Genomic DNA, 57,671 nt, shown 5'->3' on the forward strand with positions numbered 1-57,671 from the left:
GCACAACCTGATATAGACGGTGCATTGGTTGGCGGTGCAAGCCTGAAATCCGATTCATTTTTACAATTGCTGGAGGCTGGTCACTATGAGTAAGTCGCCTGTGGCACTTATCATCTTAGACGGTTTTGGCTGCCGTAACGAAGAAAAGGGAAATGCTGTTTTTCATGCGAAAAAACCGAACTTTGACCGTTACTGGGAACAGTATCCGCATTCCCATTTAACTGCAAGCGGGGAAGCGGTCGGCTTGCCTGCCGGTCAAATGGGGAACTCGGAAGTGGGGCATTTGAATATCGGGGCAGGGCGGATCGTTTATCAAAGTCTGACCCGTGTGAACCTGGCTATCCGTGAAGGCGAGTTTGCACAAAATCCAACTTTGGTCGATGCCATGAGCCATACCAAGGAAAAAGGCACGGACCTGCATCTTTTCGGTCTTCTTTCAGATGGCGGCGTGCACAGTCATATTGAACATATGTATGCCCTGCTGAAATTGGCAGCAAAAGAAGGAGTTAAAAATGTATATGTACATGCATTTTTAGATGGCCGTGATGTCGGACCGAAAACGGCGCAAGGTTATATTAAGGAAGCGGAAGCGAAAATGAAGGAAATCGGTGTTGGTCAGTTTGCGACCATATCCGGAAGATATTATTCGATGGACCGTGATAAGCGCTGGGAACGTGTGGAGAAATCCTACCGTTCGATGGTGTATGGTGATGGCCCTGCTTACTCTTCGGCGATGGAATGTGTCGAGGATTCCTACGAACATGGTATTTTTGACGAGTTCGTGATACCTTCAGTCATAACGGCGGAAGACGGTAAACCGGTGGCAACGATTAAAGATGATGATGCCGTAATCTTTTATAACTTCCGTCCAGACCGGGCGATCCAGATTTCCAATACGTTCACGAATGAGGATTTTCGCTCATTTGACCGCGGTCCTGGACATCCGAAGCATCTCCACTTTGTCTGCTTGACACATTTTTCAGAAACAGTTGACGGATATGTTGCATTTAATCCGACAAATCTTGATAATACATTAGGGGAAGTACTTTCCCAAAACCAGCTTACCCAGCTTCGTATCGCTGAAACTGAAAAATATCCGCATGTGACGTTTTTCATGAGCGGCGGACGTGAAGAGAAGTTTCCTGGTGAAGAGAGGATTTTAATTAATTCTCCGAAAGTCGCAACATATGATTTACAGCCGGAAATGAGTGCTTATGAAGTGACGGATGCATTGGTGGAACAGATTGAGGCTGACCGCTTTGATGCCATTCTCTTGAATTTCGCCAACCCGGACATGGTTGGTCATTCAGGGATGCTTGAGCCTACCATTAAAGCGATTGAAACAGTGGATGAATGCCTAGGCAGGATTGTCGATTTAATCGTCTCTAAAGGCGGTACAGCAATCATTACCGCTGACCATGGGAATGCTGATGAAGTCGTAACGCTTGAAGGCAACCCCATGACAGCCCATACTACCAATCCCGTGCCTGTCATTATCACTAAAAATCAGGTAACATTAAGAACAGGTGGTATCTTAGGCGATTTAGCTCCAACGATGCTTGATTTGCTTGGAGTCGAAAAACCTGTTGAAATGACAGGGAAATCCCTATTATCTAAATAAAATTGTGAAGAGGAAAAGGAGAGATTTATAATGCCGTACATCGAACATGTATATGCACGCGAAGTGCTAGATTCCCGTGGTAATCCAACAATAGAAGTAGAAATCCAAACAGAGTCCGGATACTTTGGACGTGCAATCGTACCATCAGGTGCTTCAACAGGGGAACACGAAGCGGTTGAGCTTCGTGACGGAGATAAATCTCGTTACCTGGGTAAAGGGGTACAAAAAGCAGTCGATAATGTAAATGATATCATTGCTGAAGCTGTAATCGGTTTGGATGTAACGAACCAAGCAGGCCTTGACCTCACTATGATTGAATTGGATGGCACTGAAAACAAAGGAAACCTGGGAGCTAATGCAATCCTTGGCGTGTCAATGGCTGCTGCCCATGCCGCTGCGGAATTTTCAGGTTTACCTTTGTATCGTTACCTTGGAGGGTTCAATGCGAAACAACTTCCAACTCCAATGATGAACATCATTAACGGCGGATCACATGCCGATAACAATGTTGACTTCCAGGAATTCATGATCCTTCCTGTAGGCGCTCCTAGCTTCAAAGAAGCAGTTCGTATGGGTGCTGAAGTATTCCATGCATTGAAATCTGTCCTTTCTGCCAAAGGCTTGAATACGGCAGTCGGCGATGAAGGCGGCTTTGCGCCAAACCTTGGTTCAAACCGTGAAGCACTGCAAGTCATCATCGAGGCAATTGAAAAAGCTGGCTACAAAGCAGGCGAAGATATCTACCTTGGCATGGACGTAGCTTCATCTGAATTCTATAACAAAGAAACAGGCAAATATGATCTTGCAGGCGAAGGCCGCAATGGTGTTACATCCGAAGAGATGGTTGCTTTCTATGAAGAGCTAGTGAATGAGTTCCCTATTCTCTCCATCGAAGACGGCCTGGATGAAAATGACTGGGAAGGCCACAAACTTCTAACGGAACGCATCGGTTCTAAAGTTCAACTTGTTGGTGACGATCTTTTCGTAACGAACACGAAAAAATTGGCTGAAGGCATCGAAAAAGGCATCGGTAACTCCATCCTGATCAAAGTGAACCAAATTGGTACACTGACAGAAACGTTTGATGCAATCGAAATGGCTAAACGCGCAGGCTACACTGCAGTCGTTTCCCACCGTTCCGGTGAAACGGAAGATGCAACGATCGCTGATATTGCCGTTGCAACAAACGCAGGACAAATCAAAACTGGTTCAATGTCCCGTACAGACCGTATCGCTAAATACAACCAACTTCTTCGCATCGAAGATCAGCTTGGTGACTTGGCTGTATATGGCGGCTTGAAATCTTTCTATAACTTGAAGAAGTAATTATTTTCATGTTATAAGCGGTTGAACTTTGTCGTACAAGGCAAATTCAAGGGGCTTGAATTAAGTCATACAAAAACATGAACTTTGTCGTACAGTTTATTGCTTTTAACCTCCTATTTATATGTGGAAATCCGCATTAAATAGGAGGTTTTTTTATGTTTATTAAAGATTTGCTGAAGGAGTTTACATTTGACTTGCAGATTAAGAACTACTCTAAGAGGACGATTGAAACGTACAATTACAATGTCGGTCAATTGATTAATTTCTTGGAAACCCATCATGATATTTCAGATGTTGAGGATGTTTCCTCCTTGCACATTAAGAAGTTTATTCAGTATCAAAGTGAAATAGGGAACAAGTCCAACTACATTAATACAATAATTAAGTCTTTGAGGGCTTTTTATAGTTATTTAGTTAATGAGGAATACGTCAGTCTCAATGTATTAGCAAAGATAAAGTTGTTAAAAGAGGATAAGGTCGTTATCAAAACATTTACAGACAAGGAAGTAGCTAAGATGATTGGGGTATATGACTTTAAGAGTTACTTAAACGCACGCAACAAAGTCATTATTGCCATGTTCGTTGATACAGGTATAAGAATGACTGAGTTAATCAATATACAGTCTGGTTGGATTAATGAAACAAATATTAGAGTGTTTGGTAAAGGTTCAAAATGGCGTTATGTTCCGATTAGCTTGATGTTGAAGAAGTACATGATTAGATATGAGCGGATAAAAGAAGGCTATTTTAAAAATAAGAAATTAGATCATGGAAATTACTTCTTATCAAGGAGCGGAAGACCTTTGACAGGTGTGCAAATTCAGAATGTTGTTAGAAATGCAGGTGTCAAAGCAAATGTAAGAGAAGATATTAGATGTAGTCCGCACACGTTACGACACTACTCTATTCAATCTAACTTGAGGAATGGATTAGACTTATATAGTTGTTCAAGGATTGCGGGACACGAAAATATTCAAGTAACTAAGAGGTATTTGCAAGGGCTGGAAACAGAGAATATTCTAGAACTAGCATCAAAATCTAGTCCTTTGATGAATTTGTAATCGTATGTTTGTTGAAACTCCATTGCCTGTATCCTTTGGCAAAAAGGGTATATGTATTCCCCGAGGGCAACCGCATGGTTGCTCTCTTTATTTTATCCTGAAGAGGGGAAGAGACTTTGTTAATCATCATCTACAATGGTGGGCAGCAGGTTAATCCACAAAAAAACGTTTTATAATCTCCGATACGAAGCGAATATTTGCTACTCTACAACCAACCAAAACACCTACTTTCCAAGTATTTATAACATTAATCTCGAAGCACATATACCACACTATTGTTTTCCTTAAATACCATTTTTACTGTGACTCAACCCTTATCCATAAATTACCTAAAAAAAGTTCTTGGTGGACACTTTTACGAGATTCCCCTGATTTTTTCTGACGGTTCTTGCGAAAATGGGCAATTTGGGGTTTTGTATAATTGAATTATAGATATGAACTGACATGAAAGTATCGTGCTAAGTTTGAACAGTATCTAGACCAAAATAAGCAATCCAAAACAAATCCAATCCAATAAAAGAAAGCGGGGTGATGAAGTTGCTGAAAATCGTAGTGTCGGGCAATGATATATTGTCGAGAGTGAGGGCTTACACTAGCTTCAAGTATCATTGTTTAAAATCGAAATTGATTCGAGTAAATCGTTCAGAGTCAAATTTAATGAGTTAGGGAAGTATCAACAGAATTTAGTTCAGGAAAGCGGATTATACTTCTTTCATGTTAATAATAAGCTGAAATATGTAGGACAAAGTGAGAATTTGTGGAAAAGATTTAATTGTGGTTATTTAAAAAAGGATAGCAAACAGCACATCAATGCTAATCTTTTGAAACTGATTGAATCAAATCCTTCTTCTATAGAAGTGATATTCGTTCCTATGGATAAAGATCTGCTGAAGAAAAAGGAAACAATTATAATTCAGAGGTACATCCCCGAATTCAATGAAAGAGAAAATCCTAGAGAAGAAATCCATGCAATCCAAAGGGTGATAGGAAAAATTGTTGACGATTCAGATCGAGAATGGACGTTCAGTGATATGAGAAATCATCTATTCGATAGTTGGTGGAAACAAGTCTCATATGAACGCATTGATAAAGCCCTTGCCGATTTTAAGAACTTGACTAAACACTGCAAGCAATCTCAAAAGAAGAAGACGCTCAATCCCAAGAAAAAGAAAATAGCGTAAGCAAAAAAGAGGAGTGTATAAGTTGTCGCCCTCGGTGTTTTTCCGAGGGTGCAACTAGGCTAGGAGGAACGTAGCGTAGCGAGTGACGGGGCGGTCAAGCCCAATGCCCTTGAACCTGACCTAAAAAGTGAGTGCTGAGTTTTGATGCTCATTTTTTGAAGCATCGATATCTCGAATCATCAATAAAAACCGAATGAATCAAGGGCAAAAAAACTGTACCGAATCGGGGTACTAAGTACTTTATATTAAGAGGTCGATTCGGTACAGAAATTTATAGCATGAATCATCAATAAAATTAAGGGATATTTGAACATTAAGGCGTTCATTTTTCTAAGCAAAAAAAACTATAAGGGAGTTGATTCACATGGCTGCAAACAATAGCAAATCTTAGTCATGAGAAAAGGGTATTTAATTGAAACAAGTATTTACATTAGCGGAATTGGTTAAGAAGTATGGAAGCAAAGCTCAGAAGCAATCATTCAAGAATAAAGGTAATCTTACTGGGAAGGAATTTAGTATCCTCCTCAAATCAGTTGAGCAAGAGTGGGAATCATACACGGTTGAAGGTAGAGGGGCAAAGCGTATCATCACATGCAGTGGGAAACGCTCTAAAAAAGCTGACCGAGTTGATAAGCGTTCTAACAATGGTCAAGGGCAATTGATTGGCGAGTTTGAATTGAACTCACTTGTGGTAAACTATCTGATTCAGAATGATAATAAAGTAAGACCTATGAGTGCGACTAAATGGATTACAGAACTAGGTATCATTGATAGAAGGCTAACAGGTGCATTATATGGTGATAAAGGTATTTATCTGGAAAAACTACAAGAGCAGTTCAGTGAGGTGAACAAAGATTACAATAAGAACGATTTGGATATTGATATGTTAAATGAGTTCTTACAAATTTTCCTTAAACATATTAAATCCAGTCTTGTTTCTGTCTTCAACAAGTTGGCTAAAGCAAAAGTAATTATTCATCAGAAGGAAATATGGGGCTGTACAACAAAAAACAGACACAGAAGCCTAACAAGGCAAGAGATTAAGGCAATAGCTGAAATAAGACGTATTCTCCTCAATGCTCATGGACTTAAAGGAAGAGACTTATTCAAGAACAATATGAAAGAGGTTAAGGCTTTCAATAAGGAATTTGGTGAGCAATTAAGGAAACAGCTGAACTTGTTATTTTACTATGATGCTCACTTTTGTGTAATACAAGAAAGTGATTTAGGGGTGTTGGACTACCTCAATAGATTGCAAGAGAAAGGAGAACTGGACTTCACTTACAGGTTAACTGAGGAAAGTGCCTTTATCATGACTCAGGTTTACAAGGATTTACAAAGCAAGCATTCATTAGAACTTGCTAAAGGACGAGAAAAGAATACCGCTAATAAGTCTGATTCGGATAGGATTAAATGTATAAAGATTATGAAGCAATATGCTCCAATGTGGGAGTTGCTATTAAAGTATTTTAAATGCACCAGCTGTCTGATATCAAAACCAAAAGTAGAAGAAGCCGTCGCACCAAATAAAATTGAAATCGATGGAGTTGAATTTGAGATTTCTAGGGAATCAAAGAGAACTAATCCAATTGCAAAGTTCCAAGCTATTAGATGGATTGCTGAAATGAATACGGATTAAATAAGAATCACAGGCGGGTCTTTTAATTGAGGCTGGTCCCTTTTTGTATATTGGAGCGGATGATTGAACATGAGGTCGTAATCATCAAAAGATACACATGTTAATAAAACTCGTCTTTTATTGCTTTCTGACACAGAAAACAAGCCATAACAATATGCTTCTTTTGCTTTCTGAACTTCTAATAATTAATATTTGTTATGATACAAGTTACTTTCAGTTTCATTTTCCATACACTAACTTAGAGAGTCTAACCATCGTTAATGGTCTGAACTTGGCTGGTAATAATCCGTCTGCCCTTTTATTGTTGGACCAAGAATTAGGGCAAAGGAAAAACGGTGCAGTTGCAGGTACACCTGCTGCTGGTTAGACAAGGGGTTTTCTTCTGTGTCATTGCCATCTAGTGCATAGGATAATTTAATAAATCTGTGAAGGGGTTAAAAAAATGTACTATGCTCCTTGTATGTATCCATACCAATATCAAAATCCTTATTATGTTAATGTACCAATGAATAACTATGTAAGACAGCCCTATTATTGGAATACTAATGATGCTAACCATTTGGATTTTGTACAATCATTAAATAGAAGAAATAACATTGAGGTAAAAGATTATGGACCGAAACCATATGTAGTTAATATCAATGAGGCTACGAAACAAAACAATACCTATCGAACAGCTTTATGGACAGGAAATCATTTGCAAGTTACATTGATGAGTCTAAAAGTTGGTGAAGATATCGGTTTAGAAATTCACCCTAACGTTGACCAATTTTTACGTATTGAACAAGGTCAAGGGTTTGTTCAAATGGGCAAGAGAAAAGATAACTTAAACTTTGTAAGTAATGTTTATGATGATTCTGCCATCATGATACCTGCAGGAACGTGGCACAATGTAACCAATACAGGTAATATCCCGTTAAAACTTTACTCAATTTATGCTCCGCCTAACCATCCGTTTGGTACTGTTCATGTAACAAAAGCAGATGCAGTGGCTTCGGAAGAAGTTTACGGTCATGGCAATAGAAATACAGTTATTTCTGGCAAGACTCCAGATGAATGGATACAGTACACAGAATTTTTGGTAAAAGAAGGTTTAGAGGATGTTAAAAGAGGAATAAATGCTACACACATTCTTCAAGAATTTATTCTAATGGGAGTTCTTGTGGGGAAAGGATATTCTCCCGAAAAAGCATATGAAACAGTAGAAGAATGGGAGCGTACAGGAGAATCCAAACTTCTTCAGCAAAGCAAAAATATGTAGAATTAGAGTAAAAGTATCTAGTTACAAGAAAAACAAAAAAATTGTTAAGGGGTTTTTCAGATTGGTGAATCCCTTTTATTACTACATTAAAGACATAAAACAAAATGTTAAATCCACGATCGGGTGGTTGAGGTTAATAACAATGATAAAGAACTTGGAAGTTATCCAAGTTCTTTTTTGTGCTAGATACGAAGTGATTTGAAGTATTGAGAAATCCATACACACATGCACACAGACTCTCAGAATGGCTCGTGATGTCGTTTTAAATCTCTTAGTAACATGGGAGTTAGGATTGAATATGAGTCAATATGTAAGCCTGATGTGAAATTGATTTGTTTGTGTGATGGTGATACAGAACGATCCCTTGCCTCCCCTGCGCCTGCGTGGGGGGCATTATCTCTCTCTTATTATAATTAGTCTCTCTTATTACAGTACCACGAAGTGTCTTAGCCCAGACAATCTGTTCCGACCTGCAGGAATGAAGTGTCTCAGTGGAGACACTTCATTCCACGATGGTAGCGGAAGTTAATGGGTTTACTTACTCTTTTTGTTCATGATACTTAATGTACTGGTAGAAGGACTCTCGCACAAATGTCCGCTCCACCCAAAGGTACGAATGATTGATTCTAATGCCTTACCATCCGTTTGTAGCAGTTGATGAAGTATGGTATTGATATACAAGTGAGTGGGATATAAGTGTGGATCGATATCCACTTTAAAAGAGATGTACCTTAGCATATAAGTCATAAGGGCAATGATGTTGGATGGCTTATCTACAAAGCCTTTCGAGTTTACACCCGCTATGTCAGGGTCAACTTCTAAATCTCTTCCATTCCAATACTTTTCAAAGAATAGTTGAGTGGTAGCTTCAGATGAAGTAGCAAGCTTCATTGGTAAGTCGTAGTATACCTTAATGAATTTCGCCAGTTCCCCTGTCAACACTATCCACGGAACGCTCTAGGTCTCATAAACATTCTTCACTCGAATAGTATCACCATCTACTTGAATGTCCCCAAGGGTCATGTCTATAATGTCCGCTGTATTGTAGCCCGCTCCCAACCCCACTGCCATGCATGCCATAATGGTTCGGCTAGCAGTTTCGTTATGTAGATGGACGTAGAAATCCTCATTAAACAGTTGATAGAAGTCAAATCCATTTAGAAGGTAGTTGGCTTTTGGTTTCCTACTGTTTCCTTCTAAGTTCATATCCTTTGGAACTTCGAGCGGAAACACCTTTCTTTCGCTTATCGGCAAATTTAAGACTTTTCCCTGTACAAATGTATAGAATTTTTTCAAAGTAAAATAATATCCACTTAGATTTCTATCAAGTGTATCAAAAAAACCTACAAGATTACTTTCACTTATGGCTTCCTGTGCATCTGTATTCCCTCCAACTAAGTCTATAAATCGGTTGATTTTAGGTCTATCTTGTCCCCATGTCCTGTTCTTTTCATCGGTGTTCTCTCTAAACAATTCAACTGCTTCTTGTATCTTCAACGCCCTCTCACTCTCCTATGTGTGACCCTTTCTAAAAAACGTATAGTCTATTCAACATATTAACATATTATCCCATTTATAACCTGAAGCATATTGGTTTTCATATTGAAGCAACTGCCCCGTTAGTCTTTGGTGGTCAGTGATGGCGGATATGGCGGCTTCTGCTAAAAATAAGTATAAAAAAAGCCGACCTTTATTGGTCGGTTTCTTCAAATTTGAAATCAGCTACAGGCGACCAAATTGGCGTGATTCTTAATGAACTAACGCACCCGTTAGCCATCCATGAATCGCAAAAATCGGCGATTCACCACAAAGAATGAAAATGGTTAGGAAGTGTCATTACTGATACTGACCTTAATCCAGTCAACCCTAATCCATAGACTAATTAATTAACGCTCTCCTCTTTTTTTAAAACGATTGAGCAGGGTCTTCTTAAGTATTGTCATTTTTCATTTTTTAAAGAAACTTATTTTCATGGTAGTTCATTAAGAAAAGCGATTCTGGAATAAGCTAATGAATATTTTTTTCGAACTGCGTATTAGAACATATAAACATGCCTTCACCCAAAAGTACATGGAGCATAAAATAAAAATAAATTGAAGATGGTATTAAGTACTGAAGGCGCAGGATTTGTATGAAAATAAAAACTTTGATCAAAATAGCCAAAACATGAACACAGAAAGTCAAGCCGCTAAGCTTGCTATAATTGCCACTGCGATCACTACATTTGGCGATGCTTTAGGCACTATTGCAGCAATACTTGCATTCGAAGAAGAACAACAGGAACGAATGGATAAAGAAGAATATATAAAAGTGCAAAAACAGATCGACTATTTAACAACCGAATTTGAAAAACTTAAAAACAAGTAAATAAGGAGAAGTTCCATTTTATCTAGGGGCAATAATTCCTTTGTATTGACCATTTAACTGTAGCATCGGTTAATATGCTTTTTCAGATGACTTTACCTTTTAAGTCAACTTGTAAGTGCTTCGTACGGTTCAACCGTTTGAAATGTGTAGTAACTTCACTAATATAAATATTATGTTTTATCATGTAACTCTACATCTTCCAACAGTGTGCCTTCTGCCCATTCGATCTCTTCGAATACAAAGAGCATCTAAGCATTGTCACTTGCTAAATACTCTTTCCCTGAAAGTATTAATCTTAAACCATTGTCATTATAATTCTCTTTTCTGTGTTTAACGCATATGATTAAATGAAGACATTTTTGCTTTTCATCGAAATAAGGAGGAAGTGATTATGGGTAACAATAAAAATAATATAAATCAATCCCCTGATTCACGAGAAATTTACGCTGCTAAACTTGCATTTATTGGAGCATCCATCTCTACATTAGGGGATGGCTTACAAGCAATCGCTGCAGGTATAGCCCTAGAGCTATTGGAAAAATCAAACAATGGAAGTTCTCAAAGTCAGAATGATCAATCTAAACAGACAGAAAAGACGCAAAAGCAGGTAGACGATTTAATTAATGAGTTAAAACAAATCAAAAAAATTATTTACTAGTATACTTTTATTCAATGTAATATGTTGTTTTAATAGCCTTTCGCATCATTCTATTCCTATTTTGATGTCTTCCACAATATGTTTTTTAAAATACACCTGATGCAATTAGTACAGATCTTTTAAATTGGAGGGATAAGTTGATGGCGAATAATAACAATATAAGCCAAAATAAAACCCCGAAAAAAGGAAATTACACAGTGGAACTGGCTGCAGTTGCAGGTGCAATTACTACTATTAGTGATGAAATAACAAAGATTGCAGCAGAGCTTTCATTTTCTGAAGTGCAAAGAGACAATAACATTAACGCTATTAATAATCTACAAAAACAAATTGATTTCTTATCAAATGAAATAAAAGAAATGAAAAAGACGATGAGATAATGTGTTTTCTGCAAATGCTAATGTACCCAAAGATTTGAATACTACAATGCACCTTCTTACTTCGCTTTTTGGTCAATTAAGCATCACAAAACAATTAAATTTCTTATTAAGCTCACTATGATAACTAAAAAAGACACAATGCCTTATACAAGGATTGCTCCCTTTAACGGAATAACTTGATTATCACTTAACAAGTCCTTATTTTCTTAATAGGTTTGATATTTTCAAAATAAATGCATGTAGGATTTCCCTAACGGGTTCGGTTGATGGGAGGAAACTTCAATTCACAGGTGTATTCTCACCATTTTTAACAACGATTTCATCATTAAATTGACATTTGAAATAGCAACTGAATTATTCAGTTGCTATTTTTATGATATATTTTCATTAAAATTGCTTAGAGAAAAGGACGGTAAACCAGAAAATAACCTATTAAAGATGTAGTGACAATGGTTGCTATGTAAATCAGTTTATTATTTGCTTTTTGATAGAACCAACATCCTAATATTATCAAACTAAGGAAATCAAAAGTAAGTTGGAAAAAAAGTATGGTTATTATATAAATAGATACTTACACCAATTGTATACGATTAAGTTTGTATAAAGCATTCAATTTATCGCTACTATTATCCTTCTTGAGCTAACCTGCCCCGATAGTTTAAGTACATTATTTCACAATCAATATAGCTTACATTAACAACAAGCTGCCGCTACCGTGTTGTATATGTCCCCAAAATGCCCATAAACGCTCATTAATGCTTGTATGGCGTATTAAGTGATTTCTTTTTCAGCACCATAGGAGTTAGGGGTGAATATGAGGTCCGTATGTAAGCCTGCTATTATAGTTGGTTGATAATAGGTGATAGAGAAACCACGCTCATCCACAAACAAGAACTCGGTAAATGTTCGACACGAAACAACTTTTAGATGTATTTTAGCGCTGTAAAGTGATAAAACATATAGTAAAACCCTAATGTTGTTCGACAATGATTATCGATAACAAAGGTGTAACCTAATATGTGAAAATCTTCGCTATTATCCTATTGTTTTCGATAACCTGTTTGTAAATCTAGAGCGTGCCTTAAGTTTATAAACGATAAGCATTACAAAGTAGTAAATCTAGAATCTTTGTTCTAATTAATTTACAGTTTGTAAACAAAGTTATTGAGTCTATTTTTACAATGTGCTATTCTGGATTCATCGATACATACGGAAGGAACGTAGAAACATGAACATAGCATATATAAGAGTATCAACAGTTGAACAGAACGAAGCAAGACAAGTACAAGCAATGAAGCAGTACAACATAGATAAGGTGTATCAAGAAAAGGTTTCCGCTAAGAATAAAGATAGACCTAAGCTACAAGAGATGTTAGATTTTGCAAGAGAAGGAGATACAATCTACGTTGCAGACTTCTCAAGATTAGCACGATCTACAAAAGACTTGTTAGAACTAGTCGAACTAATAGAATCAAAAGGAGTTCAATTAGTATCCATTAAAGAGAATATTGATACCTCGACCGCAACTGGTAGATTGATGTTAAAGATGATTAGTGCAATTAATGATTTTGAACGTGAAAATATGCTTGAAAGACAACGTGAAGGCATTGCTATAGCTAAAGCAGAAGGAAAGTACAAAGGACGAAAAAAAGTATCGATTTCAGACTTCGACAAGCAATACCAAAGATATATGAATAGAGAAGTATCAAAGTCTCAGCTAGCAAAGGAACTAGGTGTATCCAGACCAACACTGGACAAGTTAATCAAAGAGCAGGCAACAAGAGAGTAAATAAGGGACATCCTGAGGGTGTCTCTTTCTTTTTGTTTATATGTGCGTTCATATTGATGATGTCAAGTCCTTACAAACAAAAGGGATAAACCCCTTTTGTTTGTTAAAAGATGTAATGATTGTGAAGGATAGTACTAAACGTAATGGGCAGGTCAGTTGAACTAGATAGTTAGATGGTGATATGCGTTATCTTTTTTATATGATCTAAAATCGTTCAAAAATCGCCTACAAAGCCATTTAAGCAGTTCTGAAACGATTTGGAATCCTTCCAATACTCACAATCTATTCGGAAGCTGTAAAAGGTATGTGGGGGGCGTGATTAACACAATTTCAAGGTGCTTTTTGAGGAAATGGAAGCAGGCTGGGTCAAATCCACATTATGAGATTTTACGATGAGGACTATGTGTTAAAATATGGATATGCAGAAATTGGAGGATGGACTATGGGGGAATTTTTCATACCTTTGTTATTGAAATTTGGTACGCAGGAGAATATAGAATCTCTATTAAATGATGGAACTATTTATATGAATAGGCTAGGACATTATGTTGAATTGGAAAAAGATGAATTAGAGAAAAAAATCAAACGTGCAGATCGATATGATGGCTTGCATATGAGGTTTAAACCAACAGGTGTTACGATGATTGTTGATGATCATAAAATTGAAGGATCAGCTAAATCTGTTGATATCACAATTAATGAAACGCTAGAAAAGTATGTTTATTGTTTAGCGGGGATTACTATTGAAAGGCTATATGCTTATAAAGCAGGGAAGATTACTAGACTTATTCCTGAAGACTTGGAAAAATTCGGGGAATATTGCACGGTTATTATTGATACAGGTCAATTTGTGAAAAGAATTAATGATCATTTTGATGTTGAAGATCAAAAGTACATTTCATATATTGATCTTGAAAATACTGAAGGTTTTATTGGACCGTTTAAGAAGGACTGGGGGTTTCAAGATCAATTGGAATTCAGACTTCTGGTGAAAAATCATGATAATAGTAAGTCTCCAATTAAAAAAAACATAGGAGGTTTATCGGGAGCATTTAACTTGGAAACAAAATTGCTTGAAGAAAAATTAACTAACACTACGGTTAGATTTAATGAGGTGGAACGAGAAGAGATGAATCTACTGGATGTTCTGATAATGAGATATGAGGAGGACATGGAGGATATGAGGAGAGGAAATTAACCACCAACATTTTCACATCACGGTGTAATTAGATCGAGACGAAACCAATCGAGATGAATGGCAACGGTGTGAAAATCGTTCGAAAACCAATTGTTTTTCCTGTTTGTTATCGATAACAGACCCGAATCGGATAGCTTAATACTAAAACGAATGAAAGCCCTTGGCATTACTGAAGGATTTTCGAAACGATACAAGGAGAATTAGGTTAATAGCCTAGTTCCCCTTGTATTTATTTATAGAAGACCTTTGTCTTTGAACACTTTTCGTAATGCTTGGTTAACGAGGTCTGATTTTTCCGCTTTTATATATAAGTTATTTGTTAATTCAAATGCCACTATACCTCTTGTTGGTTAATGTAATATAAAAGTTATGATATAATTTGATATAAGTTGTACATAGCTTGAGTTGATTAAGATAGCTTTGTCCGAGTTAAGTAATACAACTACACATATAATAGGAAGAAAAAATTAATGAACGTTGATATAATCATGTTTTTATTGGATTTCAATGTCCCGTACAGACCGTATCGCTAAATACAACCAACTTCTTCGCATCGAAGACCAGCTTGGTGACTTGGCTGTATATGGCGGCTTGAAATCTTTCTATAACTTGAAGAAGTAATTATTTTGGGATTCCGCTTCTGACGAGAAGATGGATTCTGCACAGTAATTTCTTTTCACCTCCCATTCAATATGAGAATACACATTGGATGGGAGTTTTTTTGCTTATAAAGTTAGCCGTCCAGTCACTGATTCCAGCTTGGTTCAAGGCTGATAAAGGGGTTTAATCAAACGTTTGATTAATACCGTTCCATAAAAAAAGGTGCCGCATCCGGGCACCTTTTTTTTACTCATTCGATACAGCTTTCACTGGTACGGCATTATAGTATTCTTCTAATGTAATCTTCGCTTCAAAGATTTCGGTTGCGGTAGCGACACCAACATAACGTATGTGCCATGGTTCGTATTTATACCCTGTGATGTTTTCCTTGCCTTCAGGGTAGCGGATGATAAATCCATATTCATGTGCATGTTCAGCAAGCCAGGCGGCTTCATTCGTATCACCAAAGCAGTCTTGGGCGGCACATGCACCATCTTGGGTCGTGACATCAATCGCGAGTCCCGTTTCATGCTCGCTTGTCCCAGGCATTGCACTGTAAGTTTTAGCTTTTTCTTCCCCATCTTTAGCCACATAGTTATTAAAGACCGCGATCTGTCTTTGGTGAGAGCGATAAGCGGAAACGCCGGCAAAGTGCATGTTTTCTTTTTCGGCAGCCTGGAACATTACTTCAAGTGCCTTCCCCGCTTCCTCGCGCATCATTCTTTTTTCAATTTTATCTTGAAAGATGAAATCCACTTTTGGGTAGATAAGGTCAGCGGGTTTGTAATCTTCAGGCAGGCTGTATTGTTTATTGACAAGTACAGGAATGCCTTCCGGATGTGCTAACGTCTGAAGGCCAGCCTGTCCGGGTTTAGCCGTTTCATCAACTTCCACCTGGCGTTGGGCCGATTCTTTTTCATCATTATTCTTGTCAGTTTCTATCTCCTTATCCGCATGCGTATCCGGGGAGCTCGGTTGTTCTTCTTTTTGCTCTTTTTCATCATTGCCGGTCAGGTCGAATGAACAGCCAGCCATCAGAATGAAAGATGATAGAGCAGTTGCTGCAAATATAGGTTTTAACATTTGAAAGGCCCCTTGCTTTTAATATAAGATTTCCAATAAAATTAGTTTTGAAAAATTATCGTGATAAGTAATCCCTTGTTAATTCACTTTGATATTTATCAAGAAATAAACCAATCCAGACGACCATCAATAATAATGGATAATCATTACGAACTGCGGTTTGCACGACGGGATCAGACCAAAAGTTCGAAAGGAAACCAGATGATCTCCTGATTGTCTCGAATGTGACAAGGGCGTGAAACGATAACCAAAGAATCGTAAGCGTATTGGTCCCAAACCCAATGACCGCAGCTATGACGCTCAGCAAGGCTGCTGCTGCCCCGATCAGGAGGACATGGAAGCTGGATTGGAAAAAGTCGGTACCGCTATTGGAAAGTCCATTATAAATAATAGCAGTAAAATAAACGGTTGTCGTGATATATGCAGCAAATAATAAGTATCGATTTCCGTGATACTTTGCCAGCAGCAATAAAAGCGGTGATAGGATGATTAATAGGACACTGATAAGATTGCTTCCGCCTGTCCATAAAGAATAGCCGGCAACCGCCGAGAATAGGATGGTCAGGAGATCAAGAATCCGAAGTATGGACTTAAACATGTTGACACCTCTTTCTCTATTTATGCAAATTATCTCAAACTTTGTTTCAAAAAGAAATAAATGACCATGGGTTTTTAGGAATTCTTACCATCATAGTATAACAAAGATTGTGGATATTTATTGGGTGTGGTAAAGTTAAAGTAATTGTTTATTGGTTCTTCAGGAGGTGTAATTGCATGCATGCATTTCTCATAACGCTTTTAGTGATTGTCAGTATAGCCCTCATTGTGACGGTATTGCTTCAATCAGGTAAGAGTGCAGGTTTATCGGGTGCGATTGCCGGCGGTGCCGAGCAGCTATTCGGAAAGCAAAAGGCACGCGGTTTGGACCTAGTTTTACATCGGGCAACGGTAGTATTGGCTATTTTATTCTTTGCTTTAACTTTACTTGTTGCATTCTTTGATGTGTAATGGATCAAAAATGAGTCTAGCTAAATAGCTAGGCTTTTTTCTTTGCACAATAGTCGCATGAATAGATATAGTGATTTTAGTACTTAATTATAGGATAGGGATTTTTTTAATTCTATTTACCGATAAAGGAGTTTAAAATCATGAAAATCAAGCTGCAGCAGCCCTTTACTTTTGAAGGCGGAAAAAGGGCTGTCTTACTTTTACATGGATTTACGGGGAATTCGGCGGATGTGCGGATGCTGGGCCGTTACTTGGAGAAACAGGGATACACCTGCCATGCCCCGCACTATAAAGGGCATGGCGTTCCGCCAGAGGAGCTGGTGAAAACGGGTCCGGAAGATTGGTGGAAAGATGTCATGATGGCCTATGATTTTCTGAAAAGCAAAGGTCATGAAGAAATTGCTGTTGCCGGACTCTCATTAGGAGGCGTATTTTCTCTTAAATTAGGTTACACTGTACCTATAAAGGGTATCGTATCAATGTGTGCGCCTATGCATATTAAAAGTGAAGAAATGATGTTTAAAGGAGTATTGGAGTACGCCAGAGAATTTAAGAAGTATGAAGGGAAAACTCAAGAGCAAATAGAGCTTGAAATGGACCTCCTTGCCGATAAACCGATGAATACATTGAAAGCCCTTCAGGAGTTGATAACGGATGTAAGAGAGCACGTCGACCTTATTTACGCTCCGACATTTGTCGTGCAGGGCCGGCATGATGATGTTATCAATCCAAAAAGTGCCGATATTATTATTGATTCCATTGAATCACCGGTCAAACGAATCAAGTGGTATGAGGAATCCGGCCATGTCATAACCCTTGATAAAGAAAAAGACCAGTTGCATGAAGATGTATTGGAATTTTTAGAAAGTCTGGATTGGTCCGAATAACAAATTTATTATACCCTGAATAGGAGGGTTTTCATGGAAGATAACATTCAAGAACATATTAATAAGCTTCTGACATACATGACGGATGAAGCGTATAAGCCGCTAACGGTACAAGAACTGGAAGAGGCTTTGAAAATCGAAGACTCGGCAGATTTCAAGAATTTCGTTAAGGCTTTAGTAAAAATGGAAGAAAAGGGATTGGTGGTCCGAACAAGAAGCAATCGTTACGGCCTGCCGCAAAAAATGAATTTGTTCCGCGGTAAATTAACGGGACATGCAAAGGGATTCGCATTTGTGACACCTGACGATAACCCAGGAATGGATGATATTTTCATTCCGCCAAATGAAACGGGCACAGCGATGCATGGAGATGTCGTCATGGTACGAGTATCTTCGGAAACATCGGGCTCAAGGCAAGAAGGCACGGTCATCAGAATACTTGAACGCGGAATTAAACAAGTGGTCGGTACATACTCCGAAAGTAAAAGTTTTGGTTTCGTCATCCCTGATGATAAAAAGATCGCAAGCGATATCTTCATCCCACAGCACGCTTCACATGGAGCGGTAGAGGGGCATAAAGTTGTCGTCAAGCTTACTTCTTATCCTGAAGGACGTATAAGTGCTGAAGGCGAAGTCATTGAGATTCTGGGGCATAAAAATGACCCTGGCGTGGATATTCTTTCCGTGATCCATAAATATGGTTTGCCGATGGAGTTCCCGGAAGACGTAATGGAGCAAGCCAATGCCGTTTCGGATACCATTCAAGAAAGTGAAATTGGCAGCCGCAGGGATTTGCGCAATGATGTTTTGGTCACGATTGATGGAGCGGATGCAAAGGACCTGGATGACGCCGTCACTGTTTCTAAACTTGAAAATGGCAATTACAAGCTGGGTGTTCATATTGCTGATGTCAGCCATTATGTGAAGGAAGGTTCGCCAATCGATAAGGAAGCTTTGGAAAGAGGGACGAGCGTATATTTGGTGGACAGGGTCATTCCGATGATCCCGCATCGTTTATCGAATGGCATTTGTTCCTTGAACCCACAAGTCGATCGTTTTACACTCTCTTGTGAAATGGAAATCACGCCAGATGGCAAAGTCGTCAATCATGAGATTTTTGAAAGTGTCATTAAGACGACGGAACGTATGACATATGGCAATGTGAACAAAATCCTTGTGGATAAAGATGAAGAACAGCTCGAACGCTACGAAGCATTGCTGCCAATGTTCCAGGACATGGAGAAGTTAGCGGCCATCCTTCGTAAAAACCGGATGAACCGCGGTGCGATCGACTTTGATTTCAATGAAGCGAGAGTTATCGTTGATGAAGAGGGCCACCCGACTGATGTGGTTTTACGTGAAAGGTCGGTTGCGGAAAAGCTGATTGAAGAGTTCATGCTTGCGGCAAATGAAACCGTTGCAGAGCATTTCCACCGTCTTGACGTTCCGTTCATCTACCGTATTCATGAAGATCCAAAGCCGGAAAAACTGCAGCGTTTCTTCGAATTCATTACGAATTTCGGATATATTGTACGGGGATCGGCCAATGACGTCCATCCTAAGGCGTTACAGGAAATCATTGAGGCAGTTGCAGGTAAACCGGAAGAAACGGTCATTTCAACCGTCATGCTTCGTTCCATGCAACAGGCGAAATATGATCCGGAGAGCTTAGGTCACTTTGGTTTATCTGCTGAGTTTTATACACATTTCACATCGCCGATTCGCCGTTACCCGGATTTGATCGTGCACAGGTTGATCAGGACCTACTTGGTGGAAGGTAAACTGGATGAAGCTACGAAGGAGAAATGGAATGCCAATTTACCTGAGATTGCCGATCATACATCGAAACGTGAACGTCGCTCAGTCGATGCTGAACGGGAAACGGATGATCTGAAGAAAGCGGAATACATGCTGGATAAAATCGGCGAAGAATATACCGGGATCATTGGTTCGGTTACGAATTTCGGGATGTTCGTCGAGTTGCCGAACACCATTGAAGGACTTGTCCATGTCAGCTTCATGACGGATGATTATTACCGATTCGATGAGCGTCAGCTTGCAATGATCGGGGAACGTACCGGTAATGTATTCAGGATTGGCGATGAGATCGACGTACGTGTTTCCAACGTCAATAAAGAGGAACGCGCCATTGATTTTGAAATTATCGGCATGAAGGTAAGCCGTCCGCGTCCATCTGGCGAGAAGAAAATATTCAAAGCCAATTCAGGTGAACGTAAACGCGGCCGAGGCGGCAATGGGGGACGTAAGGAAGGAAAAAGCGGCGACCGTAATGGAGATTCGACTTCTTCTGGAAGAAAATCGAAAAATAAGAAAAAATTCTTTGAAAATGCGCCAGCTGCCAAGCGCAAGAGAAAACCAAAAAAGAGATAAAGATTGAGGCGGGGGGATGATCATTTCATCCTCTCACCGCGATTGGATGTAAAAAGGGGAGAGTTAGATGCCAAAAGGCTCAGGTAAACAACTAGCACAAAATAAAAAAGCTTATCATGATTTCTTTATAGAACAAACATTTGAAGCAGGTATCGTTTTGAAAGGGACGGAAATCAAGGCAATCCGTGCGGCCCGAGTGAATTTGAAGGATGCCTTCGCTAAAATAGAAAATGGTGAAATCTATCTTCATAATATGCATGTAAGTCCTTATGAGCAGGGAAACCAGTTTAACCATGACCCATTGCGGACACGGAAGCTACTTTTGCATAAGAAAGAAATCAGTAAACTGATCGGTGAAACAAAGGAAACAGGTTACACCATCGTGCCGTTGAAAATGTATTTGAAGAATGGCTTTGCCAAAGTTTTAATCGGACTTGGAAAAGGGAAGAAACAATATGACAAGCGTGACGACCTGAAGAAGAAGGAAGCGAAGCGTGATATTGAACGTGCTTTCCGGGATCGCCAGAAGATGTAGAACTGCCAAGACCTTACAATTGATTTTTTGAACCAATCTGTTATAATTAATCCTGTACCGATGACAATTGAATATCAGCCAACTTGCTGACTATTCTTCTCTCGTACGCTCCATTTCTATCATGGGGACGTTACGGATTCGACAGGGATAGTTCGAGCTTAAGTTGCGAGTCGAGGGGATCGGCCTCGTTAAAACGTCAACGCCTATAACTGGCAAACAAAACAACAACCTAGCTTTCGCTGCTTAATAACAGTCGATAGCTGTTCCTCCCTCCATGGCCCACGTGGTAGGGTAAGGGACTCACTCTAAGTGGGATACGCCGGAATCCACCGTCTGAGGATGAAGGAAGAGACCAATCAGACTAGCTGCTCTGCCGCCTGTCGATAGGCTAATGAGTTCGCGAAATGCGAATATATCGACTACACTCGTAGAAGCTTAAGTGCCGTTATGTCTGGACGTGGGTTCGACTCCCACCGTCTCCACCAATACATATATTGGTGGTTTTTTATTTGTTTTTTTTTAAGTTGTATTTGTCGAAAAATCGATATATCGAATAATTCGCAGATAAATCAGGAGTTTTCGGGGATATATCTCCATTTTCGAAGATATATCCCCGATTTCGCAGATAAATTGTACATTCGCTATCATATAAAGGAATATTCCTTGCTTCTGTAGAATCCTTTGGGAGAAACCAAGATTGGAGCGATGAAATTGATTGTAAAAAAGCGGAAAGTTCCTCTTGCAATACATAAACTACGTGCATTAGCGTGCAGGCTTCCTCCGAATCACCCTAAAATACCTTTAATCATGAACGATCTCAAAAAAAGGGAAGCGGGCTATAAAGGGGAATGTTCCATTGATTTTCCATTAAGCTTTCTTGAACCGAAAAGCTATTTCATCTTCCACGATTTAAGGCTGCAGGATCAATCCCGATTTTTCCAACTGGATACCTTATTAATCTCCAAGAAATATGCGCTTATCATTGAAGTGAAGAACATTTTAGTGGCAATCTATTTTGATCCGCATTTCAATCAGCTCATTCGAACGATTGAAGGAAAAGAAACGGCATTTCCAGATTCCATCATACAAGTCAGCCGCCAAGAGTCACAGTTAACCAATTGGTTCCTGAAAAATGGTTTTCCCTCACTCCCCATCCTTTCTTTAATTGTCATCAGTAATCCCCAAACAATCATCCGTACAGCTCCTGGTAACCATAAACTCCACTTTAAAGTTATCCATCGCGATGCACTTCCTTATAAAATTAGTCAAATGGAAGACTCCATAACAGACTCCAGTTTTAGTGAAAAAGATTTGAAAAAAGCAGTTCGCGTAATAAATAAACACCACATCGATGCGGACTTTTCCATTCTGGAACAATACAACCTTACCGAAAAGGACCTAATTAAAGGAGCGATATGTAGAATTGCAAGGGGAATCAGTTATTTAGAAGGCATGGCACATGGATTTGTCATCAATGCCAACTGTCCAGTAAAAAAGCACATATCCAGGCTTTACGAGATTATTTTTATCTATTAGGCTCTACCATAACGAATCAGCAGTTGAGGGACTTTTTAAACATTTCCTCTTCATCCAGTGCAACGAGGATCTTGCAATCAATGAATCTGACAAGCAGCGGTGCGAATAAGGGGAGGGTGTACAGCCTGTATTTTGATGAGTGATTTCTAGGTGATCATGCCCTCATCAGACTAATTGTTTCTAAACTATTCCTTAATTTTGCATTATTCAATATCGTAATACATGATAAAAAAAGACTCAAAAGAAGCTTCTCTTGAGTCTTTGTTCCGATTCTATTCTTTTAATTCCTTACCCATTCCCTTTAGGAAGTGGACGCCAAAGCCGATCGCCCGGTTTATGTCTGGATCATTCAATGTTTTCATTAAATCCAAAACTCCGATCTTCTTATCGGCCTGAAGGAATTTATTTCCTTCATCGATTCCTGCAAGTGCACTGTGTAGCAGTTTCGTGGATTGTGCGGCATCGGCGTGCATCAAGGCTCCTGTTGCCCCCATAAGGGTATTGATCAGGTTTGTGACAGGTTGCCTTGTGATTTGTTGAAGAGCGATTTTCGCAATTTGTTCTTTTCCTTGAAGCATGGAGGTCGCGGCTTCGAATACTCCTGAGTCATTCAGTTCATTGACGATTTTAAACATATTGTTTAATGCATCTTCATTATCGGTGATCAGCGTTTTCAGTTCTTCGAGTTTTTGTAGCTTTATTTCTTCCTCAGTAATGGGATTATGGATTTCCGTAATAGGAGCTGCCATGATCTTCACCCTCCTTGTTTATTTATCCGTTAAGTGAACATACCCTGGACGGGCCCACTTACGTTCAACCTCGACACCATTTTGAGGATGACGTTTTTTGTTCCTTGGATTGGTACCCGGTAATGGGATGTCTCCGCTTGCGCTTAATACTTCCATGCGGACCATCGTCTGCTTGTAAGCAGGCGTGCTTGTGCGTTGATCATAGATAGGACCAGTCAGGAAGTTAATGGCTGAGTCTTTATCGACTGAGTTCATCGGTAAAAATAGCTCATTATTCTTCACACGGTCTGTGATCAGGGCTTTTAATTTAACGGCCCCGAATGGAGACACTAAGCGAACGAGTCCGCCATCGCCGACTTTACGTTCTTTGGCAAGTTCTGGTGAAACCTCAACGAAAATATCAGGTACTTTCGATTGGATTCCATTGGATTTGTTCGTCATATTGCCTTCATGGAAATGCTCCAGCATGCGTCCATTATTGATATGAAGGTCATATTCTTCCGGGAATTTATGAGGTTCCACCCAGTCAGCCAGTGCAAAGCGCGCTTTCTTATCAGGGAAGTTGAAGCCATCCACATAAAGAAGCGGCGTGTTTGAGCCATCATGGCTTCCCCAGAGGAAGCTGTTCCATCCTTCCAGCACCTCGTAATTCGCTTGGCTGAATATCGGTGACAGGCTTGCCATTTCATCATAGATTTCACTAGGGTGAGTGTAGTTCCATTTTGCACCTAAGCGGTTGGCGATCTCTTGAGTGATTTCCCAGTCCGCTTTAGAATCTCCCATAGTGGGAAGGGCTTTATATAAACGCTGTACACGACGCTCCGTATTGGTGAACGTCCCGTCTTTTTCAAGAGATGGAGCTCCGGGCAATACCACGTCCGCATATTGGGCTGTCCTTGAAAGGAAAATATCCTGGACAACAAAGAAATCCAATCCGGATAATACTTTATCAACATGGTTTGCATCCGCATCAACAAGTGCCATATCTTCTCCGACAAGATACATGGCCTTCATGTCGCCTTTTTCTATCGCTTTAAGCATTTCAATATTGTTCAAGCCTGGTTTGCCATCGATTTTCACTCCATAAGCTTTTTCGAATTTAGCACGTGCCACGTCATCGGTAACATGCTGATATCCTGGAAGCCATGTTGGCAGGGTTCCCATATCGCAAGCGCCCTGTACATTGTTATGGCCGCGAAGCGGATAAGCTCCCGCTCCTTGACGACGGTAGTTACCCGTAGCCAATAGTAAGTTGGAAATTGCCGCTGAAGTATCGGAAGCACCTGTGTTTTGTGTAACGCCCATACCCCAGAGAATGCATGTCCCGTCTGCATCGCGAATGGTCTCAGCTATTTGGATCAATGTTTCTCTTGAAATGCCTGTGTGTGTTTCTGCATATTCCAGGGTGTATTTTTCAAGTACCTCTTTATAGTCGTCGAAGAAGTTAACATTTTCATTGATGAATTCTTGATCATGCCAGCCTTGATCGATCATATATTTTGTAACCGCCATCAACCAAACTTGGTCTGTTCCTTGTTTTGGACTGATATGGATGTCGGAGCGCTCGGCCATTTCGTTTTTGCGGATGTCAGCTACGATCAGTTTTTGTCCGTGAAGCTTGTGTGCCCGTTTTACGCGTGTCGCCAGTACCGGATGGCCTTCTGCAGGGTTAGCCCCAACGATGATGACAAGACCTGCTGCGGCGATATCTTTAATCGTACCAGCATCTCCGCCCATGCCGACTGTACGGAACAGTCCGTCTGTTGCCGGGGATTGACAGTAACGCGAGCAATTGTCGACGTTATTCGTTTCGAACATTTGCCGTGCCAGTTTTTGAATCACATAGTTTTCTTCATTCGTGATCTTGGATGAGGAAATGAAGCCTACTGAATTTCCGCCGTATTGCTGTTTGATCGAACCAAGTCTTGATGCAACCAAATCAAGTGCTTCATCCCAGCTTGATTCGACGAATCTACCATTTTTCCGAATCAGTGGCTTGGTCAAACGTTTTTCCGAGTTTACGAAGTCCCAACCGAATTTCCCTTTGACACATGTGGATATCGCATTGACGGGTGCTTCATGAGTAGGTTGGACTTTAAGGATTTTACGGCCTTTTGTCCAGACTTCGAATGTGCATCCTACCCCACAGAATGTACAGACCGTTTTTGTCTTCTTCGTCCGTGTATCACGCATTGCCGCTTCAATCTCCGAAATGGCAAAAATCCCGCTGTATCCAGGTTCCACTTCTTTGACAAGGTCAATCATTGGTTCAAGCATATCGTTTTTCAAACCTGACATGAAGCCTGCCTCACCCAGCATCGATTTTTCCATTAATGCATTACATGGACAAATGGTTACACACTGTCCGCAGCCTACACAAGATGAGTTATTGATTTCCGTTCCTTCATCCCAGATTACCCGGGGGCGTTCCGCTTCCCAGTCGATGGACAGTGTCTCGTTGACCTGAAGGTTTTGGCAGACTTCGACACATTGCCCGCATGCGATGCATTGATTGGCATCATAGCGGTAAAATGGATGGGACATATCGACGGCACCCAATTCCACTTTCGGTGTGTAAGGATATTTTTGGTGTTCAATTTCCATTAATTCCGCTGTGTTATGCAGTTTGCAATTTCCGTTATTATTATCACATACAGTACAGTATAAAGAATGGTTTTCCAGGATCCGGTCCATGGCTTCGGTTTGGGCTTCCTTTGCCTTGCTTGAGTCCAAGGCTATATTCATGCCGCCCGCTGCTTTTGTCGAACATGACCGGACGAGTTCCCCATTAACTTCGACGATGCATGTGTCGCATGTTTGGATCGGATCCACTTCAGGAACATAACAAATCTGTGGATGAGCTATCTCATTTTGGTTGAGGATCTCCAGTATTGTCGCTCCTTCATTAGCGGTATAATCCTTCCCATTGATTTTGATGGTGATGTTTGAATCGCTCATTATATTTCCCCCTTTTATAGCCAAAAACACGAAAAAAACCACCATGATCACACCTCCGGCTCTAAAACGGTGGTGTAGGTCATGGTGGAATAGTTTAATAGCAAAGCTTGCCAATATACCAATCCATACCATAATGGATAATTTTTAAAAAAGATAGGACACAACAGTACACTATTATGCTCCCAACTTTCCTCTTGGATATTATACCTTTAATTATAACAAGAAACAATCCTGGAAAGAGGTTATCATTCCCAAATTCCTTTCGTTTTTCTTCGCGTTGATTTATGATAAGAAAATTGAGAACTTAATTTTCTTGAATTGGAGTGACGTAACGGTGTCAAAAGTTATCCATGAATTCAATGATATGATTCGTAAGCTGCGCAAGGAACTATTCGGTAAAGGACCAGAACGCATACACACGGTTTTCGTGGAAAATATGGCCGTTTCTACGTTATATGGGAATTTGACTCCTACGGAAATGTTCATATCAAGATCGGAGGAAGGAAGGGACATGGTCCATTCAGCACGTACCAAAATGGTTCAGGATGTGTATTCGGAGAGTCCTCCTGATGGAATGGAAGAACTGGTTGGAGCTAAACTGGTCCATTTGTTTTCAGATATCAAAATTAAAGAGAACATAGCGATTTCCGTATTCGTATTTGATAAGCATATAGCGGACAAACTCAACGGGCATTGACCATGTTCCTTACATATTGGTCAATTGGCTCCTGGATAGTAAAAGGAGTGGGATCATGAAAGCGATTGAAAGCAAGAGGGACATCATCCGGATAACCAAAGGCAACATCGATCGGACGGAAGATACGATCGTAACGGAGTATCCCGTTACTGTCAAAATAAATGGCCAGGAATTCGTCACGATGGTTTGTACACCTGAATACATCGAGGATATGGTGATTGGTTATTTGGCTTCGGAAGGCATCATCAAAAAATATGATGAGATAAAAGAAATCTGGTTCCAGGAAAAAGAGGGCTTTGTTCATGTGAAGACAGATAAAGTGAATCCCTACTTCCAGGACTTTCAAAATAAGCGGTATATTACATCATGCTGCGGAATGAGCAGACAAGGGTTCGTCTTTGTGAATGATGCATTGACTGCCAAGAAAATGGATAATGTTTCGGTGAGGCTGACTCCCGATGACTGCTTCCGCTTGATGAAGGATTTACAAAATTCCGCTGTCACCTTCCAGAACACAGGCGGAGTCCACAATGCCGCTTTATGCGATGTCGATGGCCTTGTATTAAGCAGGATGGACATCGGACGGCATAATGCCTTGGACAAGATATACGGCCATTGCTTGAAGAATGGTATTTCGATAGAAGGGAAAGCCATCGTGTTCAGCGGCCGGATTTCATCGGAAATTCTCTTGAAAGTGGCGAAAATCGGCTGTGAACTGATACTCTCGAAATCCGCTCCAACCGAATTGGCTTTGGAGTTGGCTGAAGGATTGGGAATCACCACGGTCGGGTTCATTCGTAATGATTCACTGAATATCTATACATGCCCTGAAAGAATTCAATTGAATGACCGAGCGTGAAAGATGTCGCTCCTAAGGCGGGCTGGAGAATGCGCTTTGGGAAAGTCCTTGCCGTCATTGCCTGGATATATCCAACAGGCCTTTTATGGTACAGTTTGGATAAGACATTCAAGGAAAAAGCGGTATCGGGGGAAGGGTTATGAATGAGAGGGATTGGCATATTTTAAAGGTGTTGCATGAGCACAAGAATATTACTAAAACGGCGCAAAGTTTATATATCTCGCAACCTTCTTTAACGAAACGAATTCAACAAATAGAGAAGGAGTTCAATCTAAAGATTGTGGAGCGGGGAACAAGGGGAGTGCAGTTCACCCCTCAAGGAGAATATTTGGCCAACTGTGCAGATGAGATGCTGATCAGGCTCCGGCAGATAAAAGAGACAGCGTTCAATATGGGTCAGGAAATCAGTGGAACATTACGGCTGGGTGTTTCCAATTATATCACGCTGCATAAATTGCCTGGCCTGTTGAGATTATTTCGTGAGCGGTATCCTAAAGTGGATTTCCATGTGACCACTGGTTGGAGTAAAGAAGTACTGAACCTCATTTACAAGGAAGAAGTGCATGTAGGGATCGTTCGGGGGGACTATCAATGGGCAGGATCAAGGCATCATCTTTTTGAGGAAACGATTTGTATTGCTTCCAAGGAAGAAATCGAAGTCCGGGACCTGCCTTTCTTGCCGAGGATCGATTATGGGACGGATGCCCTTTTAAAAACAATGATCGATAATTGGTGGAGAGACAATTTTTCTGGACCGCCTTTGGTGGGAATGGAAGTGGACAAAGGTGATACATGCAAAGAAATGGTCAGGAATGGGCTGGGCTATGGCATCCTCCCCAGTGTTTTATTAGAGAAAGACCAAAATCTCCGTCAAATGGACCTTAAGGATAAGCAAGGTAATCCCCTTATCAGGAATACATGGATGTTATATCATGAAAAGTCGCTGGAATTAAAACTGGTCAAAGCGTTTGTCGAATTTGTCAAAGACGTCGACTTCATGAGTGATATTTAACTGGAAGCGCAGAAACCTCTGTGCTTTTTTATCATTCCTTTTTTGAATGGATAACGATAATTTATTGGTATTTTAATTATGGGTATCCCGGCATTATGATAGATGGGAGATGTAAATCATCAGGAATTTGCCTAAGGAATGGAGAGGAAGTCAAGTGAGTGTCCTGTTTCTGATCGTATTGAATGTCATTGTGCCGGTCTTTTTCCTAATAGGGGCGGGGGCCATCCTGCATCGTAAATTCAAGTTGGATATGAATACGCTGTCTAAATTGAATCACTTCCTGCTCATGCCGGCCATTAGCTTTGTCAATATATATCAAAGTAAAATGGGCGGGGGGATGATCATCCAGATATTCAGCTTCCTTGCTCTTCAAGCAGTAAGCCTCATCATCGTGAGTACAGTGATTGCTAAACTTGCCAGGTTTGATCAAAGCCTTTCTGCCACGTTTAAAAATAGTGTAGTCCTGAATAACTCAGCCAATTTCGGGTTACCCGTCAGTCAGATGGTTTTTAATGGGAATCCTCTTGGCCTGTCGATCCAAGTCATCGTGATCATTTTTCAAAACCTGTTGACCTATACCTATGGATTGATGAATTCTGTTTCCGTCCATACAAAAAGTGCGAAGGGCGCCATTCGCGAGTTCTTGAAGAACCCCGTCATTTATGCTTTATTACTCGGTTTTCTATTACATTCCGCTTCTTTCGACATTCCGCTGTTCTTATGGACCCCGATTGAAAATATCGCGAGTGCTTTCATAGCCATTGCATTGATTACATTGGGTGCACAGAGTGCCTATTTGAAAATGACGCAATTTCCGCTTCCGCTTATCCTTAGCTTGGTTGGCCGGTTAATACTCTCGCCATCCATCGCATTCCTGATCATCCTCCTGCTGGGCTTGGAAGGGACTGTCGCTCAGGGTTTATTTATCGCAAGCTCATTTCCAACATCAAGAAACAGCGCATTATTCGCTTTGGAATATGACAACCATCCGGAGTATGCGGCACAGGCAGTCTTGATGTCGACTTTATTCAGCAGTATAACGGTAACGATGGTCGTATATCTATCAAAAATACTATTCTAGCAGGGCTGCTCTTAATGGGCGGGCCTTTTTCCAATGTCTCCCGATAAAACTTTATGAACAATATAGAGGTTATGGAATTTATGTATCTTAGGTTAATAATCAAAGAAAAGGAAGATATTTTTGTAGAATTAAGAAAACGCTTTCAAAAGGAGGATTATTATGTTTTCTCGTAAAAAGATTTCTGCGGTATTATTGGCAAGTTCGTTAGCTTTAACTTTAGGTGCATGTGGCAGCAGTTCGGATACATCAGGAGAAAAGAAAGAAAGCACAGGCTATCCGAAAAAAGCCATAACGGTCGTTGCTCCATCGGGCGCAGGCGGTGGATGGGATTTAACCGCCCGTTCATTTACAAAGGTCTTGAGTGAGACAAAACTGGTGAACCAGCCATTGACCGTCGAAAACAAACCCGGTGGCGGGGGCGCAGTCTTCATGGCGGATTATGCAACACAGCAAGCGGATAATAATGACATGCTGTTCGTGAATTCACCGCCTGTCATCATCAATAACCTTAAAAAAGAAGGCAACAGTCCTTATGGATATAAAAATACGACTCCTTTGGCACAGCTGACAAAAGATTATGGGGCGATAGTGGTAAAGGCGGATTCTGAATTCAAGGATTTGAAATCAGTGCTGGAAGCGGTGAAGAAAGATCCGCGTAAGTTGACCTTTGCAGGAGGATCGGCTCCGGGATCCATGGATCATTTGATTTCCATTCTTCCAGCCTATGAATATGGCTTGAATCCAACCGAACTTAAATACGTTTCGTACGACGGCGGAGGGGAAGCGATTACGGCATTGCTTGGCGGTAATGCAGATGTGATCGGAACGGATGCATCCAGTGTCAGGGAATTTTTAAAAGCAGGAAAGATCAGAGTGCTGGCCGTAACCTCGACTGAACGTTTGGGTGGAGATCTGAAAGACATACCGACGGCAAAGGAACAGGGTGTTGATGCTGAATTCACGATTTGGAGAGGTGTTTTTGGACCTCAGAATATGTCTGAAGAAGCGAAAACATTTTGGGGCAAATCCATTGCGAAGTTAGTTGAAACTTCTGAATGGAAAAAAGAAGTGGAAGTTCAAGGATGGGAACAGGAATATAAAAATAGTGAAGAATTCAGCAAGTTTTTAGAAGAACAGGAGAAACAGGTGCAGCAATTATTAGAAGCTTTAGGCATGGAAAAATAATCGGGGAGAAGGAGGTGCTTTCACCTTCTTCTTGTTTTCTGAAATGGAGGGATTAGGATGGACGTTAAATTTGATCGCTTTGCATCTGTAGCCTTTCTGGCTGTCGGGGTGCTGTTCATGATAGGAAGCAGGAAACTGGCCAGTTCTTCTTATGGAAGTTCGGTAGGACCGGACATTTTCCCTTTTGTATTGGGGCTTGTTCTTGCTGTTTTAAGTATTCGCCTGTTCTATGAGGCATTTCGGAGCAAGGTGCAGGAATCGGGTAAGGGAAAGCTGGAATATAAACCCTTTATCATCATTCTGCTCTCCACCTTGATTTATATTTTGACATTGGAAACGATAGGATATGTCATTACGACCTTTCTCTTTTTGTTTGTTTGCTTTCAAACGATGGAACGGAATAAGTGGGTGGCATCGCTCATCATTTCCGCAGGATTTTCCGGAATCATCTATTATTTATTCGTGAATGTGTTAAAGGGAACACTGCCGGGTTGGCCAATCTGGTTTTCATAAAAGGAAGGGGGATGGGAAGTGGGCACTTTTGATTATTTAATGCATGGATTTGAAACGGCACTAACTTGGTATAACATCCTTTTTGCATTTGTCGGGGTATTGATCGGTACGGCTGTCGGCGTTTTGCCGGGAATCGGGCCGATGAGCGGCGTGGCTCTTTTGATTCCGGTAACCGCTTCGATTACAGGGGGACTTCCACCAGAGCAAGCAGCCACAAGCGCCATCATTTTACTTGCAGGTGTTTATTATGGAGCGATGTATGGAGGGTCGACAACTTCAATCCTATTGAATACACCTGGCGAATCTTCTTCTGTCGTCACCACATTGGATGGTTACCAAATGGCGAAGAAGGGAAGGGCCGGGAGTGCTTTATCCATTTCGGCAATCGGTTCCTTCGTCGGAGGGATCGTCACCCTTATCGCCATGATTGCCTTGGCTCAGCCATTATCGACGATTGCCATCAAATTCGGTCCGGCCGAGTATTTTTCGCTCATGCTTCTAGGGTTGGCGGCCGTCAGCGGCCTTGCGGGAAAATCCGTAACCAAGGCACTGATCATGACGGTTTGCGGTTTGTTGATCGGGACGATAGGCATCGATAATGTATCCGGGATCGCCCGTTTTACTTTCGACATTCCTTGGCTGTATCAAGGGGTCGAATTCCTGACGATAGCAGTCGGTCTATTCGCACTTGGAGAAGTATTCAAGACAATCTTGGAAAAAGAAGAGGATGACGGGGAAATTGCAAAGATCAAAAATTTGATTCCTTCCAAAGAAGAATTCAAGGAATCCGCGGGTCCCATCGTGAGGGGGTCGCTCTTAGGTTTCTTTGTAGGGATCTTGCCGGGTGCAGGGGCAACGCTTGCTTCTTTCTTCTCATATCTTATGGAAAAACGGATTTCAAAAAAACCCTGGAGATTTGGTACAGGGGCGATCGCTGGGGTGGCTGGACCTGAAACGGCCAATAATGCGGCATCTGGCGGAGCGATGATTCCATTATTGACACTGGGAATTCCGGGTTCCGGTACAACGGCGATTTTAATGGGTGCGCTCATGATGTACAATGTTCAGCCAGGTCCATTATTATTCGAGGACCATCCTCAGGTGGCTTGGGGACTTATCGCCAGTATGTTCATCGGGAATCTGATGCTGCTGATCCTTAATCTCCCGCTCGTTAAGGTTTTTGCGAAAATCATTGAAACGCCAAAGAAATATTTGATTCCGATCATTATCGCGATTTCCATTTTTGGCGTTTATGCTGTACAAGTATCGACTTATGACTTATTGCTATTATTAGGATGCGGGGTCTTGGGATATTTCTTAAGTAAAAATGATTATCCAATCGCCCCATTGGTATTAGGGTTGGTTTTAGGACCGATGATAGAAAATAATATGCGCAGGGCCTTGACGATATCCGATGGGGATTACAGTTTGTTTTTCACTCGGCCGCTTTCGCTGACATTCCTGATCATAACGGCATTATGGCTGCTCATTCCTGTTTTGCTTAAGAAGAGAGGGAAGGATGTTGTCATCAATATTGAAGGTTAACCCGCATTTTCTGAATGTTGTGAAAAAACTCCTTTTTTAAAGGGTTTTTTTTTTATATGATGTAAGTAGAGGTGATTGAATGCGTTTACACACCAAGTTGATGCTGGGCATCTGTACGTTAATCATCTTAATGGGTGGAATCTTTGAAGTTATTTTTATAAATATCCTGGAAAATAACCTGAAGCAGGAAACAGGGGAAAAAGCATTGTCTGTTGCCCAGACCATTTCTTTGCTGCCTGAAATTAAACAAGCTTTTCGAACGGATAATCCCTCTGTAATCATCCAGCCCATCGCGGAAAGGATTCGCAGGCAGATCGATGCGGAATTCATAGTAATAGGCGATAAGAATGAAACACGGCTGTCCCATCCAAATCCCGACATGATCGGGAGGAAAATGGTAGGGGGAGATAACGCCGAAGTGTGGGATGGGAAATCCATCATCACGGAGTCCACTGGGACATTGGGTCCTTCCATAAGGGGGAAATCCCCGATAATCGCAAATGAAAAAGTCATTGGCGTCGTCTCTGTTGGCTACCTTCAGGATGATATTGAAAAAGAAGTGTCCAGTATACAAAGAAAGATCGTCTGGATCATCTCTTTTATATTAATCGGCGGTTTATTGATAGCATTTTTCATTTCATTCAATATAAAAAAGGCGATATTAGGGCTGGAGCCGAAAGAGATTGCTTGGATGTTTCAAGAGAAACATGCCATTTTGGAGTCGATTCATGAAGGAATCATCGCCATTGATGTTCATGGGAAAATTACGGTTGTCAATGAGACGGCGCATAAATTCCTTCATATTCCTAAAGATGTTGAGCTTCGCGGGAGAAAAATTGAAGAAGTCATTACACATACACATCTGCTTGATGTAGTCAGCACAGCACAGGCAGAATATGATCAGGAATTTATGATTGACGGTGAGATTTTTTTGGCTAGCCGCATTCCCATTTTAAATAAACACGGAGAAGTCATCGGCGCTGTTGCAAGTTTGAGGAATAAATCCGAACTATCCAATCTCCTTCAGGAACTGTCACATGTAAAGGCATATGCAGAAGGGCTGAGGGCCCAGACACATGAATATTCGAATCGGCTCTATACTTTGCTAGGCCTGATTCAACTCGGTTCATATAAAGAAGCGATGGATTTCATATCGAAGGAAGTCGATGTCACCCAAGGTTTCATTCACTTTCTAATGAAGGAAATACCTGATCCGATTATTGCTGGGTTCATCTTAGGGAAGGTAAGTTTAGCGAGCGAGCTGAAAATTGATTTTACAATTGATAGAGAGAGCAGTTTTAAAGATATTCCGTCAGAAATAGATCGGGATTTATTAGTGACGATCATCGGCAACCTCATCAATAATGCCTTCGATGCTGTACGGGAAAACGATAGGGAGGAAAAAAGGGTATCGTTGTTCGTCACGGACTTGGGTAAAGAGTTGATCATAGAGGTTGAAGATAATGGAAAAGGGATGAATTCAGATGTTACCGAACTGATTTTCCAGAACGGCTTTACGACGAAAAGCCATCAAACCAATTCAGGTATAGGTTTGAGCCTTGTTCAGGAAGCGATAGAAGGATTAGGGGGGTATATCACTTTTTCGACGAAAGAAGGGGAATATACGATTTTTACTGTAGCACTGCCAAAAAACAGAGGGGTGATTTCATGATGGCGAATCGCGATATAGAAGTTTTAATCGTAGAAGATGACCTGCGGATTGCTGAGATACAAAAGCTATTCATCGAAAAGCTTGAGGGTTTTCAAACGATCGGGATCGCCTCAAGCTATGACGAAGCTAAAAGCTTCATTGAAATCATGCAGCCGGATCTATTGCTGCTCGACATGTATTTCCCGGATATGAATGGGCTCGATATCCTGAAAGAAATCAAGCAGCAAAGCAAACAAATGGATGTCATTATGATAACGGCGGCTAAAGAAATCGAAAAAGTCCAGGAAGCCATCAAGATCGGCATATTTGATTATATTATCAAGCCTGTGGCATTTGAACGTTTCAAGCAGTCCTTACACAGATATCAAGAGTATCACATTAAACTATCAGAATTGGAAAAGGGCAATTTTCCCGTAACGCAGCAACAGGTTGATAAGCTTTTGCGAAAGGAAATGAAAGAAAAAGAGAGGGAACAGTCTTCACTGCCAAAAGGGATCGATCGGATGACTTTGGAGAAGGTGATGGCTGTGTTGGGGAAATCCTCCCCTGGGTTAACGGCCGAAATAGTGGCAAAGGAAATCGGGGTGAGCAGGACAACAGCAAGGCGTTATCTGGAGCACTTGATGTCAGAGGAAAAAATTGATGCCGATTTAACATATGGTACGGTAGGACGTCCTGAACGGGTGTATGCCATCAAGTTATAAATGGGTTCGCCAAGCCGGCGGATCTTTTTTTTTATTTGATCGAATGAATGTCAGGCATTTTCTTGGAATCAGATTGATTGGAAGTCATCGTTTTTTTTGAAGGGTAAAAATGATGAAAGAGGAAAAAATAGGTGTGAAAGTGTTGAAGCAGACAAGTATATGACAAGTGTCATGGCAGGGAATTGACGTTTATGACTATAGAAAATCGGTTATTATTCCTATAATTAAAGAAGAAATGGAAGCATAACCAATCCATTTAAACACCCATTCCTATATATTATGAGGAGGAAATCATGAGTCATCATAATCATAATCAAAAACAATTGAGAAAAGATATTGCCCCTTTTGAAAAATCCAATACTAAATCAAGCGTGAAACAGCTCATAAATACATTTCCGCCATTTTTCCTGTTATGGTTTTTAGCTTATCAAAGCTTAACCATTTCATACGGGCTGACCCTTTTATTTGCCGTCCTGGCTTCAGGATTCGTAGTCAGGATTTTCATCATTTTCCATGATTGCTGTCATCAATCGTTTTTCAAAAGCAGGAAAGCGAATAGCATCCTGGGTACAATCAGTGGAATCGTTACATTATTTCCGTATGAGCAATGGAAGCATAGCCACTCCATACATCATGCAACGAGCAGTAATTTAAACAAACGCGGTACAGGAGATATTTGGATCATGACCGTTGATGAATATATCGCCGCTTCATTCTGGGGGCGTCTGGCTTACCGTTTATATAGAAATCCGATCGTCATGTTTGGATTAGGTCCATTTTATCTATTTCTTGTATCGAACCGTCTGAATAAAAAGGGCGCTAAAAAGAAAGAACGGATGAATACGTATTTGACAAATGCCGCAATCGTGGCAATTTATGGTCTTTTATGCTTGGCTATCGGATGGCAGGCATTCCTGATGATTCAGGTACCGATGCTTTTTGTAACGGGATCACTGGGCATCTGGCTGTTTTATGTACAGCATCAGTTCGAAGATTCTTATTTCGAAGAGGAATCGGAATGGGATTACGTGAAGGCTGCCATTGATGGAAGTTCTTATTATAAACTTCCAAAGGTTTTGCAATGGGTAACCGGTAATATCGGTTTTCACCACGTGCATCATCTTAGTCCAAGAGTGCCAAACTATAATCTGGAAAAAGTCCATGATTCCACCCTGCCTTTGCAGCAGGCAACGACAATCACCATTAGTTCAAGTTTAAAATCACTTCGCTTCCGCCTATATGATGAAGAAAACAAGACGTTTGTAAGTTTTAAAGAGATTAAGGAACGTCTAAATGAAACAAAAAATAAGGTGGAAATCAATAATAAACGTCCAAGTCTTCAAGAAAAATAAATAGTTCATCAAAAACCATTCAATTTCCATTGGGTGGTTTTTTGATGAAACTCCTTAGTATATACTAGGGTAAAAAGAAATAGAGGCGGCGCCATGCAAAGTTGGTATCATATCTTTCCGAAAAACACAGGGCTGAGCCCTTATGTCTGGATCATTTTTTGTATCCTACCTTTTTATTTCATTTTCAAATCTTCTTCGATGTTGGAGATAGTCTTTGGAATCGTGATGATCATTTTGTTTTTCATATCATATGGGCTCTCATTCGTTTCGAAGGGATGGCCCGTGTACGTATGGACGGCGATACAAATAGTCATATCCATATCCATGACCATATTTTTCAGCTACATTTACTTTTCACTTTTTTTAGCATTCTTTATAGGGAATGTTCAAAATAAGGTTGGTTTTTTCGTATTATATTCGATCCAGCTATTAGCTACCATCGTGTCTGTCAATATTGGATTCATCATGAAAGACCCCACTTTCTTTTCGCAATTTCCCTTTATGCTCATTTGTGTGGTAGGCGTGATCCTACTCCCATTCAACACATATAATCGGAATAAACGGGGCAGGCTGGAAGAACAATTGGAGGACGCACATAAAAGAATATCAGAGCTTGGCAAAATGGAAGAACGTCAGAGGATTGCCCGTGATTTACATGATACACTTGGACAAAAACTGTCTTTGATTGGCTTGAAAAGTGACCTTGCAGGGAAATTGATCGATTTGAATCCGGAGTCGGCCAAGAAGGAAATCAAGGATATTCGTCAAACGGCTAGGACGGCACTCAAGGAAGTACGTGAAATGGTGTCGGAAATGCGCGGCGCTAAGCTTAGCGATGAAATCATCCGGGTCAAGCAAATATTGAAAGCGGCAGAGATAGAATTCAAATTGGAAGGCACCACGGAATTGCAAGATACCCCATTGCTTGTTGAAACGGTTTTGAGCATGTGCTTGAAAGAAGCTGTGACCAATATCGTCAAACATAGCGGTGCCGATTGCTGTCATATCGTCATCGATGAAATACAAACAGGAGTGACGATCACAGTGCAGGATAATGGCGTGGGGCTTTCACATAGAGCAGAGTTTTTTAAAGGCAATGGGCTTCAAGGAATGAAAGAAAGGCTCGAATTCGTTAATGGCAGCCTTGATATTCAATCAACAGATGGAACGACACTTTATATAAGGGTTCCGAATGCTATAAAAAATAATGGATAGGAGGGATTGACATTGATTCGAATCGTAATTGCCGAAGATCAGCGGTTGCTGCTTGGCGCGCTAGGTTCCATCCTTGATTTGGAAAGTGACATGGAAGTTGTAGGAAAAGCGAGCAATGGGGAAGAAGCAATGAATCTCGTCAATCAATTAAAGCCGGATATCTGCATAACCGATATTGAAATGCCAGTTAAAACCGGACTCGACGTAGCGGAGGAGATCAAGGATCAGGGCCACCAATGCAAAGTCATCATTTTGACCACTTTTGCACGTCCTGGGTATTTTGAAAGAGCCAGAAAGGCAGAGGTAGGCGGATATCTGCTGAAGGATAGCCCAAGTGATGAACTGGCGAACTCGATCCGTGTCATCATGGATGGGCGGCGCGTTTATGCTCCTGAGCTGGTGGATATGGCTTTCGAAGAAGAAAACCCTTTGACTGAACGAGAGTGCCAAGTGCTCAAATTGATCGCGGATGGTAAGACCACAAAAGAAATCGCAAGCCAGCTTTATCTGACTAATGGAACGGTTCGTAATTATATATCGGTCATCCTTGATAAATTGGATGTAAGCAACCGCGTTGAAGCGATTGTAAAATTCAAGGAAAAGGGCTGGTCAAAAGATTGATCAAAAGGTCAATCTTTTTTGGAGCATTTAATGGCGGTTTCGCAAATCTAAAAAGCACAGTGTCAGGATTGGAATATGGTATAGTAATTTTTATTACATATAGGAAAGGGGATGACCATTATGCAAAAGGCTACATTTGCTGGAGGCTGTTTTTGGTGCATGGTGACACCATTTGAAGAACAACCGGGGATTGGGGGAATCGTATCCGGTTATACGGGAGGGCATATAGAAAACCCGACTTACGAGGAAGTGAAGACGGGAACTACGGGACATTATGAAGTCGTGGAAATCACTTTCGATCCTCAGTTATTTCCTTATGAAAGATTGCTGGAACTATATTGGCAGCAAATTGATCCAACCGACGATGGCGGTCAATTCCATGACAGAGGAAGCCAATATCGGACGGCCATCTTCTATCATGAGGAAGCTCAAGAAAAACTGGCTCTTGAAGCGAAAGAAAAGGTAGCAGCCAGCGGGAAGTTCCAGAAACCCATCGTAACGGAAATCCTTCCGGCCCAAACCTTTTATCCTGCCGAAGAATACCATCAAGGCTATCATAAAAAAAACAAAGATGATTATAAAGCGGACCGTGCGAAATCGGGACGCGATGAATTCATTGACCAGCATTGGAACGGTGAATGAAATGGATCGGGTGTGTTTTCACATCCGGTTCTTTTTATTGCCTTTTAAAGGCACAAAAATCAAATTCATTATTTCATGGGATTTTCATGCGAAGGTTTCAATTTCTCATGATATTTTCATATTTCTTCAGTACACTAAGGGGTAGGTGGTGATGATCATGAATAAAAGAATTTTAATTATAGAAGATGAAGAAAAAATTGCGAGGGTTCTTCAGCTGGAACTTAATCATGAGGGTTATCAAACAGAATCGGCATTTACCGGAAAGGCAGGGCTGGAAAGGGCAGAAGCCGAAGAGTGGGATTTAATCTTATTGGATGTGATGCTGCCCGAGCTAAATGGCATAGAAGTACTTAGGCGTTACCGGAAAAAGAATGGATCGACACCGGTCATCCTTCTAACCGCAAGGGATGCTGTGCCAGACAAGGTGAATGGCCTTGACCATGGTGCAAATGATTATGTAACGAAACCGTTTGAAATTGAAGAGCTGCTTGCACGGATCCGTGCTTGTTTCCGTACCAATGTAAGGGAGCGCCAATCAGAAGGGGAAGTGGATGAACTAAAGATCCATGATTTGAAGCTGAACCTTGGTACAAGGGACATTCACAGGCAAGGCAAAAGGATTGAGCTGACTTCCCGCGAGTTCGATTTGCTGGTTTATCTTTTGCAAAATAAAAATCAAGTACTTTCGAGGGAGCAAATCCTGACACATGTATGGGGATATGATTTTGCAGGGGATACGAATGTGGTCGATGTGTATATCCGTTATTTACGCAAAAAAATAGATTATCCCTTTGAGCTGCAGCTCATACATACTTACCGCGGTGTAGGTTACAGCTTGAAGGAGCCAGTATGAAGATCCGGACGAAAATCCAAACGTATTCCAGTCTTTTTTTAAGCGTCATGCTTATATTGTTGAGTATCATCGTTTTAATCGCCTTCCTTTGGATATCGGTAGAGAGGGAACGCGATCTGCTTGAAGATCAAGCTTCATTAATTGAAGAAAATATCCTGACGAAAGATTTGCTTACCGGTGATCCCGATTTAATGGAACCGTATATCCCGGACGATGGGATGGTGCGGATATTCGGCACTGATGGAAGGTTGGTAAAATCATTTACCGATGAAGAAGACCTTGAGGGGCTTGCGGTTAAAGCCATTAACGAGAAAGGATATGATTTTACCAAAGCAGACGGGGAATATGTATTGACCTACCGTTATCCTTATCCTGATGAAGGGAAGAAGCTAGGGATGATCGAGGTCACACAGCCGCAGGATACCCTCCTTGATAATTTATCGACGCTTGCCCTCGTTTTAGGAGGTGCATCCCTTTTTGTCATTCTTTTATCCATTCTTGCCGGTAAGTGGCTGGCCAACCTGATCCTCAAACCGATATCGATCATGAGCGGAACGATGAAGGATATTGAGAAAAGCGGAGAATTCAAACATATACCGCTATCGAATCAATCAAAGGACGAGCTGCAGGTGATGGGAGTGGCATTCAACAGGATGATAGAAAGGCTGGAGCTTAATTATAACCAACAGCAGCAATTCCTTTCAGATGCTTCACATGAATTGAAAACACCGATTACGGTCATAGAAAGCTACTCCTCTCTATTGAAACGCTGGGGAATGAAGGATGAGGCGATTCAGGAAGAGGCCGTGGAGGCAATCCATCATGAAGCCGTCCGGATGAAAAAGCTGACGGAACATCTTCTGCAGTCTGCTTCCCAAACGGAACCTTCAGCAGATGTGGAAGGGAAAATAGAACTTATTTCGTTTTGTGAAGGGATTGCCCAAACATTCAGAAGGACGGGGAATCGTGAAATAACGATAGAATCAGAGTTTAAGGAAATCTATGCAATGACCATTTCCTGTAAGCTTGAACAGGTGATTGTCATCCTATTGGACAATGCTATGAAATATAGTGAATCAAGTATACAGATCATGATAAAACGGAAGGCCGATGAAATTTTCATCGGTGTGAAAGATCACGGTGCAGGGATATCACCGGAACATCTCCCACATGTATTTGAACGTTTTTATCGCGTGGATTCATCAAGGGCAAGGAAAACGGGAGGCAATGGACTCGGGCTTTCCATCGCCCGGACGCTGGTCGAGTCATTCGAAGGTAAATTGGAGATTCAAAGCGAAGTGGGAGAGGGAACGTTGGTGACGATTACTCTTTCTCATCAAATTCTAATCTAACGCTCATGTTCGTTTCATGAAGGATGCTTATTATTAAGGTAACAACTTAAAGGAGGAATTCATTCATGAAAAAACAGTGGAGTACGATTAAAGAAGGTATCATTCAAAGGAAAAAGGTAATCATGACGGTGTCCATGGCCTCCGTTTTACTTTTCGGCGGCGCTGCTGGAACGGCGGTATATGCAGTCAATAAGGGTAACCTATCCGAGGATGAGGCTGTCAAGATGATTTCAGAAAAACTAGGCGGGGAAGTTATTCAATTTGAAAAGGAATGGGACCAGCCGATGACCTATGAGATGACCGTTAAAACGAAAGAAGGCTATCAAGACGTTGACGTTGATGCTGAAAACGGAGAGATTCTTTCTCAGGAAATGGAAGACGGTGACGATGACGATCTGAGCACACAACAAGCGGCGGAAACTGCAAAAATCAGCAGGGATCAAGCCGAAAAAATTGCTTTGAAAGCGGTGGATGGTCAAGTAACGGACGCAGAGCTGGAATCGGAGAATGGCACCCTTGTGTACGAGCTGGAAATAAAACAAGGACAAAAGGAATATGATGTAGTGGTGGATGCCACCACGGGGAAAGTATTGAAAAACCAGTTGGATGATTAATCGTTGGTAATCTGTGATCTAAGAATGATCATGAACTGAGGTGCATGAAAGGATTTGCCGAGTGGCAAATCCTTTTTTTTATTGCCATAATGAATCTTAAGCGAAATTAGGGGAAAAGAAGAAACTTCCCTTAGATGAAGAGGCGGATGGGGGAAGAAACTACCGTATAGATGATGACACCCTGAAAATATTTGCGGTTATAAAGGAATTAAAAAAGGAATCGCGAATAGGGGCAATAAGGAATCTTATACGATGGAGGAATGGAAATGGGAGATTTGGGAAAGGCACTGTCATTAAGGGGAAAGAAAGAATTCAAAGAATCCAATCGATTATTGATGGATTTGGCAAAGCAAAATCCCGGCGATGCAGTCATACAGTATCAGTGTGCCTGGAGTTTGGATATTCTCGGACTTGAGGTAAAGGCGGTGCCCTATTATGAAGCGGCACTCAAATTAGGTTTGCCAAATGAGGATGCAAAAGGGGCATACATAGGATTGGGGAGCACATATCGCACCATAGGGGAATATGAAAAATCAAGACAGACATTGGAATCGGGGCTGGCGAAGTTTCCTGAGGATAAGGCTTTATTCGTATTCAGGGCCATGGCTTTTTATAATTTGGGCCAACACGATCTTGCAATGGAGTCTTTATTGAAGATAATTGCCGAAACCTCTAAGGATCGAGAAATACAATCTTATGCTAAGGCCATAGAATTTTATAGTGATAAACTGGATAAAGTTTTCACATGATAGTGATCATCCCCAGACTATCCACAAAGCCTGGATAAAACAAGTCATTCTTACATATCCGAAATGAATTAATCAACAAATATGACGGGAAATTCTTGCATTTAGCACATTTACGGATAAATGAATGTGGATAACCTCGGATTGTGGATAACTTTCCGGTGTTATTCACTACTTTTCCACAGGTAATCCACATATTCACCTTTATATGATAAAAAAACACTGGCGATTAAGTATTCAAGAATTTTTTATTGTAATGACTTAAGGCTAAAAGGGGATAAATATAGCGATAGCTATGATAATGGATATACAAAAAATCTGCCATTCCCTGGCCTGCAGGATAATCATTGGTCCAGCTGTCTTGTTGACCTGCACGGATGAGATAGGCAATGCCTTTTTCAATTTCGGCTGTCGGCTTTTCGGATGCCGATATCAACGCATCCACAGCCCAAGCTGTATGTGTCAGTGTACTTTCTTCGAGGGGGATATATCGTTGCTTGATATCACTGTAACAAGATTCACCCCAGCCACCATCTTCATTTTGAATTTTCTTCAACCAAGTTAAGGCTTTTTGGATGGATGGATGTCCAGTGGCTTGCCCTGCTGCCTTCATGCCGGTCAGTGCAGACCATGTGCCATATAGATAGCAGATGCCCCAGCGCCCATACCAGGAGCCGTCACGCTTCTGGTCTTCCAATAGCCAATCCACCGCTCTTTTACTGACTTCTTCCGGCTTCTTCATATTTGTATAGTTCCCCAGGAATTCCAGCGTTCTTCCTGTCAAATCAGCGGTAGAAGGGTCAGTCAGGAGATATTTCGAACCCTCTATAGGTAGAAGGTGCAGCCATTTATGGTCATTATTCCGTTCGAAGGCTGGAAATCCACCATCATCATTTTGCATGGATATCGTGAAGGAGACACCGCGCTGCCAGCTGTCCCGATTATCCGGTTTTGCTTGCAGTTGCTTAGCCAGCGCCCGCAGTGAGGCGGTCGTATCATCGACATCCGGATTCATGGTATTGAAATCCGAGAACCCCCAGCCGCCTGGAATCGCGTTAGGATTATGGATCAGCCAATCTCCATACATATAATGCTGGCGTGACAGTAAGTACTGATTGGCGGCCTTAACCGTTGGGTCTTTGGAAGGTATGCCCGCTTCTTGAAGGGCGTAGCTTATTAAGGAGGTATTCCAAACATGGGGCGTCGTGAACTGGATATGTGTGTGCCCCTTAATGGAGCAGGCCATCCCCTTCAGACCGGCAATGGCCTTTAGAATCACTGGATCTCTTTTCGAATATCCAATTGAAAGGAGGGCAAAGATCATGAAAAAGGTAGAACCGAAATAATTGTACAGTGTCCCGTCTGGTTCCAGCCTGTCGAGCATGAACCTTTTCGTTGAATCCAAGGCTAAGGAATGTAAATAATCAGGATAACCAATCAAAGTTTTGACGCCTGTTTGAAGTTTGGAGAAGAAGGAACGATATTCTTCGGTACGATACTCTTCCCATACATGTTCTTCGGAAAGGTCCTCCCTTGTTTGAAATAATTCTTTTACACTTGGCGTGTCCGGGGTTTTGAGCTGAAACTTTTTATGGCCAAGCAATAGCAATGGAATCATGTTGACCCGCCCATATACGGAAAGATCATAAATGCTGACGAAAAAGGTCGGAGGAAGTAAGACCACTTCGAGTGGAATGGGGAATAGGCGCGGCCATTGATATTGTCCGGTGACAGTAAGCATCATTTTCGTTAACATTTTGGCCTGTTTGATGCCACCCTTGGAAAGAATGAATTGTTTGGCTTTCCTCATATGGGGATCGTTCTTATTGCGGAGTCCGCTAAAAAGAAGGCCATAATAAGCCTCGATCGTAACCGTAACATTGCCGTCCTTCTCGTCTTGGAAAAGTTTCCATGAACCGTTTTGCGTTTGCCTGCTTTCGATTCTTTTTACTAAAGCCTCTATAAGAGGAGCATCTTCCAAATCTAAAATTTTCAATAATATGATCATATAGGCATCTGCCGTTATCCCGGTATCAAAGGGATAATTCCACGAACCATCAGCGGATTGGTCTCGTTTCAAGCGATGAACAAGGCGATTGATTTCCATTTGTACATGTTGGTTCAATGACTTTCCTCCTCTAAAAACACATTTTCCGTTTATATGTATATTCAAAACTTATCGCCGCATTCAAGAAATCATGTCAGGCGCATCGTCCCAGAATAAAGGAGGGTGGAAACTAAAATCGCTTTGGCAATGAAGGCTGCCAAAGCGTCATTTAAATACTATGCATCATTTAACTGGTAAGGAAGATGGCTGCATATAACGGTAAACCGGCAGTTCTTTTCCTTTGTCAGCCGGGATGAAATTGAATGTCACATAGCTGTCAATGCCTTCAGGTTCGAGTGCAAGGGAGATGAAGTTGGCATCAGGCTGGGCCATGTCGAAAACATAGCTTCCTTTTGGGAAATCCCGAGTTGTTGAAGAAACGGTGGTCGTGACTTCCCTTGTGGAATGTCCGCTTTCCAGTTCAGCGGAAACGTTTAAATCCTTGACCAAATAGCTTTCAACAGCTATTTTCATAGGTTTTTTTAATTTTTTAACTTCTACTCCCAACAGCTGAAGTTTCTTTGCGATATTTTTATATTCCGGTGGAAGGATATAGGCTGTCGGACGATCTCTAACAAGGGTAGGGTAGGCATCGGTAGAATCCAGCCAATCGATGGAGGCATCGGCCATTTTAGCTTTCGCTAAATCGACTACTGTCAATTTTTGATCCTTAACCAATTTATTTTCACTGGTGATGACAATTTTATCGTTATCATTTGCTTTTCGCCCTTTTTGCACGACTTCAGTTTCTGCCTGTTTTACGGCCTTAATAACTTTACTGGCCTGTTCGGCTGTCGTCTTGACGAATGCTGCCTGAGCTGTAGCTTGTGCAAAAACACGTCGTTTAAAATCCGTACGGCCGATATTGATTCCCCTCGTTTCAATTAAATAGGTCATTGTATTTTTCAAACCGAGGGCGTTTCGGCCAATCCGGGCTTCTGTGCTTCCTTCTGTGGCAGTAAGGACTCCATCATCAGAAGTAGCCAGTGTATAGTAATCGTGGTAGGAAAGCTTTTCTTTTTCCAATGCTTTAAAAACATTAGGTAAAAGCAGTTCATCGGAAGCTTTTCGAAGCTGTTTGGGAATATTTAAATTCTTGGCTGAGGAGATGAGTAAATCATAGGAAGCGATCGATCCATTTGCTCCCACTTTTTTCAGGGGGGCGGGATTCACTGTATATTCATGTACATCCAAAATGACTTCCGGTTCATAATCATCGATTGCCTGATGAATCGTCTGTACTTCAGGATACTCCACTTTCAAGTAGTCCCTATTCGCATCCATATCATTTGCGGTAAATCGTTTGAAATAATAAGAGCCATCAGGATTGACGCGAGGAACGATGGCAACATTCACTTTATCGAGGACATCACCAAGCTTGCCTTCAGCCAGCCATTGTGCAAGGACTAATGTTGATTCACCTGAAGCGGGCTCATTGCCATGGATTTGACCTTGAATCCAAATCAATGGTTTTTGTGAACCCTTATTCGGTCTTTTTGAATCCTTGCTGAAAAGAAGCATCGGGATGTCGCGCCCTTCTGTGGATTTACCTATCGTCTTGAACTGGATGTTCTTGTATTTATGGGAGAGGGACTTGATATGATCCAACATTTCTTCCTGGCTCGTAAAGGCGATCTTGTTTTGTTTAAAGGCAGGGGTGTTGAAAGATACATTAGGGTCAGGGAAAAGGTGGGAGAGGTTATCTGGTTGAATGTAGCTTGGACCATTTCCATAATAAGGGGTGAATTCTTCTGCTTCGGCTATGGGGCCAGGCAATCCAGTGACAAGACTTAGTGTTACGGCTGATACGATGGTAGGAATGATTTTTTTCATGGACGTCCTCCTGTCTATCTTTTTCCATAAATTATCATATATTAAACTATTAATACAGTGAAAACGTAGGAAATAGTGAAAAACAGGAAGTAACGACTAGATTAATGATTTAATTCGCAATTCCCTTTAATAGATGTTCATCACCTGTATTCTGTATAATTACAGGTGGAAAGTCAAAATGATACGGATCAAGCAATTTGCTTGGCCCGTATCATTTCAATTCATCATGTAACTTATTTAAAAGATCCTGTGAATCTTTACCACTCAATACGTGGCCGTTCACTTTCGCATAGGGGGTTTTCTTACAAAGTTTACACTCACTCAAACATTCATATTCCTTATATTGAATCCTTGGATTCGTTAAGAACTTACCATAATCAGCAACTGTTTGTTCATTAAGGAAGCGGTCAAGATTATTTTGGCAAAATTCAATCTGGATTTTCGCCTTTTTTGAGAACACTTTGGATAGCAAGTTTTTCATCATATCGCTTCTTTCATCGGAAGAGTAAATATTTGTTATTTAGATTTTATCACTTCCTGTAACGAAATGCATGATTGGTCCACCCAAATTCATTACAATATGACTATCCGGAGAATATCAAAGTAATTCACTTGTATATATTGACACATGTCTGATAAATGATAGAATTAGATTAAGTGATAATGAATCTCATTATCACGAATGGGAAAACCTTGTAACTATTGCGACTTCATGATTTCCATTTCAATAGGTGACTTTGCGATAGTCTTCATTCAAATATATTTAATTAAAAATATTATCGCTGTATTAACTGAGATAGGAAGAGTAGGAAATGTAGATGAAGATAAGATATTTAGTCATGGCGTTAATTGTTTTATCATTTACGTCATTATTCATTGGTGTAAAAGATATTACCCCCCTGGATTTATTGGATTTAAGTGATGATAAAGTGCAAATCATGCTGCAAAGCCGTTTCCCCAGAATGGTGACCATAGTCATTTCCGGTATTGTGATGAGTATAAGCGGTCTGATCATGCAGCAATTGAGCCGCAATAAATTTGTATCCCCGACGACTGCCGGAACCATGGATTCTGCAAGGCTTGGACTTCTTCTTGCCATTATCATTTTTCCATCGGCAGCACTTATTGAGAAAATGGCATTCGCTTTCATATTCGCTTTGGCAGGTACCTTCTTGTTCATGAAAATTCTTGATCAAGTGAAATATAAGGATACGATTTTCATCCCATTGGTTGGATTGATGTTTGGTAATATCGTCGGATCCATCTCGACTTTCTTTGCTTATAAATATGATTTGATTCAAAGCCTCAACACATGGATGAATGGAGATTTCTCGATGATCATGTCGGGAAGGTACGAACTTATATATGTAAGTATCCCTCTAGTCATTCTCGCATACTTCTTTGCCAATAAATTCACTGTGGCAGGGATGGGTGAGGAGTTTGCCATCAATCTAGGACTCAATTATAAGCTGATAGTCAATTTTGGGTTGATCATCGTGGCATTATCCTCCACTGTCGTTTTGTTAACGGTGGGAACGATTCCTTTCATAGGATTGATCGTACCAAATATTGTATCCCTTTACCTTGGTGACAATTTGAAAAAGAGTCTTTCTCATACAGCATTGCTAGGGGCAGTATTCCTATTGATCTGCGATATTCTGGGCAGGATCCTCATATATCCATTTGAAATCCCGATCGGACTCGTGGTTGGTGTGATAGGAAGCGCCGTATTTATCTATCTGATACTGAGGAGAAAGGCATATGAATAATAAAAGTAGGATCATTATATTGGCTGTTCTTGCAGCAGCTTTAACGGCAGGTTATATCTTTTGGGACCTTGGCCCGAATTGGGATTATGCACTTCCGAGAAGGGTCATAAAAATCATCGCCATCATCGTGGTTGGTTGTGCAATAGCTTTTTCAACAGTGATTTTCCAGACGGTCACGAATAATAAAATCCTGACACCGAGCATTTTAGGGTTGGACTCCATGTATATGCTGATCCAAACGGGAGTGATTTTCCTCTTCGGTTCAACGCATATCATGATCATGAATAAAAATCTCAATTTCCTGATCACACTTGCGGCCATGCTTATTTTTTCCAGCCTGCTGTTCAAGTTCATGTTCAAGAAGAATCGCAATATTTACTTCCTATTGCTGATTGGTATCATTTTCGGAACCTTATTCGGCAGCATGTCTTCATTCATGCAGGTATTGATTGACCCGAATGAGTTTCAAATCATTCAAAATAAAATGTTCGCCAGCTTCAATAATGTCAACACGGACTTGTTAACGTTAGCTATTATCCTCATGATAGCGGCAATGATATATTTCATGAGATTTTTGAAATATTTAGATGTCATGTCACTGGGGAGGGACCAAGCCATAAACTTGGGTGTGGATTATGATTTTGTCACGAAGCGGGTTTTAATCGTCGTTACTGTTTTAATCTCCATTTCGACTGCCCTGATCGGTCCGATCACGTTCCTCGGATTACTTGTTGCAAATGTGGCATATCAATTCATAAAGTCCTATCAGCATAAACATATCATCCCGGGTGCCATGCTGATCAGTGTGATTGCCCTGGTCGGCGGCCAATTCATTGTGGAGAGGATCTTTACGTTCTCCACCACCTTAAGTGTCATCATCAACTTTGTCGGCGGTGTCTATTTCATCTATCTTCTATTAAAGGAGAATAAATCATGGTAGAAGTGAAAAATTTATTCAAAAAATATAATAGTAAAACGGTTGTCGAGGATGTTTCCATTGAAATAATGAAAGGGAAAATCACATCCTTCATCGGTCCCAATGGAGCGGGGAAAAGTACCGTCCTTTCGATGATCAGCCGTCTCATTTCCCGGGATTCGGGAGAAGTACTGATCGATGGTAAGGATATGGGGAAATTCAATAGCAATGAACTTGCGAAAAAGATTGCCATCTTAAAGCAGGCTAACCACATCAATATCCGTTTAACGATTCGTGAACTCGTCGCCTTTGGCCGTTTTCCTTATTCACAAGGAAAGCTGACCAAAGAGGATTGGAAATACGTCGATGAAGCGATTGAATATATGGAACTTGCCGACATGCAGGATAAGTTTCTTGACCAGCTTAGCGGCGGGCAGCAACAGCGGGCCTTCATTGCCATGGTTATTGCTCAGAACACGGAGTATGTACTTCTTGATGAACCCCTGAACAATCTTGATATGAAGCATTCCGTCCAAATCATGAAGGTATTGAGGAGATTGGCCGATGAATTAGGGAAAACAGTCATCATTGTCATTCATGACATTAATTTTGCATCCTGTTATTCCGACTATATTGTCGCATTGAAGGATGGCAAGGTTGTTCATAATGGACCTACCGAGCAAGTCATCAATTCCAATGTATTAAAGGAAATCTATGATATGGATATTGAAATCCAAAACATCAATGACAATAAGATCTGTGTGTACTTCACGTAAGACAATTCCATTTGGTTTTAAATTACTTCAGTATTCATAGCCGTTCCGGAATCACCTCATACGCTTCTTAGGCAGCTAAGAGTTGGCGGGCGCCCAAGACTTTAGCCGCCTCCTGTTCATACGGCAGGGAAAGTGATGAAGGTGAACTCTGTGAAGGTGAGGATTCAATATGTAATTTTAAATAAAAAATTTTTTCGAGGTGACCATAATGATTAAGAAATTATCTTTACTGCTTTTGGTCGCAATGCTGGCTGTAGTGGCTGTAGCTTGTGGATCAGATAAGGAAAAAGAAGAATCAAGCGCGAAAAAGGAAAGTGCTAAAAGCGAAGAAATTACGGTTAAGCACAAACTAGGGGAAACGAAAGTAAAAACAAACCCTGAAAAAGTCGTTGTATTCGATATGGGTGCTCTTGATACTCTTGATAAATTGGGTGTAAAAGTGGCAGCTGTTCCTCATGAGGGCCTTCCAAAATACCTTTCAAAATATGAAGGTACAACTGAAAATGCCGGCGGATTAAAAGAGCCTGACTTCGAAAAAATCAACGAAATTGCTCCTGACTTAATCCTTATTTCTGGCCGTCAATCTGAAGCATATAAAGAATTAAGCAAAATTGCCCCTACTGTTTTTGTAGGTGTAGATACAACAAAGTATATGGAATCCTTTGAAGAAAACGTAACGCTTTTGGGTAAAATCTTCGATAAAGAAGAAGAAGCAGCTAAACAATTGGCAAGTGTGGAAGAAAACATCAATGCTTTGAAAGAGAAAGCCCCAACTGACAAAACTGGTTTAATCGTTCTTTCTAGCGGTGGAAAAGTAAGTGCTTACGGACCGGATTCAAGATTTGGAATCATCCATGATGTATTCGGAGTACCTGCAGTAGATGATAAATTGGAAGTATCGACACATGGTCAAAGTATTTCTTTCGAATACATTGCTGAAAAGAATCCTGATTACCTATTCGTTGTAGATAGAGATGCGGTTGCCGGTGATGGAGCTAGAGCGAAAGAAACTGTTGAAAATGACATTGTGAAAAATACAAAAGCATTTAAAGAAGGTAACATCATTTATCTAGACCCTAACTACTGGTACTTATCAGGCGGCGGTTTAGAATCTGTTGACGCTATGGTTAAAGAAGTTTCAGAAGGCATCAAGTAATATAAATAAGGAATCCTGTCCTCGATCGAGGGCAGGATTTTTATTTTTTATAATAAAGCTGGATGAAACAAATATACTAACAAAGGGGACGAAAAGATTTCTTACAAAACACAGGTAAGCTTATAAGGAGCCACAACCCCCATTAAGGGGAATGGAAAAGACAAGACCTATATTCAAGCCTGATATCGCTGCTATGGTCATATGGGCTTCTATTGAAAGAATATACCCCTTCAGCCGATATGGAAAAATTCAATTTCTTCCTATTATAATGTCATTTGCATCCTTTCCGGTTCCAGGAGTGGTTTTAAAATTGTAATTTAAGTGAACTTTGGTAAATTGAATCTTTTATGGATGATAAAAATTATCCTGGAAAGTAAAAATATAAACACAATATGATAACACTTACAGGGAAAATTATTTGAAAAAAGCTAATTAAATATGCCGGAGAGGAATGATGTCGATATTACGCGAAATCCATTTGTTAGTTTATGGGATTTTAGTGTGGCAGGACGCAATGATAAACGGGTCAAACTTTTGCAGGCCTGGATTTTGGAGGGGGTATCAAAAGTGCGGAGGAGAGATGCATCCATGTAACCGGCCACCCATTTTTAACTGTCGAATTATCGGGAAATAAATCCTGGATATATCTATAGCTTTAAATAATTGAAGATTTATATCTTACATATTTTGTAATGTACTGGTTTTTTTATAAAGAGTCGTTTATAATGGTAAAAGCCTGAAGGACGTGAAATTAATTAGTGACTGTCACCCGCAGTCACCCCAAAAAGTTACGGTGATATTTATTGGATTAAGACATGGAGTTCCTATATATTTGTTATAGGTGCGCTAAAACATTCGGGACGGGTGAAACTCTGTTATTTTTTCAAAGGCTTGTTCATAAGCTAAAGAAGTGTTCTGGATTTGAGGAGTCATGGATGTGACAAAAGGTGGTTTTCATAATCTTGACTATCCAAGTGAAAGAATGCTATTATAAGGTTTCTGATTTTCCGTCTTTTGTAAGTTTGTAAAAATTTATATAAATAAACCACTAGATTAATAGAGGTGAAAGCATGAATAATTTTGTAAAAAAAAGCCGGCATTTATTTGCAGATAACATACTAGGCTTTTTCTTTATTGCGGTAGTCTTGTTTACGATAAAAACTTATATTGGATATCGAGTTGAATTTAACTTAGGTATTGAAAATGGCTTGCAACAGTTCTTACTGTTCATAAACCCGATTAGTTCAGCCATTTTATTCTTTGGCTTGGCATTATTGGCTAGAGGCAAAAAATCGTTTAAATGGATCATCAGGTTGAACCTATTGATGTCCTTATGGTTATTCTTCAATATTGTATACTATCGGTCATTTACCGATTTCATTACATTGCCAACCTTGACGCAAGTGCAAAATGCCGGGGATTTGGGGCCGAGTATTTTAGAATTATTTAAAGGCCATGATGTATTTTATTTCCTTGATACCGTCTTTTTGATCGTGTTGTACAGATTCAAAGGCTTTAAAGTGGAAGACTTCAAAGTCAAACGCCGTACAGTTGGATTGGTTTACCTAGCGGGACTTGCAATTTTCGCAATCAATTTGGGACTTGCTGAAAAGGATCGCCCGCAATTATTATCAAGAACATTCGATCGGAACTATATCGTCAAATATTTGGGCATGTTCAACTATACGGTTTATGATGCCGTTCAGAATACTAAAACATACGCCCAGCGTGCGACTGCAAACAGCACCGATATCGCTGAAGTCGTCAACTATACGAAGGCAACAAGTGCTGAACCGAACCCTGAATATTTTGGTGCAGCCAAAGGTAAGAATGTTATCTACCTGCATTTGGAATCCATGCAGAATTTCTTGATCGATTATAAATTGAATGGGGAAGAAGTAACTCCATTTCTAAACTCACTTGCACATGATAAATCAGATTTCATGCACTTTGATAATTTCTTCCATCAAGTAGGCCAAGGTAAAACAGCGGATGCAGAATTCATGCTTGAAAATTCCCTGTTCGGTTTACCACAGGGGGCAGCATTCACAAACAGATCCCAAAATACGTATCAAGCAGCACCAGCGATTTTAGGACAACAAGGATACACATCTGCTGTGTTCCATGGTAATTACAAATCTTTCTGGAACCGGGATAAGATGTATAAGTCTCTTGGTTTTAATCAGTTCTTCGATGCAAGCCATTATAATATGGAAAATAAAGAGGAAGTACTAAGTTATGGATTAATGGATAAGCCTTTCTTTAAAGAATCGATTCCAATGTTAGAAACGCTTAAACAGCCTTTCTATACAAAATTCATAACAGTATCTCATCATTTCCCATATGCCATGGACCAGGAGAAAGCAACGATCGGTAAACAAACGACAGGCGATGCTTCCGTAGATAATTACTTCCAGACTGCACGCTATGCCGATGAGGCGCTTAAAGAGTTTTTCGTTTACTTGAAGAAATCTGGTCTATATGATAACTCGGTAATCGTTATGTATGGTGATCACTATGGTATTTCCGAAAACCATAAAGAAGCCATGTCAAAAGTGCTTGGCAAAGATGTTGGCGCATTTGAGAATGCCCAATTGCAACGTGTACCATTATTGATTCATGTTCCGGGTGTTGAAGGCGGGGAAATGCACCAATACGGAGGACAAATCGACCTTCTCCCGACTTTATTGCATCTGTTAGGAATCGAATCTAAGGATTATGTACAATTCGGATCCGATTTATTGTCAAAAGATCATAATGAAGTGGTACCTTTCAGGAATGGTGATTTTGTTACACCGGAGGTCACTTCCATTAAAGGTAAATACTACGATACTAAAACAGGGGAATTGGTCGAGGAAAATGATGACATCCTCAATTATAAAAAGAGAGCTGAAACGATGCTCAATTTATCCGACCAAGTAGTGAACGGTGACTTACTCCGTTTCTATACTCCAAATGGTTTTAAACCGATAGACCCTACTGATTATGATTACACATATGATGAAGAAGGTTCAAAGGAAGATAAGACCGATAAATAATGCTAATGAAAAGAACAGGCAGGAAGCCATCGCTTCCTGCCTGTTTTTTTTATGCGTTAGCTCATGCTTTATTGGTCATCATGGCAATATACTTTCTTATTTCATCAGGCTTTCCTGCATATTTTTCAGCACGCTGTTCATCTTTCATGATTTTATCCTTTGCTTTTATAAGGATTTCTTCACCCATGGCTTGTGGCACGACCACGACTCCATCTATGTCCCCTATGATAATGTCCCCTGGAAATACGGTGACACCCCCACAGGAAATGGGGATATTGGTTTCACCTACCCCCGCCTTGCCGCTTGAGGCAACCGCCGTCCCTTTGCTGAAGACAGGGAAATTCATCTCTTTAATGGCTTCAAGATCGCGAATGGCTCCATCTACTACGAGGCCGCCAATTTCCATGGTCTGCATCATGCCGACAACGAAGTCTCCTGCTATAGCCCGGTATGTATCACCTTTGCTGTCAACGACTATTATATCCCAGGCCTTGCTTGTCCGATTGCTTTTAACACGGCTGAATTATCACCGACAGGCATCTGTACAGTCAAAGCTCGTCCAGCGATATAAAATTCTTCCTTTAAGGGTTTAATCGCTGATTCCAGATTGCTCAACCCTTCCATTGCATCAGAAATCGCCGTGGTGGGCAAATTCCTGAACTGTTGAATGAGAGTATCCATGACTATGATTCCTCCTTAAGAGTTAATGAATATAGCCTAATTATACATATTTTTTGCAATTTTCTAATAGTTTTCCGTTTGATAAAATGTAAATGTAGTGTAATCAATATATGAAGGGGAGGGAAGTTCTGCTGTCACAAGGGGTTTCTAGTCAAATATCTTTTTAATCAAACGATTGATTAAACTTTATAGTTCATTTGAAATCCATTAGCGGTAAGGGCGAAATCCAAGTGTGCACATTTTTAATTCAATGCTGTCTTAAACAGATATCCCCCTAATTTCAGAAGAGTGGATTAAGCTGTTAATGGAAAAAGTGTTTTCCACCGTATGTACTTCCGTATGATATATGCATAGAAGCAATCCTAATAATGTTCGAGTCTCCATGGCGGTTTGATCCGTGCAGGAACGTTCTTCTAAGATCAAGAGAAGAATGTTGTTGCATATCTTCGGTGTTCTCCTGATCTGGATGGGGATGTTAGCGAAACTCAACCAGTGTGCGGGAGGTCACTAATAATCATCAAAGCAGGAGCAGAATCAAGACGGAGGTTGCCAATGTAAGCCAAAGGGGGCTGAAAACTTCTGGATGAATGATTAAAAAAATGATTCCTGCAATAGTGGCAGCCTGCTGTATGGTCATATGTCTAATGAAGTGTATTCCAGCTTTAAAACAGGCTTTAAGCAGAGGCATTTGATTCATTTTCATTCCTCCTTTTTCTATCAATAATATGACCAGGCATAAAAGAAAATACATGGGGATTCGTTTTCTGCCCAATTATTACGGGTATAGTAAAGGTAAATGAAAAGGAGGAATCTAGGTGATCATTGTATATATTAGTCTTGCCCTCTTTATCGGATCGATTATCTATTTAGCGTTTTTTGCCTTTAAAACATTTAAGGATTCCAAACCGACAATTGAAAATGTGACTGAAACCGTTACACGCATCCAGGCCAAAACGGACCAGATTAAATCGGAGACGGACCAACTCGCCATGACACAGCAAGAAATCACTGAAGATGTTCAATATAAAAAAGAGGCCGTACAATATACGGTTGATGCGGCTAAAGAAATACCTGAACCCTTTAAAAATATTTGGTTTTCAATAAAAGGTGACAAGTGGAAGCTTAGAAACAGAAGCGATGCATAAGTGTTTGACCGATTTGAAATGTACATGATATAGTATGGAAATAATAAGTTTCAAGGGTTCCTCGGTTGAATTTTACCGGAATGGTCCAAGAGAAACGCGCAGGAATCTGCGTACACGGAGGGAAAAAAGCCCGGGAGGTCATGATTTATGACCTTTCGGGCTTTTTCTGTAATTGGAGGGATAAAGATGGCTTGGATTCAATTGGTGATTGCAGGATTATTTGAAGTGGTATGGGCGACAAGTTTAAAGTATACTGAGGATTTTACGAAATTATTGCCTTCTATCATAACGATTGCCGGTATGGTCATTAGTTTTTATTTTTTATCATCGGCGATAAAAACCCTGCCTATGGGAACAGCGTATGCAATTTGGACCGGAATAGGGGCTCTTGGGGCTGTGCTGGTTGGCATCATCGTATTTAACGAGCCTAAGGATGCGATGCGTTTGGTATTCGTCGGTTTAATTTTGGTGGGGATTATCGGCTTGAAGGTCACTTCTTCTGAATAATCTATCCTCTCCTCGTAAATAGTAATGTTAAACGATTTTAGAGGAGTGAAGAATATGAATTATAAAGCGATGGTATCAAGTGCGATGATGGCATTAGTGATTACAGGCTGTTCTTCTAATGATAAAGAAGGTGCCAATGAAAATCTTGGCCTGAATCGTACCCATCAAGATAATTTAGATAATCCGATGAAAGTAAGCGACACAAGGCAAAATGATAATAATAACAATATTGATAACGGTAATGGCATAAACGATATGAGGGTCTCCAAGGATATCTCAAATCGAGTCGAAGCCTTGAAGGAAGTAAGTAACGCAAATGTCATCGTTACTGAAAATAATGCCTATGTAGGGGCAGTATTGAAAGACGGCGGGGATAAGGATATCTCCAATGACCTTAAAGAAAAGGTTGCTGATGCAGTAAGGGGAGCCGATCCATCGGTAGACCAAGTTTATGTGTCGACAAACCCGGACTTTGTTCAAAGAATGAAAGGGTATGCGAATGATATTGAGAATGGAAAACCCGTTGCAGGATTCGCTGATGAGTTCCGTGAACTAGTAACACGCATTTTCCCAAGTCCAAGGTAATGGGGAATCATTAAAGAATTAAGACGTAAAGGCTTATCCGGTGGATTCCGGATAGGTCTTTTCCTATTTTGAAGATAACCGTGGATCATGACTAACTTTAAATAGGGTGGTTACAATAATCGAATGAACTAAAAACTTTAAGAAGGAAATGGGGGTGGGATGGTGAGGTTTTTTAAGGGCAGGAGGGAAATGGATGGAGCATCCTTTCAGGTTACTTCCAGGGATTTTCAGGAACTCCTTAAAAAGTTTAAAGCATCTAATGATTTT

At 40.6% G+C, this 57,671-nt stretch carries 53 protein-coding genes, 1 other RNA gene, 2 pseudogenes and 1 riboswitch (2 of these 57 cut by a window edge); of the genes and pseudogenes, 45 read left to right on the forward strand and 11 right to left on the reverse strand.

All coding sequences use genetic code 11. The features are described 5' to 3' along the window. The 7 genes from tpiA to ACFX4I_RS02290 all read left to right on the forward strand — a co-directional run. On the forward strand, nt 1-93 hold the 3' end of the coding sequence (tpiA, locus tag ACFX4I_RS02260; RefSeq protein ID WP_230303610.1) for a triose-phosphate isomerase. Its footprint begins 669 nt before the window's first position; 93 of the gene's 762 nt are visible here — the last part of the coding sequence; the start codon falls outside the window, past its left edge; the stop codon is at nt 91-93. Beyond that, nucleotides 86-1,621, forward strand: coding sequence for a 2,3-bisphosphoglycerate-independent phosphoglycerate mutase (gene gpmI, locus ACFX4I_RS02265; RefSeq protein WP_377418874.1), 1,536 nt, complete (start codon nt 86-88; stop codon nt 1,619-1,621). Before tpiA ends, gpmI begins: the two co-directional genes overlap by 8 nt. A gap of 30 nt (nt 1,622-1,651) precedes the next feature. After that, entirely contained in the window at nt 1,652-2,947 is a 1,296-nt protein-coding gene (gene eno / locus ACFX4I_RS02270) for a phosphopyruvate hydratase (protein ID WP_098371542.1), read from the forward strand. Between the two features lie 155 nt (nt 2,948-3,102). After that, complete coding sequence (locus tag ACFX4I_RS02275) at nt 3,103-4,008, forward strand: tyrosine-type recombinase/integrase (protein ID WP_377418876.1); 906 nt, start codon at nt 3,103-3,105, stop codon at nt 4,006-4,008. A 608-nt stretch (nt 4,009-4,616) separates the two neighbouring features. Further along, complete coding sequence (locus ACFX4I_RS02280; RefSeq protein ID WP_377418879.1) at nt 4,617-5,189, forward strand: GIY-YIG nuclease family protein; 573 nt, start codon at nt 4,617-4,619, stop codon at nt 5,187-5,189. A 412-nt stretch (nt 5,190-5,601) separates the two neighbouring features. Then, complete coding sequence (locus ACFX4I_RS02285; RefSeq protein WP_377418882.1) at nt 5,602-6,828, forward strand: hypothetical protein; 1,227 nt, start codon at nt 5,602-5,604, stop codon at nt 6,826-6,828. A 442-nt stretch (nt 6,829-7,270) separates the two neighbouring features. Beyond that, complete coding sequence (locus ACFX4I_RS02290; protein WP_377418885.1) at nt 7,271-8,089, forward strand: cupin domain-containing protein; 819 nt, start codon at nt 7,271-7,273, stop codon at nt 8,087-8,089. Between the two features lie 534 nt (nt 8,090-8,623). On the opposite strand, the gene ACFX4I_RS02295 is transcribed toward ACFX4I_RS02290, so the two are convergent. Next, nucleotides 8,624-9,028, reverse strand: coding sequence for a hypothetical protein (locus ACFX4I_RS02295; RefSeq protein ID WP_377418888.1), 405 nt, complete (start codon nt 9,026-9,028; stop codon nt 8,624-8,626). Nucleotides 9,029-9,046: 18 nt separating this feature from the next. Continuing rightward, nucleotides 9,047-9,586 (reverse strand): hypothetical protein, encoded by a 540-nt coding sequence (locus ACFX4I_RS02300; protein ID WP_377418891.1) that lies wholly within the window; start codon nt 9,584-9,586, stop codon nt 9,047-9,049. 630 nt (nt 9,587-10,216) lie between these two features. Between ACFX4I_RS02300 and ACFX4I_RS02305 the strand changes: the two genes are divergently transcribed. The 6 genes and pseudogenes from ACFX4I_RS02305 to ACFX4I_RS02330 all read left to right on the forward strand — a co-directional run. Further along, the gene (locus ACFX4I_RS02305; protein ID WP_377418894.1) at nt 10,217-10,456 is read left to right on the forward strand and encodes a hypothetical protein; all 240 of its coding nucleotides are present in this window, start codon (nt 10,217-10,219) and stop codon (nt 10,454-10,456) included. Nucleotides 10,457-10,847: 391 nt separating this feature from the next. Next, on the forward strand, nt 10,848-11,114 hold the full coding sequence (locus ACFX4I_RS02310; RefSeq protein ID WP_377418898.1) for a translation initiation factor 2: 267 nt from the start codon (nt 10,848-10,850) through the stop codon (nt 11,112-11,114). A gap of 140 nt (nt 11,115-11,254) precedes the next feature. Continuing rightward, a complete protein-coding gene (locus ACFX4I_RS02315; RefSeq protein WP_377418901.1) occupies nt 11,255-11,494 on the forward strand; it encodes a hypothetical protein in 240 nt (79 codons plus the stop codon). 1,228 nt (nt 11,495-12,722) lie between these two features. Then, the gene (locus ACFX4I_RS02320; protein WP_377418904.1) at nt 12,723-13,283 is read left to right on the forward strand and encodes a recombinase family protein; all 561 of its coding nucleotides are present in this window, start codon (nt 12,723-12,725) and stop codon (nt 13,281-13,283) included. 403 nt (nt 13,284-13,686) lie between these two features. Then, a complete protein-coding gene (locus ACFX4I_RS02325; RefSeq protein ID WP_377418907.1) occupies nt 13,687-14,481 on the forward strand; it encodes a hypothetical protein in 795 nt (264 codons plus the stop codon). 504 nt (nt 14,482-14,985) lie between these two features. Next, nucleotides 14,986-15,102, forward strand: a pseudogene (locus tag ACFX4I_RS02330) (hypothetical protein); the annotation flags it as partial. A gap of 225 nt (nt 15,103-15,327) precedes the next feature. Here the strand turns inward: ACFX4I_RS02330 and ACFX4I_RS02335 are convergent. Next, nucleotides 15,328-16,164 carry a M15 family metallopeptidase gene (locus tag ACFX4I_RS02335; RefSeq protein WP_230303608.1) on the reverse strand — a complete coding sequence of 279 codons (837 nt, stop codon included), beginning with the start codon at nt 16,162-16,164 and terminating at the stop codon, nt 15,328-15,330. Between the two features lie 55 nt (nt 16,165-16,219). Then, on the reverse strand, nt 16,220-16,762 hold the full coding sequence (locus ACFX4I_RS02340) for a hypothetical protein (protein ID WP_230303607.1): 543 nt from the start codon (nt 16,760-16,762) through the stop codon (nt 16,220-16,222). 176 nt (nt 16,763-16,938) lie between these two features. Here ACFX4I_RS02340 and secG point away from each other — a divergent pair, with 176 nt between their 5' ends. The 6 genes from secG to ACFX4I_RS02370 all read left to right on the forward strand — a co-directional run bounded on the left by secG (nt 16,939) and on the right by ACFX4I_RS02370 (nt 22,521). Beyond that, on the forward strand, nt 16,939-17,172 hold the full coding sequence (secG, locus tag ACFX4I_RS02345) for a preprotein translocase subunit SecG (RefSeq protein WP_061465545.1): 234 nt from the start codon (nt 16,939-16,941) through the stop codon (nt 17,170-17,172). A 140-nt stretch (nt 17,173-17,312) separates the two neighbouring features. After that, entirely contained in the window at nt 17,313-18,059 is a 747-nt protein-coding gene (locus tag ACFX4I_RS02350; protein ID WP_098371539.1) for an alpha/beta hydrolase, read from the forward strand. Nucleotides 18,060-18,092: 33 nt separating this feature from the next. Further along, entirely contained in the window at nt 18,093-20,450 is a 2,358-nt protein-coding gene (gene rnr / locus ACFX4I_RS02355) for a ribonuclease R (protein WP_377418910.1), read from the forward strand. A 67-nt stretch (nt 20,451-20,517) separates the two neighbouring features. Continuing rightward, complete coding sequence (gene smpB, locus ACFX4I_RS02360; RefSeq protein WP_057912049.1) at nt 20,518-20,985, forward strand: SsrA-binding protein SmpB; 468 nt, start codon at nt 20,518-20,520, stop codon at nt 20,983-20,985. Nucleotides 20,986-21,108: 123 nt separating this feature from the next. Further along, nucleotides 21,109-21,470, forward strand: a transfer-messenger RNA (tmRNA) gene (gene ssrA, locus ACFX4I_RS02365). 226 nt (nt 21,471-21,696) lie between these two features. Then, the gene (locus ACFX4I_RS02370) at nt 21,697-22,521 is read left to right on the forward strand and encodes a nuclease-related domain-containing protein (protein ID WP_377418913.1); all 825 of its coding nucleotides are present in this window, start codon (nt 21,697-21,699) and stop codon (nt 22,519-22,521) included. 272 nt (nt 22,522-22,793) lie between these two features. Here ACFX4I_RS02370 and ACFX4I_RS02375 read toward each other — a convergent pair whose 3' ends face one another. Then, nucleotides 22,794-23,270 carry a helical membrane plugin domain-containing protein gene (locus ACFX4I_RS02375; RefSeq protein ID WP_230300570.1) on the reverse strand — a complete coding sequence of 159 codons (477 nt, stop codon included), beginning with the start codon at nt 23,268-23,270 and terminating at the stop codon, nt 22,794-22,796. Between the two features lie 18 nt (nt 23,271-23,288). Beyond that, a complete protein-coding gene (gene fdhF, locus ACFX4I_RS02380; protein ID WP_377418916.1) occupies nt 23,289-26,228 on the reverse strand; it encodes a formate dehydrogenase subunit alpha in 2,940 nt (979 codons plus the stop codon). A gap of 334 nt (nt 26,229-26,562) precedes the next feature. On the opposite strand from fdhF, the gene ACFX4I_RS02385 reads away from it, so the two are divergent. From ACFX4I_RS02385 to ACFX4I_RS02465, 17 genes are all read left to right on the forward strand, one after another. After that, nucleotides 26,563-26,925: a Na-translocating system protein MpsC family protein gene (locus tag ACFX4I_RS02385; protein ID WP_096339376.1), complete on the forward strand. Its 363-nt coding sequence runs from the start codon at nt 26,563-26,565 to the stop codon at nt 26,923-26,925. 55 nt (nt 26,926-26,980) lie between these two features. Further along, the gene (gene fdhD, locus ACFX4I_RS02390) at nt 26,981-27,784 is read left to right on the forward strand and encodes a formate dehydrogenase accessory sulfurtransferase FdhD (RefSeq protein ID WP_377418919.1); all 804 of its coding nucleotides are present in this window, start codon (nt 26,981-26,983) and stop codon (nt 27,782-27,784) included. A gap of 139 nt (nt 27,785-27,923) precedes the next feature. Next, nucleotides 27,924-28,796, forward strand: a complete 873-nt coding sequence (locus ACFX4I_RS02395; RefSeq protein ID WP_098371528.1) for a LysR family transcriptional regulator — start codon at nt 27,924-27,926, stop codon at nt 28,794-28,796. Between the two features lie 154 nt (nt 28,797-28,950). Beyond that, on the forward strand, nt 28,951-29,877 hold the full coding sequence (locus ACFX4I_RS02400; RefSeq protein WP_377418922.1) for an AEC family transporter: 927 nt from the start codon (nt 28,951-28,953) through the stop codon (nt 29,875-29,877). A 159-nt stretch (nt 29,878-30,036) separates the two neighbouring features. Next, complete coding sequence (locus ACFX4I_RS02405; protein ID WP_230300566.1) at nt 30,037-31,062, forward strand: tripartite tricarboxylate transporter substrate binding protein; 1,026 nt, start codon at nt 30,037-30,039, stop codon at nt 31,060-31,062. Nucleotides 31,063-31,119: 57 nt separating this feature from the next. Next, complete coding sequence (locus tag ACFX4I_RS02410) at nt 31,120-31,575, forward strand: tripartite tricarboxylate transporter TctB family protein (RefSeq protein ID WP_230300565.1); 456 nt, start codon at nt 31,120-31,122, stop codon at nt 31,573-31,575. 18 nt (nt 31,576-31,593) lie between these two features. Continuing rightward, nucleotides 31,594-33,120 (forward strand): tripartite tricarboxylate transporter permease, encoded by a 1,527-nt coding sequence (locus ACFX4I_RS02415; protein WP_230300564.1) that lies wholly within the window; start codon nt 31,594-31,596, stop codon nt 33,118-33,120. A gap of 79 nt (nt 33,121-33,199) precedes the next feature. Continuing rightward, the gene (locus ACFX4I_RS02420) at nt 33,200-34,792 is read left to right on the forward strand and encodes an ATP-binding protein (protein WP_377418925.1); all 1,593 of its coding nucleotides are present in this window, start codon (nt 33,200-33,202) and stop codon (nt 34,790-34,792) included. Further along, nucleotides 34,789-35,496: a response regulator gene (locus ACFX4I_RS02425; RefSeq protein WP_230300562.1), complete on the forward strand. Its 708-nt coding sequence runs from the start codon at nt 34,789-34,791 to the stop codon at nt 35,494-35,496. Before ACFX4I_RS02420 ends, ACFX4I_RS02425 begins: the two co-directional genes overlap by 4 nt. Nucleotides 35,497-35,789: 293 nt before the next feature. Beyond that, a complete protein-coding gene (gene desA, locus ACFX4I_RS02430) occupies nt 35,790-36,848 on the forward strand; it encodes a Delta(5) desaturase DesA (protein ID WP_377418927.1) in 1,059 nt (352 codons plus the stop codon). 93 nt (nt 36,849-36,941) lie between these two features. Continuing rightward, entirely contained in the window at nt 36,942-38,063 is a 1,122-nt protein-coding gene (locus ACFX4I_RS02435; protein WP_377418930.1) for a sensor histidine kinase, read from the forward strand. A 12-nt stretch (nt 38,064-38,075) separates the two neighbouring features. Then, nucleotides 38,076-38,684, forward strand: coding sequence for a response regulator transcription factor (locus ACFX4I_RS02440; protein WP_230300559.1), 609 nt, complete (start codon nt 38,076-38,078; stop codon nt 38,682-38,684). 120 nt (nt 38,685-38,804) lie between these two features. Further along, on the forward strand, nt 38,805-39,326 hold the full coding sequence (msrA, locus tag ACFX4I_RS02445) for a peptide-methionine (S)-S-oxide reductase MsrA (protein ID WP_230300558.1): 522 nt from the start codon (nt 38,805-38,807) through the stop codon (nt 39,324-39,326). A gap of 157 nt (nt 39,327-39,483) precedes the next feature. Then, nucleotides 39,484-40,179, forward strand: a complete 696-nt coding sequence (locus ACFX4I_RS02450) for a response regulator transcription factor (RefSeq protein ID WP_214791301.1) — start codon at nt 39,484-39,486, stop codon at nt 40,177-40,179. Next, nucleotides 40,176-41,531, forward strand: a complete 1,356-nt coding sequence (locus ACFX4I_RS02455) for a sensor histidine kinase (RefSeq protein ID WP_377418935.1) — start codon at nt 40,176-40,178, stop codon at nt 41,529-41,531. Before ACFX4I_RS02450 ends, ACFX4I_RS02455 begins: the two co-directional genes overlap by 4 nt. A 65-nt stretch (nt 41,532-41,596) precedes the next feature. After that, nucleotides 41,597-42,145: a PepSY domain-containing protein gene (locus ACFX4I_RS02460; protein WP_230300556.1), complete on the forward strand. Its 549-nt coding sequence runs from the start codon at nt 41,597-41,599 to the stop codon at nt 42,143-42,145. Between the two features lie 266 nt (nt 42,146-42,411). After that, nucleotides 42,412-42,894: a tetratricopeptide repeat protein gene (locus ACFX4I_RS02465; RefSeq protein ID WP_377418938.1), complete on the forward strand. Its 483-nt coding sequence runs from the start codon at nt 42,412-42,414 to the stop codon at nt 42,892-42,894. Nucleotides 42,895-43,120: 226 nt separating this feature from the next. Here the strand turns inward: ACFX4I_RS02465 and shc are convergent, their stop codons facing one another. The 3 genes from shc to ACFX4I_RS02480 form a co-directional block, all read right to left on the reverse strand. Further along, nucleotides 43,121-45,016, reverse strand: a complete 1,896-nt coding sequence (shc, locus tag ACFX4I_RS02470; protein ID WP_377418941.1) for a squalene--hopene cyclase — start codon at nt 45,014-45,016, stop codon at nt 43,121-43,123. Nucleotides 45,017-45,181: 165 nt separating this feature from the next. After that, a complete protein-coding gene (locus ACFX4I_RS02475; RefSeq protein WP_377418944.1) occupies nt 45,182-46,831 on the reverse strand; it encodes a M14 family metallopeptidase in 1,650 nt (549 codons plus the stop codon). Between the two features lie 211 nt (nt 46,832-47,042). Next, nucleotides 47,043-47,312: a DUF1450 domain-containing protein gene (locus ACFX4I_RS02480; protein ID WP_309519673.1), complete on the reverse strand. Its 270-nt coding sequence runs from the start codon at nt 47,310-47,312 to the stop codon at nt 47,043-47,045. Nucleotides 47,313-47,649: 337 nt separating this feature from the next. Between ACFX4I_RS02480 and ACFX4I_RS02485 the strand changes: the two genes are divergently transcribed. From ACFX4I_RS02485 to ltaS, 5 genes are all read left to right on the forward strand, one after another. Next, on the forward strand, nt 47,650-48,600 hold the full coding sequence (locus ACFX4I_RS02485) for an ABC transporter permease (protein WP_230300551.1): 951 nt from the start codon (nt 47,650-47,652) through the stop codon (nt 48,598-48,600). Continuing rightward, a complete protein-coding gene (locus ACFX4I_RS02490; protein ID WP_230300550.1) occupies nt 48,593-49,540 on the forward strand; it encodes an iron chelate uptake ABC transporter family permease subunit in 948 nt (315 codons plus the stop codon). The genes ACFX4I_RS02485 and ACFX4I_RS02490 overlap by 8 nt, the downstream gene beginning before the upstream one ends. Continuing rightward, nucleotides 49,534-50,292, forward strand: coding sequence for an iron ABC transporter ATP-binding protein (locus ACFX4I_RS02495; protein ID WP_230300549.1), 759 nt, complete (start codon nt 49,534-49,536; stop codon nt 50,290-50,292). Before ACFX4I_RS02490 ends, ACFX4I_RS02495 begins: the two co-directional genes overlap by 7 nt. A 211-nt stretch (nt 50,293-50,503) precedes the next feature. Continuing rightward, the gene (locus ACFX4I_RS02500) at nt 50,504-51,448 is read left to right on the forward strand and encodes a siderophore ABC transporter substrate-binding protein (RefSeq protein WP_230300586.1); all 945 of its coding nucleotides are present in this window, start codon (nt 50,504-50,506) and stop codon (nt 51,446-51,448) included. A gap of 1,070 nt (nt 51,449-52,518) precedes the next feature. Further along, a complete protein-coding gene (ltaS, locus tag ACFX4I_RS02505) occupies nt 52,519-54,486 on the forward strand; it encodes a lipoteichoic acid synthase (RefSeq protein ID WP_377418949.1) in 1,968 nt (655 codons plus the stop codon). Between the two features lie 61 nt (nt 54,487-54,547). On the opposite strand, the pseudogene ACFX4I_RS02510 reads toward ltaS, so the two are convergent. Both ACFX4I_RS02510 and ACFX4I_RS02515 read right to left on the reverse strand, forming a co-directional pair. Continuing rightward, nucleotides 54,548-55,167, reverse strand: a pseudogene (locus ACFX4I_RS02510) (RraA family protein). A 517-nt stretch (nt 55,168-55,684) separates the two neighbouring features. Further along, the gene (locus ACFX4I_RS02515) at nt 55,685-55,864 is read right to left on the reverse strand and encodes a hypothetical protein (protein WP_034310080.1); all 180 of its coding nucleotides are present in this window, start codon (nt 55,862-55,864) and stop codon (nt 55,685-55,687) included. A 118-nt stretch (nt 55,865-55,982) separates the two neighbouring features. Here ACFX4I_RS02515 and ACFX4I_RS02520 point away from each other — a divergent pair, with 118 nt between their 5' ends. The 4 genes from ACFX4I_RS02520 to ACFX4I_RS02535 all read left to right on the forward strand — a co-directional run. Further along, nucleotides 55,983-56,312: a DUF948 domain-containing protein gene (locus ACFX4I_RS02520; RefSeq protein WP_098371506.1), complete on the forward strand. Its 330-nt coding sequence runs from the start codon at nt 55,983-55,985 to the stop codon at nt 56,310-56,312. Between the two features lie 40 nt (nt 56,313-56,352). After that, nucleotides 56,353-56,451, forward strand: a riboswitch (guanidine-I (ykkC/yxkD leader). Nucleotides 56,452-56,498: 47 nt separating this feature from the next. Beyond that, nucleotides 56,499-56,819 (forward strand): quaternary ammonium compound efflux SMR transporter SugE, encoded by a 321-nt coding sequence (sugE, locus tag ACFX4I_RS02525; RefSeq protein WP_377418952.1) that lies wholly within the window; start codon nt 56,499-56,501, stop codon nt 56,817-56,819. Nucleotides 56,820-56,873: 54 nt separating this feature from the next. Then, nucleotides 56,874-57,404: a YhcN/YlaJ family sporulation lipoprotein gene (locus tag ACFX4I_RS02530; protein WP_230300547.1), complete on the forward strand. Its 531-nt coding sequence runs from the start codon at nt 56,874-56,876 to the stop codon at nt 57,402-57,404. Between the two features lie 159 nt (nt 57,405-57,563). Beyond that, nucleotides 57,564-57,671, forward strand: partial view of a spore germination protein gene (locus tag ACFX4I_RS02535; protein WP_377418956.1) — the 5' portion only. The gene runs 1,404 nt beyond the window's last position; the window shows 108 of its 1,512 coding nt (coding positions 1-108); its start codon is at nt 57,564-57,566; the stop codon falls past the right edge of the window.

The sequence above is a fragment of the Peribacillus sp. YIM B13472 genome, assembly GCF_042788005.1.
GTDB lineage: Bacteria > Bacillota > Bacilli > Bacillales > DSM-1321 > Peribacillus > Peribacillus simplex_E.

Bases quoted from the DNA above. Each gene is read 5' to 3' on its own strand.
- gpmI (WP_377418874.1), top strand. From the start codon at position 86: ATGAGTAAGTCGCCTGTGGCACTTATCATCTTAGACGGTTTTGGCTGC.
- eno (WP_098371542.1), top strand. From the start codon at position 1,652: ATGCCGTACATCGAACATGTATATGCACGCGAAGTGCTAGATTCCCGT.
- ACFX4I_RS02275 (WP_377418876.1), top strand. From the start codon at position 3,103: ATGTTTATTAAAGATTTGCTGAAGGAGTTTACATTTGACTTGCAGATT.
- ACFX4I_RS02290 (WP_377418885.1), top strand. From the start codon at position 7,271: ATGTACTATGCTCCTTGTATGTATCCATACCAATATCAAAATCCTTAT.
- ACFX4I_RS02310 (WP_377418898.1), top strand. From the start codon at position 10,848: ATGGGTAACAATAAAAATAATATAAATCAATCCCCTGATTCACGAGAA.
- ACFX4I_RS02315 (WP_377418901.1), top strand. From the start codon at position 11,255: ATGGCGAATAATAACAATATAAGCCAAAATAAAACCCCGAAAAAAGGA.
- ACFX4I_RS02320 (WP_377418904.1), top strand. From the start codon at position 12,723: ATGAACATAGCATATATAAGAGTATCAACAGTTGAACAGAACGAAGCA.
- ACFX4I_RS02335 (WP_230303608.1), bottom strand. From the start codon at position 16,164: ATGTTAAAACCTATATTTGCAGCAACTGCTCTATCATCTTTCATTCTG.
- ACFX4I_RS02340 (WP_230303607.1), bottom strand. From the start codon at position 16,762: ATGTTTAAGTCCATACTTCGGATTCTTGATCTCCTGACCATCCTATTC.
- secG (WP_061465545.1), top strand. From the start codon at position 16,939: ATGCATGCATTTCTCATAACGCTTTTAGTGATTGTCAGTATAGCCCTC.
- ACFX4I_RS02350 (WP_098371539.1), top strand. From the start codon at position 17,313: ATGAAAATCAAGCTGCAGCAGCCCTTTACTTTTGAAGGCGGAAAAAGG.
- rnr (WP_377418910.1), top strand. From the start codon at position 18,093: ATGGAAGATAACATTCAAGAACATATTAATAAGCTTCTGACATACATG.
- smpB (WP_057912049.1), top strand. From the start codon at position 20,518: ATGCCAAAAGGCTCAGGTAAACAACTAGCACAAAATAAAAAAGCTTAT.
- ACFX4I_RS02375 (WP_230300570.1), bottom strand. From the start codon at position 23,270: ATGGCAGCTCCTATTACGGAAATCCATAATCCCATTACTGAGGAAGAA.
- fdhF (WP_377418916.1), bottom strand. From the start codon at position 26,228: ATGAGCGATTCAAACATCACCATCAAAATCAATGGGAAGGATTATACC.
- fdhD (WP_377418919.1), top strand. From the start codon at position 26,981: ATGAAAGCGATTGAAAGCAAGAGGGACATCATCCGGATAACCAAAGGC.
- ACFX4I_RS02395 (WP_098371528.1), top strand. From the start codon at position 27,924: ATGAATGAGAGGGATTGGCATATTTTAAAGGTGTTGCATGAGCACAAG.
- ACFX4I_RS02405 (WP_230300566.1), top strand. From the start codon at position 30,037: ATGTTTTCTCGTAAAAAGATTTCTGCGGTATTATTGGCAAGTTCGTTA.
- ACFX4I_RS02410 (WP_230300565.1), top strand. From the start codon at position 31,120: ATGGACGTTAAATTTGATCGCTTTGCATCTGTAGCCTTTCTGGCTGTC.
- ACFX4I_RS02420 (WP_377418925.1), top strand. From the start codon at position 33,200: ATGCGTTTACACACCAAGTTGATGCTGGGCATCTGTACGTTAATCATC.
- ACFX4I_RS02425 (WP_230300562.1), top strand. From the start codon at position 34,789: ATGATGGCGAATCGCGATATAGAAGTTTTAATCGTAGAAGATGACCTG.
- desA (WP_377418927.1), top strand. From the start codon at position 35,790: ATGAGTCATCATAATCATAATCAAAAACAATTGAGAAAAGATATTGCC.
- ACFX4I_RS02435 (WP_377418930.1), top strand. From the start codon at position 36,942: ATGCAAAGTTGGTATCATATCTTTCCGAAAAACACAGGGCTGAGCCCT.
- msrA (WP_230300558.1), top strand. From the start codon at position 38,805: ATGCAAAAGGCTACATTTGCTGGAGGCTGTTTTTGGTGCATGGTGACA.
- ACFX4I_RS02450 (WP_214791301.1), top strand. From the start codon at position 39,484: ATGAATAAAAGAATTTTAATTATAGAAGATGAAGAAAAAATTGCGAGG.
- ACFX4I_RS02455 (WP_377418935.1), top strand. From the start codon at position 40,176: ATGAAGATCCGGACGAAAATCCAAACGTATTCCAGTCTTTTTTTAAGC.
- ACFX4I_RS02460 (WP_230300556.1), top strand. From the start codon at position 41,597: ATGAAAAAACAGTGGAGTACGATTAAAGAAGGTATCATTCAAAGGAAA.
- ACFX4I_RS02465 (WP_377418938.1), top strand. From the start codon at position 42,412: ATGGGAGATTTGGGAAAGGCACTGTCATTAAGGGGAAAGAAAGAATTC.
- ACFX4I_RS02475 (WP_377418944.1), bottom strand. From the start codon at position 46,831: ATGAAAAAAATCATTCCTACCATCGTATCAGCCGTAACACTAAGTCTT.
- ACFX4I_RS02480 (WP_309519673.1), bottom strand. From the start codon at position 47,312: ATGAAAAACTTGCTATCCAAAGTGTTCTCAAAAAAGGCGAAAATCCAG.
- ACFX4I_RS02485 (WP_230300551.1), top strand. From the start codon at position 47,650: ATGAAGATAAGATATTTAGTCATGGCGTTAATTGTTTTATCATTTACG.
- ACFX4I_RS02490 (WP_230300550.1), top strand. From the start codon at position 48,593: ATGAATAATAAAAGTAGGATCATTATATTGGCTGTTCTTGCAGCAGCT.
- ACFX4I_RS02495 (WP_230300549.1), top strand. From the start codon at position 49,534: ATGGTAGAAGTGAAAAATTTATTCAAAAAATATAATAGTAAAACGGTT.
- ltaS (WP_377418949.1), top strand. From the start codon at position 52,519: ATGAATAATTTTGTAAAAAAAAGCCGGCATTTATTTGCAGATAACATA.
- ACFX4I_RS02515 (WP_034310080.1), bottom strand. From the start codon at position 55,864: ATGAATCAAATGCCTCTGCTTAAAGCCTGTTTTAAAGCTGGAATACAC.
- sugE (WP_377418952.1), top strand. From the start codon at position 56,499: ATGGCTTGGATTCAATTGGTGATTGCAGGATTATTTGAAGTGGTATGG.
- ACFX4I_RS02530 (WP_230300547.1), top strand. From the start codon at position 56,874: ATGAATTATAAAGCGATGGTATCAAGTGCGATGATGGCATTAGTGATT.